The sequence below is a fragment of the Kitasatospora sp. NPDC001119 genome (genome assembly GCF_053598475.1).
This window is the reverse complement of record NZ_JBSFKI010000041.1, coordinates 1-56,728: the sequence shown is the minus strand read 5'-3', so window position 1 is coordinate 56,728 and position 56,728 is coordinate 1. Positions and strand designations below refer to the sequence as shown.

Annotated in this window: 47 protein-coding genes and 1 pseudogene (1 of these 48 cut by a window edge); 10 read left to right on the top strand and 38 right to left on the bottom strand. The window is 73.4% G+C overall.

The features are described from left to right. Positions 1–563, top strand: partial view of an amino acid permease gene (locus ACWDD9_RS35800; RefSeq protein WP_117487765.1) — the end only. Its footprint begins 865 nt before the window's first position; the window shows 563 of its 1,428 coding nt (coding positions 866–1,428); its start codon lies off the left edge, out of view; the stop codon is at positions 561–563. Between the two features lie 66 nt (positions 564–629). Here the strand turns inward: ACWDD9_RS35800 and ACWDD9_RS35795 are convergent, their stop codons facing one another. After that, on the bottom strand, positions 630–1,262 hold the full coding sequence (locus ACWDD9_RS35795) for a mycothiol-dependent nitroreductase Rv2466c family protein (protein ID WP_449813922.1): 633 nt from the start codon (positions 1,260–1,262) through the stop codon (positions 630–632). Positions 1,263–1,488: 226 nt separating this feature from the next. On the opposite strand from ACWDD9_RS35795, the gene pepN reads away from it, so the two are divergent. Then, positions 1,489–4,053: an aminopeptidase N gene (gene pepN / locus ACWDD9_RS35790; protein ID WP_049648962.1), complete on the top strand. Its 2,565-nt coding sequence runs from the start codon at positions 1,489–1,491 to the stop codon at positions 4,051–4,053. Between the two features lie 150 nt (positions 4,054–4,203). Here the strand turns inward: pepN and ACWDD9_RS35785 are convergent, their stop codons facing one another. From ACWDD9_RS35785 to ACWDD9_RS35720, 14 genes are all read right to left on the bottom strand, one after another. Next, positions 4,204–4,503, bottom strand: coding sequence for a putative quinol monooxygenase (locus ACWDD9_RS35785; protein ID WP_049648963.1), 300 nt, complete (start codon positions 4,501–4,503; stop codon positions 4,204–4,206). Next, complete coding sequence (locus ACWDD9_RS35780) at positions 4,503–5,468, bottom strand: NAD-dependent epimerase/dehydratase family protein (protein WP_049648964.1); 966 nt, start codon at positions 5,466–5,468, stop codon at positions 4,503–4,505. The genes ACWDD9_RS35785 and ACWDD9_RS35780 overlap by 1 nt, the downstream gene beginning before the upstream one ends. A gap of 69 nt (positions 5,469–5,537) precedes the next feature. Beyond that, positions 5,538–6,794 (bottom strand): MFS transporter, encoded by a 1,257-nt coding sequence (locus ACWDD9_RS35775; protein WP_380782125.1) that lies wholly within the window; start codon positions 6,792–6,794, stop codon positions 5,538–5,540. After that, positions 6,791–8,140: an amidohydrolase family protein gene (locus ACWDD9_RS35770; protein ID WP_388044121.1), complete on the bottom strand. Its 1,350-nt coding sequence runs from the start codon at positions 8,138–8,140 to the stop codon at positions 6,791–6,793. The genes ACWDD9_RS35775 and ACWDD9_RS35770 overlap by 4 nt, the downstream gene beginning before the upstream one ends. Beyond that, positions 8,137–9,390 carry an ATP-grasp domain-containing protein gene (locus ACWDD9_RS35765; RefSeq protein ID WP_049648966.1) on the bottom strand — a complete coding sequence of 418 codons (1,254 nt, stop codon included), beginning with the start codon at positions 9,388–9,390 and terminating at the stop codon, positions 8,137–8,139. Before ACWDD9_RS35765 ends, ACWDD9_RS35770 begins: the two co-directional genes overlap by 4 nt. Positions 9,391–9,468: 78 nt before the next feature. Continuing rightward, the gene (locus ACWDD9_RS35760) at positions 9,469–10,416 is read right to left on the bottom strand and encodes a transketolase family protein (protein WP_449813921.1); all 948 of its coding nucleotides are present in this window, start codon (positions 10,414–10,416) and stop codon (positions 9,469–9,471) included. After that, positions 10,413–11,231, bottom strand: coding sequence for a thiamine pyrophosphate-dependent enzyme (locus tag ACWDD9_RS35755; RefSeq protein ID WP_049648968.1), 819 nt, complete (start codon positions 11,229–11,231; stop codon positions 10,413–10,415). Before ACWDD9_RS35755 ends, ACWDD9_RS35760 begins: the two co-directional genes overlap by 4 nt. Next, entirely contained in the window at positions 11,228–13,081 is a 1,854-nt protein-coding gene (locus ACWDD9_RS35750) for a M20/M25/M40 family metallo-hydrolase (protein ID WP_449813920.1), read from the bottom strand. The genes ACWDD9_RS35755 and ACWDD9_RS35750 overlap by 4 nt, the downstream gene beginning before the upstream one ends. Continuing rightward, complete coding sequence (argC, locus tag ACWDD9_RS35745; RefSeq protein ID WP_074000676.1) at positions 13,078–14,130, bottom strand: N-acetyl-gamma-glutamyl-phosphate reductase; 1,053 nt, start codon at positions 14,128–14,130, stop codon at positions 13,078–13,080. Before argC ends, ACWDD9_RS35750 begins: the two co-directional genes overlap by 4 nt. Next, positions 14,123–15,442: a DegT/DnrJ/EryC1/StrS aminotransferase family protein gene (locus tag ACWDD9_RS35740; protein WP_449813919.1), complete on the bottom strand. Its 1,320-nt coding sequence runs from the start codon at positions 15,440–15,442 to the stop codon at positions 14,123–14,125. Before ACWDD9_RS35740 ends, argC begins: the two co-directional genes overlap by 8 nt. Further along, positions 15,442–16,071 (bottom strand): PLP-dependent aminotransferase family protein, encoded by a 630-nt coding sequence (locus ACWDD9_RS35735; protein WP_049648972.1) that lies wholly within the window; start codon positions 16,069–16,071, stop codon positions 15,442–15,444. The genes ACWDD9_RS35740 and ACWDD9_RS35735 overlap by 1 nt, the downstream gene beginning before the upstream one ends. Positions 16,072–16,085: 14 nt before the next feature. After that, on the bottom strand, positions 16,086–16,955 hold the full coding sequence (locus tag ACWDD9_RS35730; RefSeq protein ID WP_049648973.1) for a RimK family alpha-L-glutamate ligase: 870 nt from the start codon (positions 16,953–16,955) through the stop codon (positions 16,086–16,088). Beyond that, a complete protein-coding gene (locus tag ACWDD9_RS35725) occupies positions 16,952–17,140 on the bottom strand; it encodes a lysine biosynthesis protein LysW (protein WP_049648974.1) in 189 nt (62 codons plus the stop codon). The genes ACWDD9_RS35730 and ACWDD9_RS35725 overlap by 4 nt, the downstream gene beginning before the upstream one ends. A gap of 116 nt (positions 17,141–17,256) precedes the next feature. Then, positions 17,257–17,415, bottom strand: coding sequence for a hypothetical protein (locus ACWDD9_RS35720; RefSeq protein ID WP_158077651.1), 159 nt, complete (start codon positions 17,413–17,415; stop codon positions 17,257–17,259). A gap of 138 nt (positions 17,416–17,553) precedes the next feature. Here ACWDD9_RS35720 and ACWDD9_RS35715 point away from each other — a divergent pair, with 138 nt between their 5' ends. After that, positions 17,554–18,600 (top strand): LuxR C-terminal-related transcriptional regulator, encoded by a 1,047-nt coding sequence (locus tag ACWDD9_RS35715; protein WP_449813918.1) that lies wholly within the window; start codon positions 17,554–17,556, stop codon positions 18,598–18,600. Between the two features lie 57 nt (positions 18,601–18,657). Here ACWDD9_RS35715 and ACWDD9_RS35710 read toward each other — a convergent pair whose 3' ends face one another. Both ACWDD9_RS35710 and acnA read right to left on the bottom strand, forming a co-directional pair. After that, positions 18,658–19,965, bottom strand: a complete 1,308-nt coding sequence (locus ACWDD9_RS35710; RefSeq protein WP_117487773.1) for a glycoside hydrolase family 18 protein — start codon at positions 19,963–19,965, stop codon at positions 18,658–18,660. 192 nt (positions 19,966–20,157) lie between these two features. Beyond that, the gene (gene acnA, locus ACWDD9_RS35705) at positions 20,158–22,803 is read right to left on the bottom strand and encodes an aconitate hydratase AcnA (RefSeq protein WP_049648977.1); all 2,646 of its coding nucleotides are present in this window, start codon (positions 22,801–22,803) and stop codon (positions 20,158–20,160) included. Positions 22,804–23,454: 651 nt separating this feature from the next. Between acnA and ACWDD9_RS35700 the strand changes: the two genes are divergently transcribed. Beyond that, positions 23,455–23,988 (top strand): superoxide dismutase family protein, encoded by a 534-nt coding sequence (locus ACWDD9_RS35700; protein WP_117487775.1) that lies wholly within the window; start codon positions 23,455–23,457, stop codon positions 23,986–23,988. Between the two features lie 53 nt (positions 23,989–24,041). Here the strand turns inward: ACWDD9_RS35700 and argF are convergent, their stop codons facing one another. The 3 genes from argF to ACWDD9_RS35685 all read right to left on the bottom strand — a co-directional run bounded on the left by argF (position 24,042) and on the right by ACWDD9_RS35685 (position 29,530). After that, on the bottom strand, positions 24,042–25,043 hold the full coding sequence (argF, locus tag ACWDD9_RS35695; RefSeq protein ID WP_049648979.1) for an ornithine carbamoyltransferase: 1,002 nt from the start codon (positions 25,041–25,043) through the stop codon (positions 24,042–24,044). Between the two features lie 174 nt (positions 25,044–25,217). Next, positions 25,218–27,932 (bottom strand): polynucleotide kinase-phosphatase, encoded by a 2,715-nt coding sequence (locus ACWDD9_RS35690; protein WP_449813917.1) that lies wholly within the window; start codon positions 27,930–27,932, stop codon positions 25,218–25,220. A gap of 5 nt (positions 27,933–27,937) precedes the next feature. Continuing rightward, entirely contained in the window at positions 27,938–29,530 is a 1,593-nt protein-coding gene (locus ACWDD9_RS35685) for a 3' terminal RNA ribose 2'-O-methyltransferase Hen1 (protein WP_449813916.1), read from the bottom strand. 141 nt (positions 29,531–29,671) lie between these two features. Here ACWDD9_RS35685 and dapD point away from each other — a divergent pair, with 141 nt between their 5' ends. Then, positions 29,672–30,676: a 2,3,4,5-tetrahydropyridine-2,6-dicarboxylate N-succinyltransferase gene (gene dapD, locus ACWDD9_RS35680; protein WP_049648981.1), complete on the top strand. Its 1,005-nt coding sequence runs from the start codon at positions 29,672–29,674 to the stop codon at positions 30,674–30,676. Positions 30,677–30,825: 149 nt separating this feature from the next. Here dapD and ACWDD9_RS35675 read toward each other — a convergent pair whose 3' ends face one another. Continuing rightward, positions 30,826–31,125 carry a DUF6087 family protein gene (locus tag ACWDD9_RS35675; RefSeq protein ID WP_063780004.1) on the bottom strand — a complete coding sequence of 100 codons (300 nt, stop codon included), beginning with the start codon at positions 31,123–31,125 and terminating at the stop codon, positions 30,826–30,828. Between the two features lie 142 nt (positions 31,126–31,267). Next, positions 31,268–33,424: an RNA polymerase recycling motor ATPase HelR gene (gene helR, locus ACWDD9_RS35670; protein WP_449813915.1), complete on the bottom strand. Its 2,157-nt coding sequence runs from the start codon at positions 33,422–33,424 to the stop codon at positions 31,268–31,270. A gap of 500 nt (positions 33,425–33,924) precedes the next feature. Between helR and ACWDD9_RS35665 the strand changes: the two genes are divergently transcribed. Then, on the top strand, positions 33,925–34,170 hold the full coding sequence (locus tag ACWDD9_RS35665; RefSeq protein ID WP_049648983.1) for a hypothetical protein: 246 nt from the start codon (positions 33,925–33,927) through the stop codon (positions 34,168–34,170). Here ACWDD9_RS35665 and ACWDD9_RS35660 read toward each other — a convergent pair. From ACWDD9_RS35660 to ACWDD9_RS35635, 6 genes and pseudogenes are all read right to left on the bottom strand, one after another. Beyond that, on the bottom strand, positions 34,107–34,826 hold the full coding sequence (locus tag ACWDD9_RS35660; protein ID WP_074000668.1) for a DUF6099 family protein: 720 nt from the start codon (positions 34,824–34,826) through the stop codon (positions 34,107–34,109). The genes ACWDD9_RS35665 and ACWDD9_RS35660 overlap by 64 nt on opposite strands. 320 nt (positions 34,827–35,146) lie before the next feature. Then, positions 35,147–35,452 (bottom strand): annotated as a pseudogene (locus ACWDD9_RS35655) (nucleotide pyrophosphohydrolase); the annotation flags it as partial. Positions 35,453–35,484: 32 nt separating this feature from the next. Continuing rightward, the gene (locus ACWDD9_RS35650) at positions 35,485–37,002 is read right to left on the bottom strand and encodes an AAA family ATPase (RefSeq protein WP_449813914.1); all 1,518 of its coding nucleotides are present in this window, start codon (positions 37,000–37,002) and stop codon (positions 35,485–35,487) included. A gap of 70 nt (positions 37,003–37,072) precedes the next feature. Next, entirely contained in the window at positions 37,073–37,909 is an 837-nt protein-coding gene (locus ACWDD9_RS35645) for a putative RNA methyltransferase (RefSeq protein WP_449813913.1), read from the bottom strand. An 88-nt stretch (positions 37,910–37,997) separates the two neighbouring features. After that, positions 37,998–38,819, bottom strand: a complete 822-nt coding sequence (locus ACWDD9_RS35640; RefSeq protein WP_449813912.1) for an ATP-grasp domain-containing protein — start codon at positions 38,817–38,819, stop codon at positions 37,998–38,000. After that, positions 38,816–39,721: an ATP-grasp domain-containing protein gene (locus tag ACWDD9_RS35635; RefSeq protein ID WP_049659122.1), complete on the bottom strand. Its 906-nt coding sequence runs from the start codon at positions 39,719–39,721 to the stop codon at positions 38,816–38,818. Before ACWDD9_RS35635 ends, ACWDD9_RS35640 begins: the two co-directional genes overlap by 4 nt. Positions 39,722–39,948: 227 nt before the next feature. On the opposite strand from ACWDD9_RS35635, the gene ACWDD9_RS35630 reads away from it, so the two are divergent. Further along, positions 39,949–40,824, top strand: coding sequence for a GNAT family N-acetyltransferase (locus ACWDD9_RS35630; RefSeq protein WP_074000664.1), 876 nt, complete (start codon positions 39,949–39,951; stop codon positions 40,822–40,824). A 138-nt stretch (positions 40,825–40,962) separates the two neighbouring features. On the opposite strand, the gene ACWDD9_RS35625 is transcribed toward ACWDD9_RS35630, so the two are convergent. From ACWDD9_RS35625 to ACWDD9_RS35610, 4 genes are all read right to left on the bottom strand, one after another. Further along, positions 40,963–41,391, bottom strand: coding sequence for a hypothetical protein (locus tag ACWDD9_RS35625; RefSeq protein WP_049659745.1), 429 nt, complete (start codon positions 41,389–41,391; stop codon positions 40,963–40,965). After that, the gene (locus tag ACWDD9_RS35620; protein WP_049659744.1) at positions 41,388–41,624 is read right to left on the bottom strand and encodes a toxin-antitoxin system HicB family antitoxin; all 237 of its coding nucleotides are present in this window, start codon (positions 41,622–41,624) and stop codon (positions 41,388–41,390) included. The genes ACWDD9_RS35625 and ACWDD9_RS35620 overlap by 4 nt, the downstream gene beginning before the upstream one ends. 214 nt (positions 41,625–41,838) lie before the next feature. Then, positions 41,839–44,481, bottom strand: a complete 2,643-nt coding sequence (locus tag ACWDD9_RS35615; RefSeq protein ID WP_449813911.1) for a collagenase — start codon at positions 44,479–44,481, stop codon at positions 41,839–41,841. Between the two features lie 157 nt (positions 44,482–44,638). Continuing rightward, positions 44,639–45,589 carry a LysR family transcriptional regulator gene (locus ACWDD9_RS35610; RefSeq protein WP_074000661.1) on the bottom strand — a complete coding sequence of 317 codons (951 nt, stop codon included), beginning with the start codon at positions 45,587–45,589 and terminating at the stop codon, positions 44,639–44,641. Positions 45,590–45,990: 401 nt separating this feature from the next. On the opposite strand from ACWDD9_RS35610, the gene ACWDD9_RS35605 reads away from it, so the two are divergent. Further along, positions 45,991–46,185: a hypothetical protein gene (locus ACWDD9_RS35605; RefSeq protein WP_143204452.1), complete on the top strand. Its 195-nt coding sequence runs from the start codon at positions 45,991–45,993 to the stop codon at positions 46,183–46,185. A 76-nt stretch (positions 46,186–46,261) separates the two neighbouring features. On the opposite strand, the gene ACWDD9_RS35600 is transcribed toward ACWDD9_RS35605, so the two are convergent. Both ACWDD9_RS35600 and ACWDD9_RS35595 read right to left on the bottom strand, forming a co-directional pair. Beyond that, positions 46,262–47,611, bottom strand: a complete 1,350-nt coding sequence (locus tag ACWDD9_RS35600; RefSeq protein ID WP_375877235.1) for a class I SAM-dependent RNA methyltransferase — start codon at positions 47,609–47,611, stop codon at positions 46,262–46,264. Between the two features lie 434 nt (positions 47,612–48,045). Next, positions 48,046–50,121: an APC family permease gene (locus ACWDD9_RS35595; RefSeq protein WP_049657522.1), complete on the bottom strand. Its 2,076-nt coding sequence runs from the start codon at positions 50,119–50,121 to the stop codon at positions 48,046–48,048. Positions 50,122–50,369: 248 nt separating this feature from the next. Between ACWDD9_RS35595 and ACWDD9_RS35590 the strand changes: the two genes are divergently transcribed. After that, positions 50,370–51,038 (top strand): potassium channel family protein, encoded by a 669-nt coding sequence (locus tag ACWDD9_RS35590; protein ID WP_049657525.1) that lies wholly within the window; start codon positions 50,370–50,372, stop codon positions 51,036–51,038. After that, positions 51,038–51,709, top strand: a complete 672-nt coding sequence (locus tag ACWDD9_RS35585; protein ID WP_049657526.1) for a potassium channel family protein — start codon at positions 51,038–51,040, stop codon at positions 51,707–51,709. Before ACWDD9_RS35590 ends, ACWDD9_RS35585 begins: the two co-directional genes overlap by 1 nt. Before the next feature lie 83 nt (positions 51,710–51,792). Here the strand turns inward: ACWDD9_RS35585 and ACWDD9_RS35580 are convergent, their stop codons facing one another. From ACWDD9_RS35580 to ACWDD9_RS35565, 4 genes are all read right to left on the bottom strand, one after another. Further along, a complete protein-coding gene (locus ACWDD9_RS35580; RefSeq protein ID WP_234348601.1) occupies positions 51,793–52,518 on the bottom strand; it encodes a DUF3159 domain-containing protein in 726 nt (241 codons plus the stop codon). Between the two features lie 2 nt (positions 52,519–52,520). Further along, on the bottom strand, positions 52,521–52,928 hold the full coding sequence (locus ACWDD9_RS35575; RefSeq protein WP_049657528.1) for an OB-fold nucleic acid binding domain-containing protein: 408 nt from the start codon (positions 52,926–52,928) through the stop codon (positions 52,521–52,523). Between the two features lie 65 nt (positions 52,929–52,993). Then, positions 52,994–53,674: a response regulator gene (locus ACWDD9_RS35570; RefSeq protein WP_049657530.1), complete on the bottom strand. Its 681-nt coding sequence runs from the start codon at positions 53,672–53,674 to the stop codon at positions 52,994–52,996. A 152-nt stretch (positions 53,675–53,826) separates the two neighbouring features. After that, the gene (locus tag ACWDD9_RS35565; RefSeq protein ID WP_375877222.1) at positions 53,827–56,418 is read right to left on the bottom strand and encodes an ATP-binding protein; all 2,592 of its coding nucleotides are present in this window, start codon (positions 56,416–56,418) and stop codon (positions 53,827–53,829) included. Positions 56,419–56,728 lie beyond the last annotated feature (310 nt).

Sequence of the window (56,728 nt, the reverse complement as noted above, 5' to 3'; positions counted from 1 at the left end):
GCCCGTACGTCACCGTGCTGAGCCACCTCGGGGTGCCCGCCGCCGGACTGATCATGCAGGTGGTGGTGCTGGTCGCGCTGCTGTCCGCGATGAACGCCAACATCTACGGCGCCTCCCGGATGGCGTACTCGCTGGTCGGCCGCGGCCAGGGCCCCAAGGCGCTGGCCAAGGTCGGCGGCGGGGTGCCGCGCAGAGCCGTCCTGGCCTCCTGTCTGTTCGGCTTCGGCGCCGTGCTGGCCGCCAAGTTCTGGCCGGACACCGTGTTCACCTGGCTGATGAACACCACCGGCGTGGCGATCCTGGTGGTCTGGCTGTTCATCTGCGTGGTCCAGCTGCGGATGCGCCGCCGACTGGAGCGCGAGGCCCCCGAGCTGCTCACCGTGAAGATGTGGGGCTACCCGTACCTGACCTGGATCGCGATGGCCGCCGTGGCCGGCATCCTCGCCCTGATGACCACCACCGAGGGCAACCGCCAGCAGCTGTACGCGGCCGGCGTGCTGGTCGCGGCGCTCACCGTCGCCGGGCTGCTCAAGCAGCGCCGGGACGCCGCCGCGCTCCGCTGACCTCCCCGCGCACGCGGCAGGGCCCGGTACCGCTCGGTACCGGGCCCTGCCGCGTGTCCGGCGCCGTTACTGGAAGGACGGGCCGGCCGTACGGGTGCGCTTGATCTCGTAGAAGCCCGGGGTGGAGGCCACCAGCAGGGTGCCGTCCCACAGCCGGGCCGCGGCCTCGCCCTTCGGGGCGGGGGTGACCACCGGGCCGAAGAAGGCCACCCGCTCGCCGTCCGCGCCCTCGACCGCGATCACCGGGGTGCCGACGTCCTCGCCGACCAGGGTGATGCCCTCCTGGTGCGAGGCGCGCAGGGCCTCGTCGTACGCGTCCGTGTCGGCCGCGGCGGCCAGCTCGGCGGGCAGGCCCGCGGCCACCAGGGCGGCCTCGACGGTCTCCCGGTTCTGCGGCAGGCCCTGGTTGTGGAAGCGCACGCCCAGCTCGGTGTAGAGCCGGCCGAGCACCTCCGGCCCGTGCTGCTCGGCGGCGGCGACGCAGACCCGCACCGCGCCCCAGGCGTTGTCCAGCAGCTCCCGGTAGTTCTCCGGGAGGTCCCGGTGCTCGTTGAGCACCGACAGGCTCATCACGTGCCAGCGCACGTCGACCGGACGCACCTGCTGGACCTCGATCAGCCAGCGGGAGGTCATCCACGCCCACGGACAGGCCGGGTCGAACCAGAAGTCGGCGGTCTTGCGCTCAGCGGCAGTCGTCACTGCGGGTGCCCTTCGTGAGGTGGTCCGGGACACGGAGGAGTTCCGCCCCGGGAACGCCAACACCCGCCCCGCACCGCTGATTCCGGTGCGAACGCGGCGGCCTGTGCAATGGTACTGACGCCGCGGGGCGTGAAAGGATGACCCCGCGTGCGCGGGGCACACCCCGCGCCGAGACCGCACCACCCACAGGCGCACCACCGTGCGAGCCGGACAAAGGAGTACCGCCGTGCCGGGCAAGAACCTCAGCCGCGACGAGGCGCAGCAGCGGGCCAGCATCCTGGCCGTGGACGGCTACCAGGTCCGGCTGGACGTGACCTCGGCCCCGGACCGGGAGGCCGGCACCTTCCGCTCCACCACCACCGTCACCTTCCGCTGCTCCCAGCCCGGTGCGGACACCTTCCTCGACCTGCTCGCCCCCGCCGTCCGCTCGGTCACCCTCAACGGCCGCGCCCTCGACCCGGCCACCGCCTACGACGGCGCCCGGGTGCACGTCGACGGCCTGGCCGCCGAGAACGTGCTGACCGTCGAGGCGGACTGCGCCTACAGCCGCACCGGCGAGGGCCTGCACCGCTTCGTCGACCCGGTGGACGGCGAGACCTACCTCTACACCCACTACGAGCCGGCCGACGCCCGCCGGGTGTTCGCGAACTTCGAGCAGCCCGACCTGAAGGCCCCGTTCACCTTCACCGTGACCGCCCCGGCCGCCTGGGACGTGCGCTCCAACGCCCCGCACGAGGACGTCACCGAGCAGGACGGCGCCCGCACCTGGGAGTTCGCGCCGACCAGGCCGATCTCCACCTACCTCACCGCCGTCGTCGCCGGCCCGTACCACGTCGCCCGCGACCACTACCGCCGCGAACTGGCCGACGGCACCGCGCTGGAGATCCCGCTCTCCGCGATGTGCCGCAAGTCGCTGGCCCCGTACTTCGACGCGGACGAGATCCTCGGCGTCACCAAGCTCGGACTCGACTTCTTCCACGAGCAGTTCGACTACCCGTACCCCTTCGGCAAGTACGACCAGGCCTTCGTCCCCGAGTACAACATCGGCGCGATGGAGAACCCCGGCTGCGTCACCTTCCGCGAGGAGTACGTCTTCCGCTCGAAGGTCACCGACGCCGCGTACGAGGCCCGGGCCAACGTCATCCTGCACGAGATGGCGCACATGTGGTTCGGCGACCTGGTCACCATGCGCTGGTGGGACGACCTGTGGCTGAAGGAGTCCTTCGCCGACTTCATGGGCTCCTACGGCCTGATCGGCGCCCGCACCCGCTACTCCTCGGCCTGGGTCACCTTCGCCAACCAGCGCAAGGCCTGGGCCTACCGGCAGGACCAGTTCCCCACCACCCACCCGATCACCGCGGACATCCGGGACCTGGAGGACGCCAAGCTCAACTTCGACGGCATCACCTACGCCAAGGGCGCCTCCGTCCTCAAGCAGCTGGTGGCGTACGTCGGTTCGGAGGCGTTCTTCGAGGGCGCCCGCCGCTACTTCAAGCGCCACGCCTTCGGCAACACCGAGCTGGGCGACCTGCTGGAGGTGCTGGAGGAGACCAGCGGCCGCGACCTCAAGGCCTGGGCCGCCGCCTGGCTGCAGACCTCCGGGGTCAACGCGCTCACCCCGCAGGTCACCACCGACGCCGAGGGCCGGATCACCGAGCTGGCCGTGCTCCAGGACGGCGACGTGCTGCGCCCGCACCGGATCGCGGTCGGCCTGTACGACCGGGACGCGGACGGCGCCCTGGTGCGCACCGGGCGGATCGAGCTGGACGTCACCGGCGCCCGGACCGTCGTCACCGAGGCCGCCGGCCTGCCCCGCCCGGCGCTGGTGCTGCTCAACGACGACGACCTGACCTACTGCAAGATCCGCTTCGACGAGGAGTCGCTGGAGAACCTGCGGGCCGGCCTCGGCGAGATCCGCGACGAGCTGGCCCGGGCGCTGACCTGGTCCGCGGTCTGGAACCTCACCCGGGACGGCCTGATGCCGGCCCGCGACTACGTCGCCCTGGTGCTGCGCTTCGCCGGCCAGGAGGGCAACATCGGCGTGCTCCAGTCCCTGCACGCCCAGGCCAAGACCGCCGTCGACCTGTACGCCGACCCGGCCTGGCGCGGCGAGGGCGGCCGGCTGCTCGCCGACGGCGCCCTGCGCGAGCTGCGCGAGGCCGTCCCCGGCAGCGACCACCAGCTGGCCTGGGCCCGCTTCCTCGCCCAGACCGCGGGCGGCGCCGAGCACCTCGGCCTGGTCCGCGGCCTGCTGTCCGGCAGCGCCCGGATCGACGGCCTGGAGGTCGACCAGGACCTGCGCTGGTCGCTGTGGCTGGCGCTGGCCGCGGCCGGCCAGGCCGCCGACGAGGAGCTCGACGCCGAGCTGGCCGCCGACAACACCGCGAGCGGCAAGCGGCACCACACCCAGTGCCTGGCCGCCCGGCCCACCGCGGAGGCCAAGGCCGCCGCCTGGTCGGCCGTCATCGACTCGGACGAGCTGCCGAGCGCCCTGGTCGAGGCCAACACCGGGGGCTTCTCGATCCCCTCCCAGCGCGACCTGACGGCCCTCTACGCGGCGCCGTACTTCAAGCTGCTGGAGCGGGTCTGGGCCGACCGGACCATCGAGATCGCGATCCGGATCGTCGGCGGCTTCTTCCCGCTCGCCCAGGCCTCCGAGCAGACCCTGGCCGAGGCCGACGGCTGGCTGGCCGGGCACCCGCAGGCCGCGCCGGCGCTGCGCCGCCTGGTGCTGGAGCGCCGGGACGACCTGGCCCGCGCGCTGCGGGCGCAGGCCTGCGACCGGATCTGACGGGCCGTACGCCGCACCGACCGCGCCGCGACAGCCGTACGCGGTAACGGCCGTGGGCCCCGGCCCGCTCCTGGAAACCAGGGGCGGGCCGGGGCCCACGACCGTTCTCCGGCGCGGCCGGTGCGCTCAGCCGGCGCGCTCAGCCGGTGCTCAGCCGGCGCTCACGGAGACCGGAACGCTGGGGTGCACCTCGCGCTCGACCCGCGGCAGGATGTCCGGGATGTAGACCTTCTGGATCGCGTCGCCGCCGTCGTGCGCCTCCCAGGCCTCCCGGGTCGCCCAGCGCTCCACCAGGACGAAGCGGCCCGGGTCGTCCTGCGAGTGGTACGCCTCCCAGCTGACGCAGCCGTCCTCGGCGAGGCACAGCGGCCGCATCCGGGCCAGGGCGTCGGCGACCGCCGGGACGCCGTCCGGCTCGGTGACCCTGACGATGACGATGAGGTCGAACATCACTGCTCCTTGGCGGTGGTGGGATCGGTGTCGGCGGCGGCGGCCCGGCCGAGCGCGGGCAGCCACTCGGCGATGGGGGTGAACCGGTAGCCGAGCGAGGCGGCCCGGTCGGCCGACATCGCGAAGTCGGCCGGGCAGGAGAACGGGGACAGGTCGGGGTCGCCCGCCGGGTCCTCCTTCTCGATGACCTGGGCCGTCAGCCCGGTCGCCCCCTCCACCGAGGCAACGACATCGTAGACGTCGGCGGTGTCCGGGGAGGCCACGTTGACCGCGCCGGTCACCTCGTTCACGGCCGCCCAGGCGAGGAAGCCGGCCGCGTCCTCGGCCCGCACCAGCGAGGTCCGGCCCGGCCCGGCGTGGGCCACGATCGGCCGCCCGTCCCGGATCCGGTCGACGTGGAAGCGGTAGCGGCCGGTGAAGTCGCCCTCCTCGGCCAGCACGTGGGCCACCCGGGCCAGCAGCACCGGCACCCGGGCGCGGTCGGTCACCGCGGCCTCGGCCTGGCGCTTGCCCTCGCCGTAGTTGGCCTCCAGGTAGTCGTCGTCCTGCCAGGGCAGGGTGAGGTCGTACGGGTAGCCGGCCGGGTCGAGCTCCTCCTCGCGGGCGAGCGCGCCGAACTCCGGTGCGGCGACCGGCCCGCGGAAGGTGTCCCGGTTGTAGACCTCGATGGTGCTGGTCAGCACCAGCTTCCCGGCCCGGTCCCCGAAGGCCTCGCAGGCCTCCACGGCGGCGTTGGGGGTGTAGCACATCTGGTGCACCACGGCGTCGAACCGCTCCCCGGCGACCGCCTCGGCCAGCTCGCCGGGACGGTTGACGTCCGCGCGCAGCCGTCGGACGGAGTCCCCGAACGGGTCCGGGGTCCGGCCGCGGGTGACGAGGGTGACGCGGTGGCCGGCCGCCAGCAGCCGGCGCACCAGCAGCTTGCCGAAGTAGCGGGTCCCGCCGATGACGCAAATGTCTGCCATCTGCTCTTTCCTGTCTCTTTCTCTCTCGTTCCGTCCGCGGCCCCGCGACGCGCGACCGCTCGGGTTCTGTCAGGCGGACGCGGCGCCCACGGCGTCCGAGCTGCCCGCCTCCGCCTCCTGGGCCGCCGCGGCCTCGGTGCCCTCCGCCCGGCCCACCAGGCAGACCACCGCGCAGCCGGCGGCCACCACCGCGTCGACGTACCAGTTCGCGCCCGGCACCCCGGCGGAGCGCGACAGGTCGAACAGCACACCGGCGAGCACCGAGCCGGCCATGTTCCCGGCGCTGCGGAAGAAGTGCATCGCCCCCATCGCCTTGGCGAGTTGGCGCTCGGGGACCTTGCGGGCGATCCACATGTCGAAGGACGGCACGAAGAGGATCTCGCCCAGCACCACCGTCAGCGCCCCGACCACCACCCAGGCCGCGCCGCGCCCCGCGCCGAGGGCGGTGAACGCCACCGTCATGCCGGTGAGGCCGATCGCCATCACCACGGCCGGGCTGAACCGGCCGATCAGGAACTTGAACACCGGGTACTGGAGCACCAGGATGCTCAGCCCGGTGATCCAGAACGGCGAGGACGGCGCCCACTGCGGCACGTACCGCTCCATGTGCAGCGGGATGCCGACGATGAAGCCGATCGACAGGAACCAGAACACCGCCGACAGCAGGAAGTAGCGGGTGGCGCCCCGGATGTCGATGCCCTTGAACACCGCGGTGGAGAACAGCGGCTTGCGGGCCGCCGCCCCGGCCCCGGGCTCCACCGGCGCCGGGGGCTGGAAGCCGTCCCGGGGGATGAAGGACGAGGCCGCCAGGCAGAACGCGAGGAAGATCGCGAACACCACCGAGAACAGGGTGCGCAGTTCGACGTCGGCGAGCACGGCGCCCAGCATGGCGCCGCCGAACACGCCCACCTGACCGGCCATCTGGAAGGTCGAGAAGGCCTTGGGGCGCTCGTCGTCGGGGTAGGAGGCGAGGACGTTCTTCAGGCCGGGGAAGGAGGTGCCGGAGCCGAAGCCGATGAAGAAGGCGAGCACGGCGTAGACCAGCACCCCGGTGCCGAAGCCCATCAGGCCCAGCGCCACCGCCTCCAGGGCGGTACCGAGGAAGACCGCACCGCGGATGCCGATGCGCAGCGCCACGCCCTCGTAGAAGAAGGTGGCGAGCAGCCGCCCGACGTACGTCATGGCCATCACGACGCCGGCCCAGAAGCCGCTGTCCACCCCGCCGAGCGAGGCCACCAGCACGGGGAACCAGATGTAGCTGCCGGTGTTGGCGAGCAGGATGCCGGCGTTGACGCCGATCAGCGCCCGCTTGCGGTCGACGGTCACAGGGCCGCCCCCTCCTTCGTGTCGTGCGTCGTCGTGCCGGCCGCCGCGGCGGCGCGGAGCCCGGCGATGGCCCGGGCGACCGCCTCGCGGTCGATCGGTGTCCCCCGCACGACGGTGGCGGTGGGCAGCGCGGAGAGCGGCCGGCCCGGGGCGTGCAGGTTGTAGGTGGCCGGCGCCCCGACGCTGATCGGGTGGGCGGCGCCGGACTCGCCGCGCAGCTCGTCGAAGTAGCGCCGGCCGCCGACGGTGGCCTGGTGGCGCAGCGCGTCGGCGAGCGAGGGGTCGTCCCCACGCAGCAGGTCGAGCTCGCCGAGCAGGGAGTAGCCGTGGTAGGCACCGGTGTTGCCCGAGTCGGTGCCGACCAGCAGGTTGCCCTCGCGCAGCGCGGCCAGCGCGTTGCGGCGCATGTCGCCCAGCGCGCCGGTGCGGGTCTCCTGGAGGCCGTAGGTGATCCCGTACGGCTGCTCCAGGCCGCGGACGGCGTCCAGGTTGCGGACGTCCTGGGTCTCGGCGAAGCCCTCGCGGCCGTACGCGGCGAGGAAGTCGTCGGCCGTCATGACCATCGGGCGGAGCCCGGAGAGGGTGGAGACGAACCGGGCGCCGGCCAGGTCCTTCCACTCGGCGTCGCCGAGGGTGCGGTCGCGGACGGTGTGGGCGAAGAGCCGGAAGCCGCAGTCGTAGGCCCAGCGGGTCTCCTCCAGGGTGTTGCAGTCGATCACCGCGGTGATGCCGCGCTCGGCGGCGATCCGCGCGGTGAACCGCAGCACCCGCTCCGACAGCCGGGAGAAGCGCACCTTGGAGCCCGGCTGCTCGGTGCCGTCGGTGAACATGACCTTGAGGAAGGTCGCGCCGCGCTCGGCGTTGTTGCGCAGCGCCTGGTCGAGGTCGGCCTCGACCGCGAGCATGTACACCGGGGTCGGGAACTCCACGCCGTGGCCGGAGAGGCCCGCCGCGTTGGTCATCGCCGTCACCGCGTAGCCGCAGTGGACCAGTTCGGGGTACGGCAGGTCCGAAGCGGCCCGGCCGGCCTCCCAGGCGTCGGCCACCATCGGGTAGCCGAACATGTCCACCACGTGGGTGACGCCGTGGTAGAGGTACTGGAGGGCGATGATCCGCGGGTCCTCGGCGGTGTCGTCGAAGTTGGCGGGCAGGGCGATGTGGGCGTGGGTCTCGGTGTAGCCGGGCCACAGCTCCGGCTCGTCGCCGCGGCGGGTGCCCGAGGGCTCGATCCGGGTGAAGACCCCGTCCTCGACGGTCACGTCGAACAGCGCCTCGGCGTCCAGGGCGGGGACGGCCACGCCCGACAGTACGGCGGGCCGCCGCTGCTCGGGGGTGGCCGCGCTCACCGGGCCACCTCGACCGACAGGCGCAGGTCGATGCGGTCCAGGCCGTCCTGGCAGCGCTTGGCGGCCTCGTCCCGGTCGCCGCCGGTGAAGATGATGTGGCCGATCCAGTCGAAGTTGCTGCGGGACAGCCGGTTCACGGCCGTGCCGGGCTTCTTGTAGCCGAGGGCGCTGTGGAAGCCGGGCAGGTCGGTGAGGGCGTCGAAGCCGATCGCCTCGACCGTCCCGGCGACCGGGGAGCCGAACCAGTGGCCGCTGGCCGTGGTCTCACGGGGGAAGGCCAGCTCGGGCCGCTCGCCGAGGGCCTGGCGGATGACCTCCAGGTACGGGTCCACGCCGGAGGTGATCTCCATCAGGGTCGGCACGATCCCGCCGGCCAGGCGGCCGTTGACCTCGCACAGCACCGGGCCGTCCGGGCCGAGCAGCCACTCGGTGTGGATGAAGCCGAAGTCCACGCCGAGCCCGTTCAGCACGGCGGTGGTGGCGGCGAACAGCTCCTCCTGGAGCGGGTGGCCGCTGAAGTAGGTGAGGCCCATCTCGATGAAGTACGGGAACCCGCTGAGCGAGCGGTCGGTCAGGCCGAGGTTGACCACCTCTCCCCCGGCGAGCACGCAGGACTCGACGGAGATCAGCTCGCCGGTGACGAACTCCTCGATGACGATCTCCGGGATGCGCACGACGCCGCGCCCGTAGTCGGCGACCTGGGCCAGCTCGGCGAGGTACTCGCGCAGGTCCGCCTCGTCCTTGAGGTGCAGGACGTGGAGGCTGGCGGTGCCGTCGGAGGGCTTGGCCACGCAGGGGAAGCCGACCTCGCGGACGGCGGCCTCCACCTCGGCCGGGTCGGTGGCCACCGCGAAGCGCGGCTGGCGGATGCCGGTGCCGGCCAGGGTGGTGCGGGTCAGGTGCTTGTGCCGGGCGTTGCGGGCGCCGTCGACGCTCATGCCGGGCAGGCCGAGCGCCTCGGCGACGGCGGCGGTGTGCACGGTGTGGTACTCGCTGTACGTGGTGACGCCGTGGATCGGCTTGGCCTCGTGCAGCCGCCGCGCCAGGTCGGTCAGCTCGTCGAGGGAGAAGGCCTGCTCGCTCTTGACGACCTGGCAGTTCGGGTGGGCGTAGGCGGCCTCGGTCAGCGGCGAGACGCTGAGGTAGAAGTCGGGGTCGACCGAGACCAGGGTGACGTCGTGGCCCAGTTCCAGGGCGTTCGCGATACCGGCGATCCCGTTCGGGTTGCACTCGATCATGAGGATGTGCATGGCTGTGCTCCTTTTCGGACTGTGGCGGATCAGGGGATGACGGGGGGCGGGGGCGCGGCGGACGCGGGCCCCGGCGGCTCAGCGGACGCAGGCTCCGGAGGCGGCCGGCAGCCGGCCGGCGCCGGCCCGGGCCACCGCGGCGAGCACGGCGGGCAGCGAGAGCCCGACCGCGGCCATGACCTCCTCGTGGTCGCCGCCGGTGGACGGCCAGGTCAGGTCCGCGCTCGCCGCGGTGACCTCGCACCCGGGCATCAGCAGCGCGAGGGCCTCGGCCGCCCCGCCCTGGGCGCGGTGCTCCTCGACCACGACGAACCGCCGGTGGTGGCGGGAGAGTTCGGCCGCGGCGCGGGCCAGGTTCGGGTGGTCCAGGTAGACCAGGTGGGCGTGGCCGGTGCCGGGGCGGGCCTCCCGCGCGGCCAGCGCCAGGCGGGTGCCCTCCTCGCCGACCGACACCAGGCAGACCTCGCCCGGCTCGGCCCGGGACTCCCAGGTGACCAGCGGCGCCCGCTCGCCCTCCCGGTCGAGCGAGCGGTACTGGGCGTTGCGCCCGGTGCGGATGTAGTGCGGTCGGCCGGAGCGCACGGCCTCGCGGACCACCGCGCGCATCTCCGCCTCCCCGTAGGGGGCGGCGATGACCACGCCCGGGATGCTGCGCAGGACGGCGAGGTCCTCCAGGCAGTGGTGGGTGGTGCCGAACCAGGCGCCGGAGACGCCCGCGTACGGCGCCACCACGGTGACCCCGGCGTTCAGGTAGCCCAGCGTCAGCTTGAGGCTCTCCGCCGCGCGCAGCGCCGCGAAGGGCGCGAAGGTGCTGACGAAGGGCTTGTACCCGCCCGCGGCGAGGCCCGCCGCCATGTCGACCATGGCGCCCTCGGCGATGCCGAGGTTGAAGAAGCGGTCGGGGTGGGCGGCCTGGAACGGGTGGCCCTTGCCGCCGAGGTCCGCCTCCAGGCAGAGGATGGTGTCGTCCTCGGCGGCGAGCCCGGTCAGCTCGTCGCGGTAGGCGTCACGGCCCGAGAGGGTCATCGGATCGCTCGCTTCCACTTGGCGGCGCGCGTGGCGTCGATGGTCACGTAGTGGGAGCCGGCCTTGCCCTCCACGGCGGGCACGCCCTTCCCCTTGACGGTGTTCGCGATGACGGCCAGCGGCCTGCGGGCCCCGGCCCGGTCCCCGGCGAGCAGCCCGGTGAGCGCCGCCAGGTCGTGCCCGTCGGTCTCGGCGACCTCGAACCCGAAGGCGGCGAACCGCTCGGCGAGCCGGGGCAGCGGCGAGATGTCGGCCACCATGCCGTCGTTCTGGCCGCCGTTGCGGTCGACCACCAGCACGAAGTTGCCCAGCTCCTGGGCCACGGCGACCTGGCAGGTCTCCCAGACCAGGCCCTCCTGGAGCTCGCCGTCGCCCGCGACGGCGATGCCGAGTCCGCTCCGGCCGCCGATCCGGCGGGCCATCGCCCAGCCGGCGGCGTACGGGACGCCGTGGCCGAGGCTCCCGGTGGGGAAGCGCACGCCCGGGACCTTGGGGCCCGGGTGGCCGGTGAACGGCTCGCCCGCCAGGCCGTAGCGCGGTGTCGGGTCCTCCGGGAGGACGCCGCTGACGTGCAGGGCCGCGTAGAGCCCGGCGGCGGCGTGGCCCTTGCTGAGCACGACCTCCGTACCGTCCCCGGCCGAGGCCCGGTGCAGCGCGGCGATCAGGATGTCCAGGACGGACAGGCTGCCGCCGAGGTGGCAGCCGCGCGGCCCGGCGGCCATGTCGACCACCAGCCGGCGGGCCCGTACGGCCCGGTCGGCCAGGGTGGCCAGCAGGTCGTCCCCGGTCTGCGGCGGGGCGAGCAGGGTGCTCATCGACGGCTCCCCTTGGGCAGGGCGAACCACCGGTTGACGGCGTCCGCGAGCAGCGAGCGGGCGGTGCGGTACTCCATGGCGCCGATCCGCTCCTCGTCGGTGTGGTCCAGCGAGGAGTCGCCGGGGCCGTACGCGACCATCGGCACGTCCCGCCAGGTGGTGGCCAGGGTGTTCATGTCCGAGGTGCCCTTCTTCACGACGAAGCGGGGCCGGATGCCGGTGTCCGCGAAGGCCCGGCTGAAGACCTTGACCAGGGAGCTGGAGCGGCCTCCGACGTACCCGGGGGTGGCCCGCAGCACCTCGATCTCCACCCCGGGCCGGACCTGGTCGAGCGCGGCCGAGCGCAGCGCGTCGAGGTCGGCCGTGGGCGGCACCCGGAAGTTGAGGATCCCGGTGGCGTGGTGGTGCTCGCGCCCGGTCCGGCTGCTGATCTCGATGACCGCGCTCAGCGCGTCGGTCGCGTGGGCCAGCACGGCCGTCCGGATGCCGCCGAGCGCCTCGATCAGCAGGTCGGGGGCGGAGACCGCGTCCTGTCCGGCCGAGTGGCCGCTGGACACCGAGGCGGTCACCTTGAGCTTGAAGAGCCCGAAGTAGCCGAGCGTCAGCTTCTCCGAGCCGCTGGGCTCGCCGATGACGACCGCGTCGGCCGGGTAGTGGTCGCGGACGTGGAACGCGCCCTTGGAGGAGGAGATCTCCTCCTCGACCGCGCCGACCACGCACAGCTGGCCGTCCTCCGGGATGTCCGCGTGCGCGAGCACCTCCAGGAAGTTGGCCAGGCAGCCCTTGGCGTCCACGCTGCCGCGGCCCCACAGTTCGCCCTCGCGCCACTCGGCCGGCCAGCGGTGCGGCACGGTGTCGAGGTGGCCGAGGAGGAGCAGCCGGCGGGGCCCGATGCCGCGGCTGGCGACGAGGTTGCCCGCCTCGTCGACGGCGGCGTCCATGCCGCGCTCGCGGCACCACTCGGCCAGCAGGGTGGCGAGTTCGGCCTCGTCACCGGAGACCGAGGGCACCGAGACCACCCGGGTCAGCAGGCTCAGGTCGGCGGAGGGCTCGCGCACCCGCCAGAACCTGGTCCAGTTGGCCGGCTCGGACATGGTGTGCGGCCCGGTGATGGCCACGTCGGCGCTGCCCTCCAGGGCGATCTCGGCCGCGCGGACCTTCTGCCGCATGCGCCCCGCGGCGTACCGCGCTCCGTCGCCCGGGTAGGCGTCGGCCAGCGTGGAGCGCGGGTCGTCCTTGTCCGTCAGCAGTCCGGCGGTGCCGGTGACCAGCCGCAGATGGTCGGCGTCCAGCGCGTTGGCGAGGACCGCCGCGAGCACGTCGGCGTCCACGTTGAGCGGGGCGCCGCCGTCCGGGTCGGCGACCGGCGCGGACAGGCAGACCAGGTCGTACGTGTCGAGCAGGGCGTTCAGCCGGGCGGTGTCCACCTGGGCGGGCACGCCGGCCCGGTGGTCGCGGACCACGATCGGCCGGCCCTCGGCGGACAGCGCCTTGAGCGGCCGGTTGGCCCGGCCGGTCACCAGGGCGCCGCGCGCCGCGACGGCGGTGAAGACGCCGAGCCCGAGGGCCCGGGCCTCCCGCTCCACGGCGGGCAGGGTGACCCGCTCGTAGGCGTCGACCAGGTGGGTCATCTCCTCGGGCGGGCAGTAGCGCACCTCGTCGCCGTTGGCGAGCCGCAGCTGCGGCATCGGGCGGGCGATCGCGCGGTAGTGGGCCTCGATGCCGGTGGCACCGCCGGCGACCAGGAGCACCCGGGCGCCCCGGGCCACCAGGTCGGCCAGCTCCTTGTGGATCGTGCCGTGGTCGAGCGTGGCGCTGCCGACCTTGATCACGTACAGCGGACGGCTCACGGCGACACCGCCGTGGTGGGCAGTCCGGTCGTCTCGTCCAGGCCGGAGATCAGGTTCATCGCCTGGATCGCCTGGCCGGCCGCGCCCTTGATCAGGTTGTCCAGGGCCGCCACCGCGACGCACTGGTCGCCGCGCACCGCGACCGCCACCTCGGCGACGTTCGAGCCGACGACCGCCTTGAGCATCGGGAAGTCCTGCGCCGCCTTGGGGGCCGGCCGGACCCGGACGAAGGGCTTGCCGAGGTACGCCTTGGCGTAGGCCCGCTTGACGTCCAACGCCGTGACGCCGTCCCGCAGTTCGGTGTACGCGGTGACCATGATGCCGCGCGACACGTCCAGGCTGTGGGTGGAGAACCGCAGGTCCACGGCGGCGCCGGTCAGGTCGGCGATCGCCTGCTGGACCTCCGGGGCGTGCCGGTGCCCGTGCAGCTTGTGCACCCGGATGTTGCCGCTGCGCTCGGCGTGCGGCTCGCCGCCGCCGCGACCGCTCCCGGTGGAGCCGGTCTTGGCGTCGACCACGACCCGGTCGGTCGCGAGCGAGGCGGCGAACATCGGGTAGAGCGCGTAGATGGTGGTGACGGCCATGCAGCCGGGCAGGCTGATGAACCGCTCCTGCGGGACCTCGGGGCTCAACTCCGGTATGTAGTAGGCGAAATCCTCGCTCGGCGGGTTCGCGGCCGTCCTCGGGTAGTGGGTCCGGACGTCGTCGCCGTCGCGGAGCCGGAAGTCGCCGCCCAGGTTGAGCACCCGCTTGGCGTTGTCGGCGATCAGCGGCAGCTGCTCCGGCAAGGTGCCGGTCGGCAGGCAGCCGAAGGCGACGTCGACGGGGCCGGCCTCGGCGAGCTGCGCCAGCGGCCGGAGCGTCAGCGAGCCGGCCCTGGGGTGGTTGCGCAGCCACGGGTGGACGCTGCCGACCGTGGCACCGGCGTTGCGCTCCGCGGAGAGGAACGCGAGCTCCACCCCGGGGTGTTCGAGCAGCAGCCGGATGACCTCGCCACCGGTGTAGCCGCTCGCGCCGATGACGGCGACGCGGATCTTCTGGTCAGCCAAGGCGGGCCGCCTTCTCCCACGGACGGCGGTGGTCGCCGCTCTCGACGAGCTTGCGGATGGCGTCCGGGCGCCGGGCGACCTTCCGGAAGGCGTCCGCGTAGCGCAGGATCCGCTCGTACTCGACCGGGGAGCGCAGCTCGCGGCAGAGCACCAGGGTGCTGTCGAGCATGCCCAGGGTGACCGGGAAGTCCTCCGGCCGGTGGTCGCGCACGGCGTCCGGGTTGAGCGAGAACGGGTAGCCGTTGCCGAAGCCGTCGCGGTGCCGGAACGGCAGGTGGCACGGGATCGGGGTGTTCTGCCACTCGCGGGCCGGCACGCCCTCGGCGACCAGCAGCTCGTGCACCGCCTCCTTGACGGCGTGCACCGGCAGGTCCTCCAGGCCGACGGCCTCCGGGTGCAGGGTGGTCCGGTACATGTTGTACGCGTGCACGTGCCCGTCCGGGACGTGCGGCGGCGTGAACAGGCCGGTCCCCGTCAGGGCCTCGCCGAGCAGGGCGGCGTTGCGGGCCCGGATCTCGTCGTAGTACGGCAGCCGGGCCAGCTGGCTGGTGCCGAAGGCGGCGGCCACCCAGGACATCCCGTAGTCGATGGCGTGGCGCTCCAGGTAGGCGACCGCCCGGCCGTACGCCTCCTCGGTGGCGTAGAAGGCGATGCCGCCCTCGCCGCCGAGCGGGAAGTTCTTGTCGGCCATCAGGCTCTGGCCGGCGGCGTCGCCGAAGGAGCCGGCCACCCGGTCGCCGATCTTCGCGGAGTGGGCGTGCGAGGCGTCCTCAACGAGGGCGATGCCGTGCTTGTCCGCGAGGGCGCGCAGGGCCGGCACGTCGGCGGGCAGGCCGTGGACGTGCACCGGCATGAGCGCCCTGGTCCGGGGGGTGATCGCGGCGGCCGCGGCCCGCGGGTCCATGCAGTAGGTGTCCGGGTCGATGTCGACGAACACCGGGATCGCGTGGGCGGCGACCACGGCCTGCGCGGTGGCGATGAAGGTGAACGCCGGGACGATCACCTCGTCACCGGGCTGCACGCCGGCGCCGACCAGGGCCATGTGCAGGCTGGAGGTGCCGCTGGCGGTGGGCAGGGCGTACTCGGCGCCGACGTAGGCGCGGTACGCCTCGGCGAAGTCGGCCACGACCTTGTCGGGCGACTGCCGCTGGGCGAGCATCAGGTTGAAGACGTCTTCCTTGGTGATGATCGGGAAGAGCGTGCGGCGCTGGGCCTTGGGGATCATCGCGCCGCCGCCGAGGGCGGCGAGCTCGTCGGCGAGGTCGGCTTCGGTGGGCAGGGGCAGGGGCGAGTTCGGGAAGTCGGTGATCATCAGCGTGCTCCGGAGCTTGCGGCGGCGGGGCGAGCCGCGTGGGTCAGGGCCATCCGTACGCAACCGGCCACCAGGGGGCTCAGCCGGTAGTTGAACTGCACCCCCGGCACCAGGTCCTCGTCGGCCTCCTGCTGGGTCCACATGGTGCGCAGGTCGTAGGCGCCGAAGATCTTCAGCCGCTCGGCCCGGGCCCAGAGCCGCTCGTCGTCGGTGAGCACGGCGGCGGCCGGGCCGAAGCCGAGCCCGCTCAGGTCCACCACCAGCGCGGGGGCGGTGGCTTCGGCGGTCAGCTCGTCCAGCCGGCCGGCGTTCTCGGGGGTCAGCGAGACGAGGTCGAAGGCGGCCGGGGCCTGCCCCTCGACGGTGACGCCGAGCCAGGCCAGGAAGGCCGTGGTGGCCTCGTCCGGCCCGGCCAGGGCGACGGTGTCGCCGTGGCCGATGCCCTGGCCGGCCAGGGCCGCGTGCAGGGCCCCGGTCCGGCTGTTCAGCAGGACGGCCTTGGCCCGGCCGGTCCGCTTGGTCAGCAGCCGCTCCAGGGCGGGCAGTTCACGGTCGCTCTTCTCGATGCTCATGACCACGCCCGAGGTGAGCACGCGGGCGAGCACCGTCGCGGTGTCGAACAGTTCCATGGTTCCTCTCCGGGTCACACGGCCGCGGCCGTCAGCTGCCCCGCCACGTAGGAGGCGAGGTGGCCGGCGACGTTCACTCCGTGCAGGGCGGAGGAGCGGGCGAATTCGGGGTTGGCGTTCACTTCCAGGACGAGCAGGTCACCGGTGGTCCGGTCCTCCACCAGGTCGACCCCGTAGAAGCCGGGGCCGAGGACGTCGACGATCTGGACGCAGAGCTTCTCCATCTCCGGGGTGATGTCGACGCGCCGCACCTCGGCGCCGAGGTGGGTGTTGGTGCGCCAGTCGTCCGAGACCCGTTGGATCGCCACGACCGGGGTGGTCCCGACGACGACCACGCGCAGGTCGTGGCCGGGCTTGTCGATGTACTCCTGCACGATGACGGGGAAGAGCTTCCCCGCGGCGTCGACGGACTCGCGCCCGGCGGCCCAGGCCTCCAGGCACGCGGCGTCCGCGAGCTTGGTGACACCGCGCCCCCAGGAGCCGCTGACCGGCTTGACCACCGCCGGCATGCCCAGCTCGGCGACGATCGCGCGCACCTGGTCGTAGCTGAAGGCGTGCCGGGTGTGCGGGTGGGGGATGCCGTGCCGGGCGAAGAGCAGGGCCTGCAGGCCCTTGTCGTTGCAGGTCTCGATGGTCGACGCCCGGTTGAGCGTGGTGATCCCGGCGTGTTCCAGGCGGCACGAGACGCTGATCGCGTCCCGGTGCGAGAGGTTGCGGATCAGGGCCAGGGCCGGCGGGTCGGTACGACCCGCCACCACGTCGGCCAGATCCTCCATGAGCAGTGGAGTCGCCGTCAGACCCTCCCCGCGCAACGCCCCGAGGAGGAGTTTCTCCTCGGGGCGCAGCATGGTGGCCGACAGCAGGACGCGGCCGGAGGAGGTCACTCGCCCCAGTCCTCTTCCACCTCGGGGGCCAGGTCGAGGCGGACGCCGGCCTCGGACTTCTCGACGACCTCGTGCTCCTGGCCGCAGGCCGCGCACTCGGTCACCTCGCCCCGCTCCCAGGCCTCGTCGACCTCGAAGTCGGTGTCGCACACCAGGCATTTCGGTACGGCAATCGCAGCGGTCATTTCTCTCTCCTTCTGAATGTCGGCGCGCCGATATCCGCGAAACGTGATTCGCAGCACTCCCGCAGGTCGGCGGATCGGCGCTACTGTCCAGGGGTGGCGGATTCCCGCCCGGCCGATCAGGCCCAGCCGGGGTCGCCCGGCAGGAGCGCCACGTCGCTGGCGGCAGCGGTGGGGGCGCTGCTGGGGGCGTCCGGCGCGGCGGAAACGACGATCACCGCGACGGCGGCCATAACGAAGGACGCGAGGATTCGACCCGGGAACCGCATGATCTTCATTTCCACCCCTAGATAGACCTATCCGTTCGTGCTGGGGGGTTTCCCCGCACACAGAGAGAATGCCTGGGAATGGGTCCTTGCCAGAAGAGATCCGATGGCTCAGGATCGTGCACTGCAAGATTCCGAAGGGGGTGGCACATGTGCGACATATCGGACGTCAGTGGCCCGGAGGCCCACCCCGGGCCCTGTGACGAGGGGATCACGTTCTACCGCAAGGCCGTCCTGTTGGGGAGGGCCCCGACGGCGGAGCCGCCCGCCTGCCTGACCGAGCTGGGGCTGCTGACGGCGGCGCTGGGCGACCCCTCGGTCCTGGTGCCGGTCCCGCCCGAGGTCGCGACCACGGCGCTGCTGCACCCGATGGAGCAGCAGATCCTCGAACAGCAGCAGCAGGTGGCCGCGATCCGGACCGCCATGTCCCAGGTCGAGAGCGTCTACCGGACGCTGCGCCGGGAGGGCCGGGACAACGTCCAGCGGCTCAGCGGCGCGGCGGTCATCGCCGCCGCGGTGGCCGAGACGACCCAGGCGACCGAGCGGGAGCTGCTCACCGCGCACCCGGGCGGCAGCCGGCCGACCGACGTCCTCGCCAGATCGCTGGTCCTCGCCCTGGACGCGCAGAAGCGGGGCGTCCGCCAGCGCACGCTCTACCAGCACTCCGTCCGGGCGCACTACCCGACGCTGGACTACATCAAGGCCGTCACCGAGGCCGGCATCGAGGTGCGGACCGTCGACGAGGTCTTCGACCGGCTCATCATCTGCGACCGCTCGGTGGCGTTCATCCCCGACAAGGAGCTCGAACACCACAACCACGCGCTCAAGGTCACCGACCCCGGCGTGGTGCACTTCCTGGCCTCGGTCTTCGAGCACGCCTGGGAGCGGGCCGCGCCGGTCGTCTACGAGAGCGACCAGCAGCGCCCGCCGCTGCTCACCGACGAGACCCGGCTGCGGGTGCTCCAGCTCATGGTGGACGGCTACACGGACGCCGCGATCGCCAGCCGGCTCGGCATCAGCTCGCGGACCGTGGCGAGCCACCTCAAGCGGGTGTCGGAGATCCTCGGCAGCAACAGCCGGGCCCAGCTCGCCTACCTGACGGCGCAGAGCGGCATCCTGGACGGCTCCCCGCCGCCCGCCCGGCAGCTCCGGGGCCCGCACGAGCAGCCGGCCGGGCCGACCGGCCCCACGGCGTAGCAGGGCCCGCCGCGGGGGCGTCCGCGGCGGGCCCTGGGTACGGGGAGGGGGGAGCGGTCAGTCGCGGCTCAGGCCGCGGTCCAGCGCGGCGATCGCGCTGCCCCGGGCGTCGTCGCCGTCCAGCGACCAGACCATCACCCCGGCCAGGTCGTTCCAGCGCGTGTACCGCGCCTTCTGGGTGAGCACCTCGGCGGTGTCGTAGCTGTAGAACGTGGTGCCGTCGTACTTCCAGGACGCGCCGTGGTCGCGGTCCAGGTAGACCTTGCCCGGCAGCGCGTTGATCTCCTGGTACGAGTGGTCGGGCGCGGACGCGGTGGCGCTCTGGAAGAGCCCGCCGCGCTTGCCGGGGGCGACGCCGGTCCAGCCGTGGCCGTACAGCGGGGCGCCGAGGACCAGCTGCTCGGCGGGCAGGCCGCGCTCCTGGTAGTGGTCGGCGGCCTGGTCGGCACTGCGCCGGCGCGGGTCCGGGTCGGTCGGGTCGGAGTACAGCGGGGCCTGGTGGTTGGCCGGCCCCTTGCCCTCCCACGGTCCGTGCAGGTCGTAGGTCATCAGGTTCAGCCAGTCCACCGACTCGCTCAGCTGCGGCAGTTCGAGCCGGTCGGCGACCGTCTCGTTGGCGGCCACGGCGGCGGTCAGCAGGTACTTCTTGCCCTTCCGGCCGCTCAGCGCGTCCAGCTGGTCGCGGAACTCCTGCATCAGCAGCGTGAAGTTGTGCCCGTCCTCGGGGCGGACCACGTTGCCCGCGTCCCCGCCGCCGCCCGGGTACTCCCAGTCGATGTCGATGCCGTCGAAGACGCCCGCGGCGGCGCCCTTGCCGCCCTCCGGGGAGTCCGCCAGGACCGGCAGGTCGCCTTTGACGTAGAGGTCGATGCAGGAGGAGACGAACTTCTTGCGGGCCTCGTCGGTGGCGGCCGCGTCGGAGAAGTACTTGGACCAGGACCAGCCGCCCAGCGAGATGACCGTGCGCAGCTGGGGGTTCTTCGCCTTGAGCTTGCGCAGCTGGTTGAGGTGGCCCTTCAGCTTCTGGCCCGGGGCGTCGGCCACGCCGTCCACCGACTCGGCGGCGGAGAAGGAGCGCTGGTAGTCGTTGCGGGCGTCGCCCTGGCCGGCCTCGTTGCTCTCGAAGCAGGTGCCCTCGGCGGAGACGTTGCCGAAGGCGTAGTTGATGACGGTGAGCCTGGCCGCCTGGCCGGACTCCTGGACCCTCTTCGCGGAGCTGTCGGCGCCCCACTGGGTGAAGTAGCCGACCCGTTGGCCCTTCAGCTTCGGGCCGTGCCGTCCGTCGGCGGCGTTGGCGGTGGCGGGGGCGGCGAGCAGCGCGGCGACGGTGGCGGCGGCGAGCAGGGCTGAGGCGCGAGTGGGCATACCGGACCTGTTCTCTGAAGCGGCGTCAAATGGTCTGGACCAGATGGCACAGAGGTTTAGTCCATCCGCCGTTCACCGCACAAGGGGGCGACCGCAACCGGCGCAGTATGCAAAAAGCTGGTGCGAGAAGCCGTCGCAAAAAAGAGGAGGCCGGACCGCGGGATGCGGTCCGGCCTCCTCAGAGGCTCATGCTCAGCCGATCAGCGAACGCAGCACGTACTGCAGGATGCCGCCGTTGCGGTAGTAGTCCGCCTCACCGGGGGTGTCGATGCGGACGACCGCGTCGAACTCCTTGTCACCGGCCTTGACCTTGACGGTCTTCGGGGTGCGGCCCTCGTTGAGCTCGGTCACGCCGGTGAAGGAGAAGGTCTCCTCGCCGGTCAGGCCGAGGGACTCGGCGTTCTCGCCCTCCGGGAACTGCAGCGGCAGGACGCCCATGCCGATCAGGTTCGAGCGGTGGATGCGCTCGTACGACTCGGCGATGACGGCCTTGACGCCCAGCAGCGCGGTGCCCTTGGCGGCCCAGTCGCGGGACGAACCGGAGCCGTACTCCTTGCCGGCCAGGACGACCAGCGGGACGCCGGCGGCCTGGTAGTTCTGCGAGGCGTCGTAGATGAACGACACCGGCGCGTCGGCCTGGGTGAAGTCGCGGGTGTAGCCGCCCTCGGTGCCCGGCGCGATCTGGTTGCGCAGGCGGATGTTGGCGAAGGTGCCGCGGATCATCACCTCGTGGTTGCCACGACGGGAACCGTAGGAGTTGAAGTCGCGCTTCTCGACACCGTTGGCGGTCAGGTACTGCGCCGCCGGGGTGCCCGGCTTGATGTTGCCGGCCGGGGAGATGTGGTCGGTGGTGACCGAGTCGCCCAGCTTGGCCAGGACGCGGGCGCCGGCGATGTCGGTCACCGGGCTCGGGGTCTTGGCCATGCCCTCGAAGTACGGGGGCTTGCGGACGTAGGTGGACTCGGCGTCCCACTCGAAGGTGTTGCCGGTCGGGACCGGGAGCGACTGCCAGCGGTGGTCGCCGGCGAAGACGTCCTGGTAGCCCTTGTCGAACATGGCCTCGTCGATGGAGCCGGCGACGGTGTCGGCGACCTCCTGCTCCGACGGCCAGATGTCGGCGAGGAACACGTCGTTGCCGTCGGCGTCCTGGCCCAGGGCGTCCCGGGTGATGTCGATGTTCATGTTGCCGGCGAGGGCGTAGGCGACCACCAGCGGCGGGGAGGCCAGGTAGTTCATCTTGACGTCCGGGTTGATCCGGCCCTCGAAGTTGCGGTTGCCGGAGAGCACCGAGACGACCGCGAGGTCGGCCTCGTTGACGGCGGCCGAGACCTCCTCGGGCAGCGGGCCCGAGTTGCCGATGCAGGTGACGCAGCCGTAGCCGACCAGGTTGAAGCCCAGCTTCTCCATGTACGGGAGCAGGCCGGCCTTCTCGTAGTAGTCCATGACGACCTTGGAGCCCGGCGCCAGGGTGGTCTTGACCCAGGGCTTGACGTGCAGGCCCTTCTCCACGGCCTTCTTCGCCAGCAGGGCGGCGCCCAGCATGACGGAGGGGTTGGAGGTGTTGGTGCAGGAGGTGATCGAGGCGATCACGACCGCGCCGTTGTCGATCTCGTAGGACGAGCCGTCGGGGGCGGTGACGGCGGTCGGCTTCGAGGCCTCGGCGGAGTAGGTCGGCAGCGCCTCGGCGAACCGCTCGGCGGCCTCGGCCAGGATCACGCGGTCCTGCGGGCGCTTCGGGCCGGAGATCGACGGGACGACGGTGGAGACGTCCAGCTCGAGGTACTCGGAGTAGACCGGCTCGTGCGACGGGTTGTGCCAGAGACCCTGCTCCTTGGCGTACGCCTCGACCAGGGCGAGCTGCTGCTCGTCGCGGCCGGTGAGCTTCAGGTAGTTGATGGTCTCGGCGTCGATCGGGAAGATCGCGCAGGTCGAGCCGAACTCCGGCGACATGTTGCCGATGGTGGCGCGGTTGGCCAGCGGGATGGAGCCGATGCCGTCGCCGTAGAACTCGACGAACTTGCCGACCACACCGTGCTTGCGCAGCATCTCGGTGATGGTGAGCACCAGGTCGGTGGCGGTGGTGCCGGCCGGCAGCTCGCCGGTCAGCTTGAAGCCGACGACGCGCGGGATCAGCATGGAGACCGGCTGGCCGAGCATCGCGGCCTCGGCCTCGATGCCGCCGACGCCCCAGCCCAGCACGCCCAGGCCGTTGACCATGGTGGTGTGCGAGTCGGTGCCGACGCAGGTGTCCGGGTAGGCCTGGCCGCCGCGGACCATGACGGTGCGGGCCAGGTGCTCGATGTTCACCTGGTGGACGATGCCGGTGCCCGGCGGGACGACCTTGAACTCGTCGAAGGCGGTCTGGCCCCAGCGCAGGAACTGGTAGCGCTCCTTGTTGCGGCCGTACTCGATCTCGACGTTCTGGGTGAACGCGTCCTTGGTGCCGAACTTGTCGGCGATGACCGAGTGGTCGATGACCAGCTCGGCCGGGGCCAGCGGGTTGATCTTGGCCGGGTCGCCGCCCAGCTCCTTGACGGCCTCACGCATGGTGGCGAGGTCGACCACGCACGGCACACCGGTGAAGTCCTGCATGATCACGCGGGCCGGGGTGAACTGGATCTCCTGGCTCGGCTGGGCGTTCTCGTCCCAGTTGCCGAGGGCGCGGATGTGGTCGGCGGTGATGTTCGCGCCGTCCTCCGTGCGGAGCAGGTTCTCCAGCAGCACCTTGAGGCTGTACGGCAGCCGAGCGGAACCCTCGACGGCGGAGAGCTTGAAGATCTCGTACGACTCGTCGCCCACCTGCAGCGAGCTGCGGGCGTCGAAGCTGTTCGCGGACACGACTGACTCCTTCTGGGTGCTTCGTGCGGTATCCGGCCGTCACGCGGTGGTAAGGTCAGCCTTACTTAGGCTTGCCTTGCCCGCATCGCCGGCGAGCGCCTCTCGGCAAGTATCTTGATGTCGAGATATATCCTAGGCGGCAGTTATCTCGATGTCGAGATAAACCATAGTGCATGCCTCGGCACACCGATCGTCCGGGCCGCACCGCTCGCGCTCCGGCCTCTTCGGCCGGACCGCACCGGCCACGACGGCGGCCGCCGTCAGCGGCACCACCACTAGCTCACCACCGGAACCGCCGGTCGGCGAGGGGGCGGCGTCGGCCGGCGGGGCCGTCCGCACTCTTTCCCCTCTGTTCGCGCCCGGTTCGCGTCCGGACCCGGTTCACCCCCGCGCCCGGACGGGTGTGGCGGCTCGCCCGCACGGGGTCCGGTGCGGGGTCCGGTCGGGGTCCGGCGCGGGGTCCGGCGCGGGGTCTGGTGCGGGGTCCGGCGCGGGGTCTGGTGCGGGGTCCGGCGCGGGGTCTGGTGCGGGGTCTGGTGCGGGCCGTCCGCCTGACGCACCGGGGTCCCGGGAGCCCGGAGCGGTGTCCTCCGGGCCGGGGCGCCGTTAGCAGGGGGACCCCCGTCGCCCCGCCCCCGGAAGGCCCGACCGATGACCGCTCCGCTCGCCGCCGCCCTGCTGCCGCTGGCCCTGCTCGCCCCCGCCGCCTCACCGGTCTCGGTCGTCGAGGCCGACTTCGACCCGGCCACCGCCTTCGTCCCCCCGGCGGCGATCAGCTACGCGAGCGACCTGGTGCCGTACGGCGCCCACGTCCGGATCGTCACCGACCGCTCGGTACCCGGGCGGACGGTGCTCACCCTGAAGGCCTCCGGACTCGCCCCCGGCCACGAGTTTCCCGCACACCTGCACACCGGCCGCTGCGGGGCCGACCCGGCCTCCTCGGGGCCGCACTACCAGGACGAGGTCGACCCGGTGCAGCCGTCCACCGACCCGGCGTACGCCAACGAGCGCAACGAGCTGCGACTGGCGCTGCGCACCGACGGGCGGGGCCGGGGCAGCGCCACCACCGTGGTGGGCTGGCAGCCGCGACCGGGCGAGGCGCGCTCGCTGGTGCTGCACGCGGGCACCCCGGCCGGCCCGCACGCGGCGGGCGACCGGGTGGCCTGCGTGAGGCTGGACGGCTGAGCCGCGCGGCCGCCGGGGCGGGCCCCAGGAGCGGGCACCCAGGAGCCGGTGCTTCAGGAGCCGAGGGTGGCGACCAGCACCGCCTTGATGGTGTGCAGCCGGTTCTCGGCCTGGTCGAACACGATGGAGTGGGCCGACTCGAACAGCTCGTCAGTGCACTCCAGCTCGGTCATGCCGGTCGCCTCGTGCATCTGCCGCCCGACCGCCGTGCCGAGGTCGTGGAAGGCCGGCAGGCAGTGCAGGAACTTCACGTCCGGGTTGCCGGTGGCCCGGACGGTGTCCATGGAGACCTGGTACGGCTTGAGCAGCTCGATCCGCTCGGCCCAGACCTCCTTGGGCTCGCCCATCGAGACCCAGACGTCGGTGTAGAGGAAGTCGGCGCCGGCCACGCCCTCGGCCACGTCCTCGGTCAGGGTGATCCGGGCGCCGGTCGTCCCGGCCAGGGCCTTCGCCGACTCCTGCACCTCCTCGGTCGGCCAGAGCGCGCGCGGGGCGACGATCCGGATGTCCATGCCGAGCAGGGCGCCGGTGATCAGCAGCGAGTTGCCCATGTTGGAGCGGGCGTCGCCGAGGTAGGCGAGCGCGACCTCCGGCAGCGGCTTGGCGGTGTGCTCGGTGACGGTGAGCACGTCGGCCAGCATCTGGGTGGGGTGCCACTCGTCGGTCAGGCCGTTCCAGACCGGGACGCCGGCGAACTCGGCCAGCTCCTCGACGATCTCCTGGCCGTGGCCGCGGTACTCGATGCCGTCGAACATCCGGCCGAGCACCCGGGCGGTGTCCTTGACGGACTCCTTGTGGCCGATCTGCGAGCCCGCCGGGTCCAGGTAGGTGGTGGTGGCGCCCTGGTCGTGGGCGGCGACCTCGAAGGCGCAGCGGGTGCGGGTGGAGGTCTTCTCGAAGATCAGCGCGATGTTCTTGCCGCGCAGCCGGGGCTGCTCGGTGCCCGCGTACTTCGCCGCCTTGAGCGTGGCGGCGAGGTCCACCAGGAAGCGGAACTCCTGGGGCGTGAAGTCGAGCTCCTTGAGGAAGTGCCTGTTCCGGAGGTTGAAGGCCATGCCGGGCTCCTGGGGTGACGGGACTGACGGACTGCGGAAAGCGGCAAGTCTATACGATACTCGGAATTTATATACGGAGCTGGGCGGAGGAGGGGCGCCCACGGGGGCTCCGTCGGTTCCGTGGGCCCCCTACTCGTGGGCTCCGTAGGCTCCCCTCCTCTGCCTCCGCCGCCGTCACAGCCGCGGGTCGACCGGCTCCGACTCCAGCGCGAGCACCGCGAAGACCGGCTCGTGCACCCGCCACAGCGGCTCCCCCGCCGCCAGCCGGTCCAGCGCCTCCAGGCCCAGCGCGTACTCGCGCAGCGCCAGCGAGCGCTTGTGGCCCAGCGCGCGCAGGCGCAGCCGGTCGAGGTGCTCGGTGTAGTCCGGGCCGTAGACGATCCGCAGGTACTCCCGGCCGCGCACCTTCACCCCGGGCTGCACCAGGCCGCCCGGCCGGCCCTTGCCGCGCGCCGTGCGCACCGGCGAGACCAGCGGCTTCACCACCATGCCCTCGCCGCCCGCCTCGGTCAGCTCCTCCCACCAGGCGGTGGCGGCGGCCATCGAGGCCTCGTCCTCGGTGTCCACCAGGATCCGACGGGTGCGCTGCAGCAGGGGCCCCTCACGGCGCTCCGGCTCCTCCGTGCCGGTCCCCCCGGCCGGGCCGGCGGTGTCGGTCCCGTCGATCCCGTCGGTCTCGTCGGTCTCGTCGGTCTCGTCGGCGGCGGCCAGGCGGTCGATCCAGGCCAGGTGTTCGTCGTGCGGGCGCACGGCGAGGTTCGCCCCCTCGGCCGCGAGCAGCTGGAACGGCGCGAGCCGGATGCCCGACAGGCCCTCGGTCGGCCAGCAGTAGCGCCGGTACGCCTCGGTGAACGCCCGCGCGTCGGCCGCGCGCTGCCGCTGGCGGTCGGTCAGCCGGGCCAGGTCCAGGCCGCGCCCGGCCGCCCGCTCCAGCGCGGACAGCACCTCCGGCAGGGCGGCGCCCGCCGCCGCGCCGACCGCCGCGTACTGGCGGCGCAGCAGCTCCACCGCCTTCAGCGACCAGGGCATCAGCTCGGCGTCCAGCAGCAGCCAGTCGGTGGCCAGCTCCTCGAACAGCCCGGCGCGCTCGGCGGCCGCCCGGACCCGGTCGAGCACGGCGCCGGTCAGCTCCTCGTCGGCGAGGAAGGCGCGGCCGGTCCGGGTCCAGATCGCGCCGGGGCCGGCCACGCCGAAGCGGCGCTCCAGCGCGGCCCCGTCCCGGGCCACCAGCAGCACCGCGCGCGAGCCCATGTGCTTCTCCTCGCAGACCAGGTGCCGCACGCCGTCCGCCCGGTAGCCGAGGAAGGCCTCCTCCGGGTGCTCCAGGTAGCCGTCCCGGCGGGACGTGGCGCTCGGTGCCATGGTCGGCGGCAGGTAGGCGAGCAGCCGCGGGTCCAGCGCGAAGCGGCTCATCACCTCCAGCGCGGCGGCCGCGTTCTCCTCCCGGACGGCCACCCGCCCGTGCAGCCCGGTCTCGACGGTCCGGCGCCCGGCCACGTCGCCGAGATCCAGCGGACGGCCCTCGCGGGCGCCCGGCGCGTCGGTGATCAGCGGGCGCACCGGGGCGTACCACTCGCGCTCGGCCTCGACGCCCACCAGCTCGCGCTCCGGATAGCGCAGCGCGGTCAGGCTGCCGCCGAAGACGCAGCCGGTGTCCAGGCAGACGGTGTTGTTGACGAAGCTCGCGGCCGGCACCGGGGTGTGGCCGTAGACCACCAGCGCCCGGCCCCGGTACTCCTCCGCCCACGGGTAGCGCACCGGCAGCCCGTACTCGTCGGTCTCGCCGGTGGTCTCCCCGTACAGCGCGTGCGAGCGGACCCGGCCGGAGTTGCGGCCGTGGTACCGCTCCGGCAGGCCTGCGTGGCAGACCACCAGGGCGCCGCCGTCCAGCAGGTAGTGGCTGACCAGGCCGCGCATGAACGCTCGGACCTCGGCCCGGAACTCCTCGCTCTCCCCTGCCAGCTGGTCCAGCGACTCCTGGAGGCCGTAGGCGACGTTGACCTTCTTGCCGTCCATCGCCCGGCCGAGCTTGTTCTCGTGGTTGCCCGGCACGCAGAGCGCGTGGCCGGCCGCCACCATGCCCATCACCAGGCGCAGCACGCCCGGGGTGTCGGGGCCGCGGTCGACCAGGTCGCCGACGAAGACGGCGGTGCGGCCCGCCGGGTGCGCGGCGTCCACCGGGCGGCCCCCGGCGTCCCGGGTCAGGGTGTAGCCGAGCCGGGTCAGCAGGGTCTCCAGCTCGGAGCGGCAGCCGTGGATGTCGCCGACGATGTCGAACGGGCCGGTGAGGTGGCGCAGGTCGTTGTAGCGCTTCTCCAGCTCGATCCCGGCGGCCGCCACCTCGGCCTCGCCGCGCAGGACGTGCACCTTGCGGAAGCCCTCGCGCTCCAGCCCCCGGAGGGAGCGGCGCAGCTCCCGGTGCTGGCGGGGGATCACATGGGCCGGCAGCTGCCGGTCCGGGCGGGAGCGGTTGCGCTCGGCGCACACCCCCGGCGGGACGTCCAGGACGATCGCGATCGGCAGCACGTCGTGCTCGCGGGCGATCTCGACCAGCCGACGGCGGGCCTCGGGCTGGACGTTGGTGGCGTCCACGACGGTCAGCCGGCCGGCCGCCAGGCGCTTGCCGACGATGTAGTACAGGACGTCGAAGGCCTCGGCGGAGGCGGACTGGTCGTTCTCGTCGTCGGCGACCAGGCCGCGGCAGAAGTCGGAGGAGACCACCTGGGTGGGCAGGAAGTGGCGGCGGGCGAAGGTGGACTTGCCCGCGCCGCTGGTGCCGACCAGGACGACGAGGGAGACGTCGGTGACGGGCAGGCGGCGCGGGGCGGTGCTCTCCGCGCGGTCCTGGTCCCGGCTCTCGCCGGGGGTGTCGGTCGGGTCATCGGTCATCGGGGCTAGCCTCCTTCGGGCGTCGCGGTCGTGATGGGCACGGTGGTCACGGTGGGTGCCGGGGTCGTGGTGGATCCCGGGGTCGTGGTGGATCCCGGGGTCGTGGTGGCCACGGGCGTCGGCGTCGTGGTGAACAGGGCCAGCTGGCTCGGGGCGCCGACCTCCTCGTCCTCCGGGCCGACCGGGCGCAGCTCCACGGTGTAGCCGTACGCGGCCGCGACCTTCCCGGCCCAGGCCCGGAACTCGGCCCGGGACCACTCGAAGCGGTGGTCGGCGTTCCGGACGGCGCCCGCCGGCAGGCTCTCCCAGCGGACGTTGTACTCGGCGTTCGGCGTGGTGACCACGACCGCCCTCGGCCGGGCGGCGCCGAACACCGCGTACTCCAGCGCGGGCAGCCGCGGCAGGTCCAGGTGCTCGATCACCTCGCACAGCACCGCCGCGTCGAAGCCCTTGAGCCGGGCGTCGGTGTAGGTGAGCGCTCCCTGCGCCAACGTCACCCGGGCCGCCTGACGCTCCGGCATCCGCTCCAGGCCCAGCCTGCGCCCCGCCGACCGCAGCGCCCGGGCGGAGACGTCCACGCCGAGGATTCCGGTGAACCGGGCGTCCTTGAGCAGTTCGCCGATCAACTCGCCCTGGCCGCAGCCGAGATCGGCGACGCGGGCGGCACCGGTCTCGCGCAGCGCGGCGAGGATCGCGGTGCGGCGCTGCTCGGCGAGCGAGGGCTGCCGGGGCTCCGGATCGTCCCGCGCCTCCTCCTCGGACCGGTCGTCGACCGCGTTGTCGATCTCCTCGACCTCGCGGTCGTCGGCCTCCGCCAGCCGGGCCAGCTCCAGGCGCTCCATCGCGGCGCGGGTCAGCGACCAGCGGCGGGCCAGGTAGCGGCGGGTGATCAGGGCGCGCTCGGGGTGGGCCGCCAGCCAGCCCTGACCGGCCGCGAGCAGCTTGTCCACCTCGTCCGGGGCGACCCAGTAGTGCTTGGCGCCGTCCAGCACCGGCAGCAGCACGTACAACTGCTGGAGCGCGTCGGCGAGCCGGACCGTCCCGGAGGAGAGCACGATCCGGACGTAGCGGGACTCGCCCCACTCGGGGAACGACTCGTCCAGCGGGACCGCCGTCGCCTCGACCCGCCAGCCCAGCGGCTCGAACAGCCGGACCACCAGGGCCGGGCCGCCGCCCCCGCCCGCACCGTTCGCGGGCACGGCGGGCAGCTCGATCCGCAGGGGGCGGGCCCGCCCGGGCAGTTCGGGCCGGGCCGGGCAGTCGCCCTTCATCGCGGACCGGAACACCGTCCGCAGCGCCACCGCGAGCAGCGAGGAGGCGGCGTACGGGCGGTCGTTGACGTACTGGGCGAGCGCGAAGTCGGGCGAGCCGCCGCGCCCCCTGCCGTCGCCCCGGCCCTTGCGGACCAGCGCGATCGGGTCGACGTCCAGCAGCAGCGCCGCCGTGCAGACCTCGTCCCCCGCCTCGGGGTAGAAGACGTGGGCCTCACCGTGCGACGTGGTGAACCGCTGGACCTTGTCGGGGTGCTTGTGCAGCAGGAACCCGAGGTCCGTGGCCGGGTCCTCGGCGCTGCCGGTGGTGGAGATCGACATGAACACCCGCTGAAGTATTGCCCAGCGCCCGAACGCCGGGCACCGGGTTTTCCCGCCCCGCGGGCCGCCGACCGGCGCGTTCGCCGGGCGCGTCCGCCCGGTGGGCGTGTTCGGCACCGGGGCCCCGCATTGGTTAACGTGCACGGTGTGACTGCTGAATCCACCTCGCTCGAATCCACCTCCCCGGCGAACGGCGCCGTGGCCACCGGTCTGGCCACCATCGCCGCCGACGGCACCGTCCTCGACACCTGGTTCCCCGCCCCCGTGCTGGCCGCCGAGCCCGGCCCGGCCGGCACCGTCCGTCTGACCGCCGAGCAGGCCGAGGCCGAGCTCGGCGCCGGCGCGGCCGAGGCGCTGCGCGTCGACGCCCGCCGCGGCGTCGAGGTGGTCGCCGTGCGCACCACCATCGCCTCGCTGGACGAGAAGCCGCTCGACACCCACGACGTGTACCTGCGCCTGCACCTGCTCAGCCACCGCCTGGTCAAGCCGCACGGCCAGAACCTGGACGGCGTCTTCGGCCTGCTGGCCAACGTCGCCTGGACCAGCATCGGCCCCGTCCCGGTGGACAAGGTCGAGCAGGCCCGGCTCGCCGTGCGCGCCCAGGGCGGCCAGCTGGCCGTCTACGGGATCGACAAGTTCCCGCGGATGACCGACTACGTCGCCCCGACCGGTGTGCGCATCGCCCACGCCGACCGCGTCCGGCTCGGCGCCCACCTGGCCGTCGGCACCACCGTGATGCACGAGGGCTTCGTCAACTTCAACGCCGGCACGCTGGGCACCTCCATGGTCGAGGGCCGGATCAGCGCGGGCGTCGTCGTCGGCGACCACAGCGACATCGGCGGCGGCGCCTCGATCATGGGCACCCTGTCCGGCGGCGGCAAGCAGGTCGTCTCGGTCGGCGAGCGCTGCCTGCTCGGTGCCAACGCGGGCATCGGCATCTCGCTCGGCAGCGACTGCGTGGTCGAGGCCGGCCTGTACGTGACCGCCGGCACCCGGGTCACCACCCCGGACGGCACGGTGGCCAAGGCCGTCGAGCTGTCCGGCCAGGACAACCTGCTGTTCCGTCGCAACTCGCAGAGCGGCGCGGTCGAGGTCATCGCCCGCTCCGGCTCCTGGGGCGGCCTGAACGCCGACCTGCACGCCCACAACTGACCTCCGGTCGGAGGCCGTTGGGGTCCGGCGCCCGGGTGGCGCCGGACCCCGCCCGCTTCTCGGACCCCGCCCGCTTCTCGGGGGCCGGTTACCGCTCGGGGTCCGGTTACAGCCCGGCGTCCGGGTCGCGGCCCGGGCCCGCGCGGGCTTCAGGGCTTGCGGTGGCGCCCCGGTGCCTTCCCCGGCCGCCGCGCCTGGCGCCCGGGCCGCGGCGCTCCCGCGCCCTCGGCCCCGTACAGGATCCGCTGGGCGGTGGCGTAGTCCTCGGCCACCGTCTCCGGCAGCCACTGGTAGCCGTCCCAACGCACGATCAGCCTCGGTTCGCCCGGCAGCACATGGGCGCCCCGCTGCCGCCCGACCGTGAGCCGTACGACCCGCAACTGCCCGACCGGCCGCAGCCGTTGCTCCCGCCTGGCCGCCCACGACGCCAGCGGTTCCTCCTCGTCCATCGCCCCAGTCTGGCCTCCCGACGCCGTCACCCGACACCTGCGTCACCCGACCGGGCGACGCGCGTTCCAGCCCCTCCGCTCCCTCCGTTCGCACCCCGCTCCCTTCGCCGTCTCTTCGCCGTCTCTTCCGACGCTTGACGCTTCACACGCTCCTGAGGACCACCAGCCGCTGGGTGGCCCTGGTCATCGCGACGTAGCGGTCGACCGCCCCCTCGACACCCCCGCCGAACGCCTCCGGGTCGACCAGCACGACCAGGTCGAACTCCAGCCCCTTGGACAGCTCCGGGGTCAGCGACCGGACCCGCGGCCGCGCCTCGAAGCCGGGGGCACCGATCACGCAGGCGACCCCCTCGGCGTGCTCGGCGAGCCAGCCGTCCAGGACGGCGTCCAACTCCGCCACCGACCCGTGCACAACGGGGATGCCGCTGCTGCGGACGGAGGTCGGCACGTTGGCGTCCGGCAGCGCGGCCCGGATCGCGGGCTCGGCCTCGGCCATGACCTCCTCCGGCGTCCGGTAGTTGATGCTCAGCGAGGCCACCGTGCTCCGGTCGAGCCCGATCCGCTCCAGCCGCTCCTGCCAGGACTCCGTGAACCCGTGCCTGGCCTGCGCCCGGTCCCCGACGATGGTGAAGCTCCGGGACGGGCAGCGCAGCAGCAGCATCTGCCACTCCGCGTCGGTCAGCTCCTGGGCCTCGTCCACCACGATGTGCGCGAACGGCCCGGCGAGCGGCTCCGGGTCGGCACCGGGCAGGGCCGTCTCGTCGACCAGGGTGTCCTGGAGGTCGCGCCCGCGCAGCATCGTCACCGCGCCCTCGCTGTCGTCGTCGGCCTGCAGCAGGTCGCCGATGACGTCGGCCATCCGCGCGCGCTCGGCGGCGGCCGCGGCCTCCCGACGGCGCCGGCGCCGGTCCGCCTCCGGATCGCCGAGCCGCTGCCGGGCCGCGTCCAGCAGCGGCAGGTCGGACACCGTCCAGGCCTGGGGCGCGTCCTTGCGCTGGAGCCTGCGGACCTCCTCGGGGGCGAGCCAGGGCGCGCACATCCGCAGGTAGGCGGGCACCGACCAGAGGTCGCCGACCAGGTCGGCCGCGTCGATCAGCGGCCAGGCCCGGTTGAGCGTCTCGGTCAGCTCCCGGTCCTGCCGCAGCGACCGGCGGAACAGTTCGGGCGAGACCCCCGCGTCCTCGTCCAGCTTGTCCATCAGGATCGTGGCCAGCTCCTCCCAGATCTGCTCGCGGGCCTCGTTGTGCGGGGTGCCCGGGTCCGGCGCGTCGAACGCGTCGGACCAGTCCTCGGCGCTCAGCCAGAGGTCGGCCCAGTGGGTGGTGACCTCCATCCCCTCGGCGGGCGGCTCCTCGTAGAACCGGACGGCCTTCTCGATCGCCCCCACCATGTCGGCCGAGGACTTCAGGCGGGCCGTCTCGGGGTCGCTCTCGGACCCGGCCTTCGCCCCCTCGGCAACGAGGTCCCGCACGGTGCAGGTGCGCACCCCCTCCTCACCGAGGCTGGGCAGGACGTCGGCGACGTAGGCCAGGTAGGGCTGGTGCGGGCCGACGAACAGCACGCCGCCGCGCCGGTGGCCGAGCCGGGGGTCGGAGTAGAGCAGGTACGCGGAGCGGTGCAGCGCGACGACCGTCTTCCCGGTGCCCGGGCCGCCGTCCACCACCAGGGCGCCCCGGGACCCCGCCCGGATGATCGCGTCCTGGTCGGCCTGGATGGTGGCCAGCACGTCCCGCATCCGGGCCGACCGGTTGCCGCCCAGGCTCGCGATGAACGCGGACTGGTCGTCCAGCGCGGCGTGCCCCTCCAGGGCCTCGGCGCTGAACACCTCGTCCCAGTAGTCGCCGATCCGGCCGCCGGTCCAGCGGTACCGGCGCCGGCTCACCAGGCCCATCGGGTCGGCGTGGGTGGCCCCGAAGAACGGCTCGGCCGCGGGCGAGCGCCAGTCGACCAGCAGTCGGCGCCCCTCACTGTCGGTGAGGCCGAGCCGCCCGATGTACACCGGCTCCGGGTCGTCCGCGTGGACGACCCGCCCGAGGCACAGGTCCAGGCCGAAGCGGCGCAGGGCGCGCAGCCGACCGGTCAGCTTGTGCACCTCGATGTCCCGGTCCATCGCCTCCCGACCGAGGCCGCCCGGCGCGCGGCGCAGCGCGTCGAGGCGGTCGGACAGCTCCGCGATCGACTGCTCCAGGCTCTCCGCGACGGCCGCGAAGTGCCGCTCGTCCTCACCGATCAGCGCCGGGTCGGCCTTGGCGACGAGGCGGGCGGGAAGGTCGAACGCGCTGGTGGTGCGGCTGTTCATGGCATCAGCTCCGATCTGAGGCCTGCGATTGTGCGCCACCACGGGGGCCTTGCCGCAAGACCCCCCATGCGCTATACGTTGAGAGTGGCAAGGGGTGGGTTCTCCCCCGGCCAGTCTCCGGTTCGTCTCCTGCTCGTCTCCGAATCATCCCCGGCTCCTTTCCGGGCGCGCTCGACCGCGCCGCGCTCCGCACCGCCGCTCACGCCCCCGCTCCGCGCCGCCCGGTCCACCCGCACCGTCCGCGCCGCTCAGGCTCCCCGGGCCGCGCCGTGCCTAGCCGAGGCGGCGCCGCGACGGCAACCCCGGCTCACCCGGGAGGCTTACCGCACAGCGGAGTTGGACCGCATCGGGTGGTGTCCGGGTGACGGCATCCGGACCGGTTCGTTGGGTGCTACGGCGGGGGTGGGTGCCCCGGTAGCGGGCACTGCCGCCTCCCGCCGTGCGGTCCGAGCCACCGTCGGCCGCCCTACACCGCACCACCGATCCGAAGAGGTCCCGCAATGTCCGAACCATCTGCCACGCCGCAGTTCCCGAGCAGCCCGACGGGCTCGGCCGACGGCACCTCGGCCGGACCCGCCACCCCCAAGAGCCTGCTGGAGCAGATGCAGGAACTGCTCGCCTCCGTCAGCGCGGACCTCGCCGAACTCCAGGGCTCCGTCCCCGGGGGCGCCGACTCCACCGCCTATCCGACCGGCACGGACACCTCCGGTGCGTCCGAGGCCTCGGACGCACCGGGCGCCCGGTAGCCGACCACCCGGTCCTCCTCGGCCGGCCCGCCCGCACCGGGCGGGCCGCCGCCGGAGGGCGGGCTGCCGCTCGCCGCACCGCCACCGTCACCGCCCGGCGGACCGGTCTCGCCCGGAGGGCCGAGCCGGACCACCAGTAACGGCGCCCCGCCACCCGCCCGCTCGCGTTCCCGCTCCGCACCGCCGAGCGCGGCGGGCTCCGCCGCCCCGGCCCGGAGCGCCGCCGCACGCAGCCGTACCGTCAGGTCCTTGCACTCCGAGACCGCGTCCACACCGTCGATGCACGTCCAGTAGAGGCTCTCGGTGTCCGCCCCGCAGGCCAGCACCACCAGCGTCTCGCCGACCTCCTGGAGCAGCCCGTCCAGCGCTCCCAGGGCCGGCGCCAAGTCCCCCAGGTCGGTGAGCCGCGCGGCCCGGCCGCCGCTCACCAGGGCGGCCCGGACGACGGAGCGGTCCAGGCAGACCGCCGCGTGCGCCCCGGCCTCGGACAGCTGCTGCCCCAGCCCGGTGAGATCCTCGTCCTCCGACTCCGCCAGCCTGGCGCCCACCGCCTCGGTGAGCAGCGCGGCCTGCCGCGCCTCGGCCAGCACGTCCGGTACATGCCTGGCCTCGGCCAGGGCGTACCGGGCCGTCTTGATCAGTCGCAGCGCCTCCATGGCCACCGCTCCTCCCGCTCGCTGTCGCCGTCGACCCGGGCCGCCGGGAGGGGCGGTCCGCGTGGTGACGGCTGGTCACGGCGAAAGCGTGCGAGGAAGTGCGCGAGCGCGCATCCACGTTGTCAGAAGCTGTGGACAAGTCCGGGGTTGTGGATAACTTTCGTCCCTCACACAGGTTGGTCGTCCACGTCCGGGTTGACGGAGGTCGCCCCCTCGGGCGCGCGGGCCACACTCCCGGCGGCCTCGACCGCCCCCTGGTCGGCACCGCCCGCCCCCTGGTCGGCGTCGGACGCGTCCTGGCCGGCACCGCCCTCGTCCGTCGGCACCGGGAAGCGGAGCTCGTTCCGCTCGATCTTGGCCGCCAGGGCCTCCAGCGGATCCACCCCGACCGCCGTGCAGAACTGCAGCAGGTACGCCAGCACGTCCGCGACCTCGTCGTGCACCCGGTGCGCGCGCTCCGGGTCGGACATCACCGCGGCCGCCTGCTCGGGCGTCAGCCACTGGAAGATCTCCAGCAGCTCCCCCGCCTCCACGCTCAGCGCCGCCGCCAGGTTCTTCGGGGTGTGGAAGGGCTCCCACCGCCGGGCCGACGCGAAGTCCACCAACCGCTGCCGCAGGACATCCACCGTGGGCTCTGCCGGCCCCGTCACTCGTTCGCTCACCCCTCCAGGTCTACCGCATCCCGGCCCGCCGCCCCACCGCCCACCGAGGACACCCCGCCGCCGCCCGCGAATCCGGCCACCCCCGCCGACCCCGCCGGCTCCTCCGACCCGCCCCCGCCCGCTTCCGCCCCCAGGCCGACCGCCTCCCCGGCCGCCTCCCCGGCCGTCTCCCCGTCCACCGCACCAGCCGCGCCCCCGGCCGCCTCCCCGCGCCCGCCCTGGACCGGCACCCGCGCCGTCTCCGGCCGCAGCACCGTGAACCCCGAGTCCGGGTCCCGCCGGCACTCGACCAGCACCACCCCGCCCCCGGGCCCGCAACCCAGCACCTCCCGCGCCGCCGCCGGCTCCTGCAGGGCCGCGACCACCCGCAGCTGGCTGCGCTCCGCCATCTCCCGCGCCAGCCGCAGCAGCGTGCCGGTCTGCTCGACGGAGAGTCCCGCCCCCAGGTCCTCGGCCAGCACGGTGAGCTGCCGGTGCGCCCAGGGCACCTCGGCGGCCACGTCGAGGTCGAGCACCCCGGCCCCGGTCAGCAGCACCGCGGCGAAGGCGAGGTGGCGCAGCATGCCGTCGGAGGCCTGGTCGGCCCCGGTGCGTCCGAGGACGCCCTCGTCGAAGACGGCGAGGACCCGCTTCACGCCCGCGCTCTCGCGCTCGGCCAGGGTGAGCCCGAGCAGCGGGTGCGGCGCGGCGGCCTGCACGGCGCGCAGCAGCTGCCCGTACCGGCGCGGGCACTCGTTGCTCAGCCGGGCGACGACGGCGGAGATGTTGGCGGCGTTGCTGCGCAGCCGGGCCTGCGGGTCGGCCCGGGCCCAGCCGCGCATCAGCGCGGGGACGGGGTGCAGCGGGAAGACCTCGCGCAGCGCGGTGAGGAGGTCCTCGGTGGCGGCGAGGACGAGGCACTCCCCGGCCGAGGAGCCCGCGACCCGCAGCGGCAGCTGTGCGGTGATCATCGTGCCGCTGGGGAAGGGTGCCCGGATGTCGCCCTGGCGGGTGTCGTTGTGCCAGCAGACGTTGACCCGCCGGTTGCGGACGTCCTGCTCGCCGGTGTCCATCAGGGTCCGGCCGTCGAGGGTGAGCGACTCCCGGGCGATCCGGACCGGGCCGTCGGTGCGGACCACCACGTCGAGCCGGATCAGGCCGTGCGGCGAGCGGACGGTGCAGCCGAGGTTGATCGCGTGCCGCCCGTGCGGGACGCACCCGTCGAGGCCGCCGCGGACGGGTGCGGCGAGCGGGCCGGTGCGCTCGGGCAGTCCGTCCAGCGAGTCGGCGATCTCCTCGCCGAGGGCGAGCCGGGACAGCACGGCCAGCGCGTCGAGGGCGTTGGATTTGCCGACGCCGGCGGGCCCGTGCAGCACGGTGAGGGGCGCGAGCGGCAGCACCGCACGCCGGTAGGACTTGAACGAGGTGAGTCGGAGCTCCTCGACGGTGGGTCGCGGCACGGGCGGCCGGTCGGGCCCCGGGGCGCCCGGTCGGAGGTGGGACGGCCCTGCGGGCACGGTGGCGTCGCGGTTCACCTGTCGGACGTTAGCCGCAGGCCGACCGGCAGAAACGTGCCTGCGCGGCAGATTCATCCCAACGTGGGGCTCAGCGCCGGTACGCGGCCACCGTCACCGAGGCCGTCACCTCGACCGGCTCCGGCAGTTCCGCGAGCGCGGCGGCGAGCCGTTCCGGGTCGGTGTGCCAGGCGCTCGGCCCCATGCCGACGACGGTGCGCACGTCCTGCGGGCCGAGCCGCAGGGTGAACTCGACCTCGCGCCGCCCGGCGGGCTCCAGGTACGGCCCGAGCTTCTCGTCGATCCGCCGCTGCTTCTCCTCGTCCACCGACAACAGCCCCAGCGCGCCGACGAGTTCACGCAGGTGGCGGGCGGTCGGCGAGACCAGCAGCAGGGTGCCGCCGGGGCGCAGCACCCGGCGGATCTCCGGCCCGTTGCGCGGCGCGAAGACGTTGAGCATCAGCTCGGCCGAGGCGTCCCGCAGCGGCAGCGGGCGCCAGGCGTCGCACACCACGGCGCCGATCCGGGGGTGCGCCTTGGCGGCCCGGCGCAGCGCGAACTTGGAGATGTCCAGGGCCGCGCCGACCGTGCCGGGCAGGGCGTCCAGGACGTGCGCCAGGTAGTGGCCGGTGCCGGCGCCGAGGTCGGCGACCAGGCCGTCGGACGCACCGGCGACGGCGGAGGAGGCCTCCGCCAGCGCCTCGGCGATCGGCCGGTAGTGCCCGGCGGCGAGGAAGTCCGCGCGGGCCGCGACCATCTCGGCGGTGTCCCCGGTGCCGGTGTGGGCGTCGCCGGCGAGGAGGCTGACGTAGCCCTGCTTGGCGAGGTCGAAGCTGTGCCCGGCCGGGCAGCGCAGGCTGCGGTCGTGCCGGGTGAGGGCCTGCGCGCAGTGCGGGCAGGCCAGGTAGCGCTCGATGTCCTGGAGCAAGGTTCCGTCTTCTCTCGCCGTACGCCCCGGCCGGTCGGGGCGCCAGCCAGCCTAACGACCCCGGCGGGCCGGACGCCCCAGGCCGGCCCTACTCCGCACCCCTCCCGGGCCCCGGCCCGAGCCCCGCGAGCGCCCGCCCCCGCTCCGCCCCGACCCGCAGCGCCAGCGCCGCGAGCGCCTCCGGCGCGCCGGCCCGGCCCCGGACCCCCGGGAAGGCGTTGACGTCCACGATGACCGGCTCGGCGGGCCCGTCGAGCAGGTCGACCCCGTACACGTCGAGCCCGAACACCTCGCCCACGCGCAGCGCGAGCGCCGCCCGCCCGGCGGACGGCTCCCAGTCCTCGGCCCGCCCCGACTTCCCCGTGCTGGTGGCGAGTTCGGACTGCCGCCGGGCCGCGAACACCTGTCCGTCGACGACCCACAGCTTCTGGTCCCAGCCGGTCCCCGGGACGAACGGCTGGGTGACGACCGGCTCCTCGGGCCAGCGCTCGGCGAGTTCGCGCAGCCGGTCCGGCCCGTCCACCCGGGCGACCAGGTCGTGCCGCCTGCTGTGCCGGCTCTTGACCACGAACGGGTAGGCGGGGTCAGCGAGTTCACCCAGCAGGCCGACCGCGTCGGTGGCCGCGAAGGGCAGCCCGGCGGCGCGGGCGAGCTCGGCCATCCGCACCCGGTCCTGGCACAGCCCGGTGGCCGCCGCCGAGTTGACCACCGGCGCGCCCCGCCGCTCCAACTCCCCTGCCAGCGCCAGTGCCTGCGGCGTACGGGCCTTGAGCAGGTAGACGTCCGCGAGCCCGGTCACGGGCCCCGCGGGCGGGACGGCCGCGACCTCGTGCCCCCGGCGCACCAGCAGTTCGGCGGCCGCCGCCAGCACCGGGTGCCCCGGGTCGCCGGTGATCAGCCCGACCTTCACAGCAACTCCCCCTCACCAAAGCCCCGTTGGCCGTACGGGTCGCCGCCCGCCGGCACCAGTTCGGCGGGCCCGGCGGGCAGCGACACGGCCGTGCCGCTGCGCGCGAGCCGCAGCACCGCCCGGGCGACCCGGGCCACCGCGTCCGGCACCTGCCGGAAGCTCGGGAAGTCGTTGACGTCCACCACCACCGGTCCGTCCGGCCCCAGCAGCACGTCCACCCCGTACAGGTCCAGCCCGAACACCTCGCCGACCTGCGCCACGATCCGCGCGACGCTCCCCGGCAGCGGCACCTGCCGCTCGCGCACGCCCTGCCCGGGGTGCAGCGGGGAGGAACGTTCCGTCGCGAAGAGCTCGCCGTCGACGCAGTACACCTTGAGGTCGGTCCCGGAGTTGGGCACGTACGGCTGCGCGATCAGCAGCCCCTCCCCCGCCAGCTCCGGACCCACCTCCAGCAGCTGCTCGGGGCTGCGCACCAGCCGCACGGCGCGCCCGGAGCTGCCGTCGGCGGGCTTGACCACCAGCGGGTACTCGGCGGCCGGGATCTCTGCCAGCCGCTCCCAGCGCGCGGCCGCGTACGTCACCGGGACGGGCAGGCCGCGGGTGCGGCCGATGACCGCGGCGAGTGCCTTGTCCCGGACCCCGCGGATCGAGCGCACGTCGTTCACCGTGGTGAGGCCGACGGCGGCGGCCGACTCCAGCAGGGTCAGCCCGGGGCCGCCGGACACGGTCTTGAGCACCCAGGCGTCGTGGCTGCCGGCCCGGACCTCCTCGGAGATCGCCAGCAGCGAGTCCCCGGGGCGCAGCACGTCCACCCGGTGCCCCCACGCGGTGAGTTGGCGTGCCACGTCGAGCGGCATGCCGTCGTGCCGGTAGTGTTCCTCCACCAGAAAGCAGAGCCTCATCGGCCTGTCTTCCCCCTTGCCTCGCCTCGTGCAGACGTCCGCCGTCCCCCTCGGCAGAGCTGTAAAGGCTTCAGCATGCACGCCGCGGCCGCACAAGATCGCTGCGGGCGGGTAAGCGTTCGGCAACAATCGGCCCCCGGAACGGCGACGCGCGGGCGGCGCCGAGCCCGGAGGAGCCGCGGCCCGCCCCGACAAACCGGTGGCGCCCCTCCCCCGCCCCTGCTTGGATGCACGCCGTGACCCCTGATGATCATGCCCACGACCGCCCCCTGCTCGACGAGATCGAGCGCTACTACGACGCCGTGCCCCGCAGCGCCGCCCGCACCGAGGACTTCGGGCCGCTGACCCTGTTCCTCCGTGACGGGGCCGGCTGGCCCTACTACGCCCGCCCGACCCTCGGCCACACCGGACCCGCCGCCACAGCCGAGGACGTCCGCCGGGTGCTGGAGCGGCAGCGGGAGGCGGGCGCGCCGGAGGCCTTCGAGTGGGTGGCCGAGCAGAACCCGGAGCTGCGCGCGGCGGTCGAGGCTGCGGGCCTGACGGTGCACGAGCACCCACTGCTGGTGCTGGGCCCGCAGGACGAAGCGGCCCCGGCGCCCGAGCTGCCGGAGCGGGTGGAGGTCCGGGTGCTGGCGCCGGACGCCCCGGAGCTGGCGGCCGCCGTCGCCGTCCCGCACCTGGCCTTCGCCGAGCCGGGCACCGCTGTCGGCCCGGCCGGCGCGGCCGAACTCGCCGAGCGCGCGGCGACGTTGGCGGCCGACGGCACGGCGGAGCGGATCGCCCGGCGGATCGCCACCGGCACCACCGTGCTGGCCGCGGCCGTCGAGGACGGCACGGTCCTGTGCGCGGGCCAGCACAACCCGGTGGGCCCGGTCACCGAGGTGGCCGGGGTGGGCACGCTCCCGTCCGCGCGCCGTCGCGGGCTGGGCCTGGCGGTCACCGCGGCTCTGGTCGAGCACGCCCGGGCGAACGGGGTGCGGACGGTGTTCCTGTCCGCCGCCGACGAGGACGTCGCCCGGATCTACCGCCGGGCCGGCTTCCGCACCTTCGCGACGGCCCTGATCGCGGAGCCCGCCGCCCAGCAGGAGCCCGCCGCCCAGTAGGAGCCCCCCGCCCGGCAGGCGCCTGCCACGCGGCACGAACCCTCCGCCCGGCAGGAGCCCCCCGCGCAACAGGCCGCCCACCGGCCCCGGCCCGAAAGGCCCCGGCAGGAACGGAAACGGGAACGGGGACGGCGCCGGTCAGTCGTCGTCCTCGTCCTCCTCGTCCGCCCCGCTGACCTCCTCCCCCTCCGCCTCGTCCACCACCCAGGCCGCGAGCCGCTCGGCGACGCCCGACACCCCGAGCCGCCCCTCGCGGATGGCCCGGGAGAGGCTGCGCACCTCGCGGGCGGTGGTGGCGACGGTGCAACCGCTGGCGACGAGGTAGGCGTAGGCGACGGCGGTCGCGAAGAGTTCGTTGGTCTTCTCCAGTGCCGGCACCCGGATCAGCTGGTGCATCAGCGCGGCGGCGCGGTCCTGTGGTTCGGGGTAGACCGAGATGTCGAATATCTCGGCCTGGTGGCGGGTGACCGCCGCGAGCAGCGAGCCGTAGTCGGTGACCTGCGGATCACCGGGCGTGTACTGCTCGGCGGTCATGAGCAGCCACGAGAGGTCGACCTCCAGCTTCAACGGCGCACGTCCTGGAGGTCGCCGGGCTCCCCGAACTCGGCGAGGAAGGCCGACTCGTACTCCTTCATGAACTGCGCGGCCGCGTCCACGAAGGCCCGCCCTGACTCGCCCATGTCCTGTTGGACCAGGCGCTCGATGTACTGGTTCATGGAGATCCCCTGCTGCTCCGCCCGTTCCCGGGCCATCTCGGCGGTCGTGGCGTCGACCCGCACGTTCAGCTGCTTCTTACCCATGCCGTTCAAGCTAGCGCTCAAGTGCTAGCACAACAAGGGCGTGCGCACACCGCCCGCACACCTGCCGCACGCCCCCGCGCAACCCGGCCGTCACCGTGGCGCCGGACGGCAGCCACCGGAACGCCGGACGGGCCGCCGCCGAGGCGCCGGAACGCCGGACGGCCGGGCCCGCGGCTGGCTGCCACGGACCCGGCCCGCGCCGGAAGGGGACGGATCAGAACTGGGTGCTGACGGTCACCCCGCTGAAGTCGCTCTTCGCGTAGAGGCTCACGTAGCGGTAGCCCGCCGTCGGGTTGGTCACCGTGATGCTCTGGGTGGTGCCCGCGTTGGTGGAGGCGGCGGTGTAGGCGCTCGGCGAGGCCCAGGTGCTGTCGCTGTAGTACAGGTACGCGGTGCCGGTGCCCCCGGAGGTGGTGATCTTCAGGGTGCTGGTGCCGGCCGGCAGGTAGACGTACAGGTAGTCCAGGTTGCCGGCGGTGGCCGACAGGTTGGCGCGCGAGCAGTTCTTGCCGAGCGCGTCGGTGCGCGGGTCGGTGCAGGCCGGCGGGGTGGTCGGGCCACCGCCGCCGCCCGTGGTCACGGCGACGGAGGCGGGGGTACTGGCGGTCCTGCCGGTGTCGTCGGTGACGGTCAGCGCGACGGTGTAGGTGCCGGCGGCCGCGTAGGTGTGGGTCGGGTTCTGCTGGTCGGAGGAGCTGCCGTCGCCGAAGGTCCAGTGCCAGGCGGTGAGCCGGCCGGCGCCGGTCTGGACGGACTTGTCGGTCAGCGTGACGGTCGCGCCGGAGACCGACTGGCCGAACAGCGCGGTCGGGCCGGCCGCCAGGCAGGCGCCGCCGGCGCAGGTGTCGAGCCAGGCGTCGAAGTCGGCGTCGTAGCGGGTGCCGATGCCGTTGTAGACCGCGTAGCCGCCCTGGTAGTCGCCGGTGCGGAAGTGGGCGAGCATGGCGTCGATGTCCGCCGGGTGCTTCTCGAACATGTACCGGACGGCCAGGTAGCCCCACGGGTAGGTGCGCACGGTGTCCGAGTTGCCGTACGTGTTCTGGAAGAGGGTGCTCAGCTTGTAGGTGTGCTTGGCGGCCTCGGCCATCGCCTGGGTGTCGGTGGTGCCGCGGTAGGCGTAGGACTCGTACTCGGCGACGCCCTCGATCCACCAGATGTCCGGGACGGAGATCTCGGTGGAGAAGTTGCCCTTGAGGTCGTAGATGTTGTCCAGGTAGTGGGTGTACTCGTGGTTGAGGTTCCACACGTTGGCGGTGAAGCCGTCGTTCCACGACTTCTGGTACATCACGCACACGGCCCGGTTGTTCGGGTCAGTCGGGTCCATGACGGTCTGTCCGCCGTTGTCGGTGGAGTTGTTGAAGATCGCCCAGGAGTAGGTCAGGTAGTCCGCCTGGTTGGCGAAGACCGCGAGAGTGAGCTCCTTGTCGTACTGACCGGGGATCGGACCGTTGTCCTTCACCAGCTTGTGGAAGAAGGTGTCCTCGCCGCGCAGGCTGGCGCAGACCGCGGCCAGGTCGGCGGGCGACAGGACCTCGGTCTGGATGGTGCGGTTGTCGCACACCAGCTGGTTCGGCAGCACCGCGGCGGTCAGCTTCGCCGGCAGGTCGCAGATGCCGTAGTACGAGCACTGGCCGGGGTCGAAGCTGTTGGCCTGGTAGGCGGTGTGGACGTACAGCGGGCCGGTGGCGCCGGTGATCTGCGCGCCGTCGAGGACCGCCTTGACCTTGCCCTTGACCGCGGCCTCGACCACCGGGCCGTCGCCGGCCATCCGGCCGAGGTCGTTGCCCGCGTTGACGTCCAGGTAGGCGTTGGCCGTGCCGAGGAGGTCCTTGTGGTTCAGCGCGAAGTCGCCGAGGGTGGCGCCGATGCTCGGGTCCGCGCCGACCGCGCTGACGAAGTCGGGGTTCCAGTTGCCCCGCCACAGCGGCGCGGAGAGCACCGCGTTGACCGCCTTGAGCATCTTCGGGAAGGCGTTGTACGAGTTGTCGTACGCCGTCAGCACCTGCTTGTAGACGCCCAGGTAGCTGCCCTGGAGGTTGGCGCTGTCGGTGAGCACCAGCACCTCGTTGAGCACGGTGCCGTTGGCGTCGCTGACGTCGGTGCGGTGCGGGGCGGCGAAGAACGCGTCGAGGGCGGCCTTGGAGCCGCTGGTCAGGGCCGCGCCGTACGGGCCCACCGCGTCCGCGTTGTTCGACTGCACGAACCAGCCGGCCCGCTGGAAGAGCACGAGCTGCAGGATGGCGGTCGAGTTGTCGCCGGTGTAGCCGGCCGCCATGGTCCGGAAGGCGTCGGCGACGGTGAGCATCTTCGATTCCTTGAAGATGCTGCCCGCGTCGGTGCCGGTGACGTTGAACAGCGTGTTGACGCAGTCCGTGGTCGAGCCCTCGATGAAGGAGACCAGGTCGGCGCCGCTGCGGCTGCCGAAGTCGGCCGGGGTGCAGCTCTGCGCGGCGGCGGCTCCGGCGGCGCCGCGGGCGGCGAGGGCCGGCTTGGCCGGGGGCGCCTTCGGCTCGGCCGGGCGCGGCGCGGTCTGCACGACGGTGTCGGCCGGCTGGCCCATCACGACCTGGCCGAGCAGCGCCGGGGGCAGCGGCTTGGCGACGGGGGCGAGGTCCTCGGCGGCACGGGCCTGGGCGGCCGGGTCGACGGTGAGGAAGGCGCCGAGCGGCTTCGGCTGGACGGAGCCCGGGTCGGCCGTCGGAGCACCGGCCGCGGGTCGGGCGGGAGCGGCGGAAGCACCGGAGGCGGCCGGGGCGACGGAGGCGGCTGACGCCGTGGCCGGCAGCAGCGTGGCGGCGGCGCAGCAGCCGGCCACGAGGCCGGCCAGCAGGGTGGGGAGGGGTATCCGTGGGCGCACTGGTGGGGTCCTTCTCCTGTGGGGGAGGCGCTGGGAGGACTGCCGAGACGTTGGGGGAACGCGTCATGATCCTGCCAGCGACGGAAGGTCAGAACAATGTCACAGGTCATATGACATTTCCCGGCCCGGGCATAACACGGACCCCCGCCCGCTGCCGCTACGACCGGTACGTCCGCGCGGCCCACGCCTGGAAGCTCGGCGCGGCCGCGATCAGGTCCCGGTACGCCGCGGCGGCCGCCCCGAACAGCGTCTCCACCACCTCCCCGCCCACCCCGGCCGGCCGCCAGACCAGCAGCTGCCGGACCCAGATCGGCGTCCCCGCCAGCGGCTTGACCACCACGTCCGCGAGCGGCCGGGTGGTGGCCTGGACGACGGAGATGCCGAGCCCGGCGGCGATCATCTCCTGGAGCTCCAGCCGGCCGCCGAGGAACTCGTGGACGGTCGCCGGGGCGAACCCCGCCGCGGCGCAGGCCCCGTGGAAGACGCCGTGCCAGCCGGCCCCGTCGTCGGGGGTCAGGAACCACTCCTCCTCCGCGAGGTCCGCCAGGGCCACCTCGGTGCGGTGCCGCAGCCGGTGGCCGGCCGGCAGTGCGACGAAGACGGGCTCGGTGACGATGCCGCGGTGCGCGACGGACGGCGAGTGGCACAGCTCCCGGCCCGGGTAGTCCACGGCCACCGCGACGTCCGCCTCGCCCCGCTCCAGCAGCTCGACGATGTCCGAGGAGCGGTAGACCGACGTCACGGTGAAGCGCTGCCCGGGCCGCTGGTGCCGGGCCCTGGTGACCAGCCCGGGCAGGATCGGGGCGTTGGTGGCCGCCAGCCGCAGCTCGCGCGGGGCGGGCCCGGCCGAAGCCTCCGCACGGCGGCCCAGGCAGTCGGCACGGGTGAGCAGTTCCCGGGCGGCGGCCAGCACCTCCACCCCGAAGCCGGTCGGCGCGACACCGGCGGCGGTGCGTTCGAACAGCGGGGCGCCCAGGTGGCGTTCGATCCGGCGCAGCTGGGTGCTGGTCGCCGGCTGCGAGGCGCCGAGCAGGGCGGCGGCCCGGCCGACGCTCCCGGTGTCGGCGATGGCGCACACCACGCGCAGGTGCCGCAGCTCCAACTCCATGACGCTCCCCCTCACGCATCGGCCGGCCCCGGCCGACGGCGCGGGGCGGCTGCCGCCAAGGGCGGTGCAACAGCACACATCACATGTCAGCTGCTCACCTTCGCCCCGGCGATTTTCCTCGTCAAGCCCCCTCCCGGGACCCGACGGCACTCCGCGCACCATCTTTTACCCGCGCATTGCCGACGCCTGACCTTCCGCCCTGCTCCGGACCCCGCCCGCACCTGTCCTCCGCCCCGGTCCGGGCCACGCCACACCTCTCCTCCGCCCCGCTCCGGCCCCCGCCCACCACCGCCGTGCCGCCACCAGGCGGAGCGGGACTTGAAGACCGACCCACCGTCCGGGACGCTGAAAACCCCCTTGCGTTCCCCCGAGCGGGCACCGACCGGTGCGGAGGCCGACCGATGACAGCCATGTTCGATCAGGAGCTGCGCGAGCAGCTCGCCCAGGCCCGCCGGGACCTCGCGGCGGCCCGGGCCGAAGGGGACGCCGACGGCGTCCAGGCGTACGAGGGCCGGGTCGCCTCGCTCCTGCGGCTCGCCGCCCAGCACGGCATCGACCTCCCGCACAGCGTCGACGAGGAGGAGCACAACGAGTAGCCGGCCCCCGGACGCGGCGGAGGCGGCCACCCCGAACGGGTGACCGCCTCCTGCCGTGCCTTCCCGGCGCCCGGGATCACTCCCCGGCCGGCTCCAGGATCGCCACGCACTCGAAGTGGTGCGTCATCGGGAACAGGTCGAAGGCCCGCAGCGACACCGGCCGGTAGCCGCCCTCGCGGAAGAACTTCAGGTCCCGGGCGAGCGCCGCCGGGTCGCAGGCCACGTACGCGATCCGGCGCGCCTCCAGGCCGACCAGGTGGGCGACGGTCTCGCGGCCGGCGCCCGAGCGCGGCGGGTCCAGCACGATCAGGTCGGTGGCGGTGATGCCGGTGCGCGGCAGCAGCGTCTCGACCCGGTCGCACTCGATCTGAACGTTGTCCAGCGCGGCCAGGTTGTGCCGGGCGTCGACCACGGCCTGCTTGGCGGACTCGATGCCGAGCACCGCGCCGTCCTCGCCGACCCGGTCGGCCAGCGCGCCCGCGAACAGGCCGACTCCGCAGTACAGGTCGAGCGCGCTCTCGCCCCACTGCGGGTCCAGCCCGTCCAGCACCGCGTCGACCAGGGTGTCCGGCGCCTCCGGGTGGATCTGCCAGAAGCCGCCGTCGCTGATCCGCCAGGTCCGCCCGGCGGCCCGCTCGCGGACGAAGCCGCGCCCGTGCACCTTGTGCACGTCGCCCTGCTCGTCCACCCGGGCGATCGACACCGGCTTGTCCAGCTCGACCAGCGGCAGCTGGGCACCGTCGCGCGGGGTGAGCACCACCTGGCGGTCGGAGGAGCCGGTCGCGGCGATCACCTCGACGCTCGCCACGCCCGGCCAGTCCCGGGTCTCGACGCCCAGCTCGGTGACGCCCTCGGCGGCGATCAGGCAGCGGTCCACCGGCTGCACCTCGTGCGAGCGGTACTTGCGCAGGCCGACCTTCCCGGTCTCGGCGTCCACCGTGTACTGCACCCGGGTGCGCCAGGCCGGCACCTGCCCGGCCGGCAGCTTGCCGCCGACCGGCTCGACGCTGCCGTCCCAGCCGGCCTCGGCCGGGGTGAGCCCGGCCAGCTTGGCCAGCTGCTCGGTCAGCACCGCCGCCTTGAGCTTGCGCTGCCCGCCGGGGGTGACGTGCTGCCAGTCGCAGCCACCGCACTTGCCCGGACCGGCGAACGGGCACGGCGCCTCGATCCGGTCCTTGGAGGGCTCCAGCACCTCCACCGCGTCGGCCCGCAGGAACCGCGAGGTGGTGGTCCCGTCGGTCACCAGCGCGACGACCCTCTCACCGGGCAGCGCGTGCCGCACGAACAGCACCCGGCCCTCGTGCCGGGCCACGCAGTGCCCGCCGCCGTGCGCGACCGGGCCGACCTCGACCTCGTAGCGCTGCCCGACCAGCGGCTCCCCGGACGGCGCCTCGGGCCGCGAGGGCCGCGCGGCGGCGGTGCGCAGCGCCTTGGGCGGCCGCACCGCCTGCTTGCGCGGCGCCTTCCGGTCGGCCCCGGCGGCGCCCTTCGGCGCACCCTGACCGGCGCCCTGGCCGGCGTCCTTGCCCGCACCCTTGGGCGCGTCCTTGCCGGATCCCTTGGCGGAGCCCTTGGCCGCGGCACCCTTCGCCGCGGAGCCCTTGGCCGCAGCGCCCTTGCCCGCGGCACCCTTCGCCGCAGCGCCCTTCCCGGCCACCGGCTCGGCGGGCCCCCGGTCCTCCCGCTCGCCCGGGACGAACGGCGCGGTGCTCGCGGTGAGGCCGTCGCGGTCGGTGGCCTCCGGACGGGACGGCCGGCCCCAACGCGGCCGGGAGACCTGACCGGGCTTGGAGCCGCCCCGGCGGGCGCCCTTGCCGGAGGCGCCGGAGGAGCCCGAGGAACGGGGCGGAGTGTTGCGGGTCACTGGGAGGAGTCCTTGCTGCGGTCGGGGCTGTCACCGGCGTTCGTACCGGTGGAGACGGAATCCTTCGACTTTACGGCCTTCGGCGCCCGAGGCTCGCCACGCCGGACGGCGCCCGGCGCCGACCAGGCCTTCTGCGGCTTGCGCCGCTCGGAGGACTCCAGCTGCCACGGTACCGAGGTGACCATCACACCGGGCTTGAACAGCAGCCGCCCCTTGAGCCGCAGCGCGCTCTGGTTGTGCAGCAGGTGCTCGTACCAGTGGCCGACCACGTACTCCGGGATGTAGACCGAGACCACGTCCCGCGGGCTGCTGCGCCGCAGGTTCTTCACGTAGTCCAGGACCGGCCCGGTGATCTCGCGGTACGGCGAGTCCAGCACCTTGAGCGGCACCTCGATGCCGCGCTCGTCCCACTCCCGCCGCAGCGCCGCCGTGTCCGCCGGGTCGACGTTGACCGTGACCGCCTCCAGCGTGTGGGCCCGGGCCAGCCGGGCGTACGCCAGGGCGCGCAGCGCCGGCTTGTGCAGCTTGGAGACCAGCACGATGGCGTGCACCCGGGTGGGCAGCACCACGTCGTCCGGCTCCTCGGCGGCGATGAGCTCGTCGGAGACCCGGTCGTAGTGGCGCCGGATGCCCTTCATCATCACGAACAGCACGGCCATCGCGGCGATCGCGATCCAGGCGTGGCCGATCTTGGTGACCAGTACGACGATCAGCACGGCCATGGTCATCACCAGGCCGAAGGCGTTGATCGCCCGGCTGCGCTGCATGTGGCGGCGCTTGGCCGGGTCGGTCTCGGTGCGCAGCAGCCGGGTCCAGTGCCGGATCATGCCGGACTGGCTCATGTTGAAGGCGACGAAGACGCCGACGATGTAGAGCTGGATCAGCCGGGTCGGGTCGGCGTCGAAGGCGAGGATCAGCAGGATCGCGGCGATCGCCAGCAGGATGATGCCGTTGGAGAAGGCCAGCCGGTCGCCGCGGGTGTGCAGCTGGCGCGGCAGGTAGCGGTCCTGGGCGAGGATCGAGCCGAGCACCGGGAAGCCGTTGAAGGCGGTGTTGGCGGCGAGCACCAGGATCAGGCCGGTGACGCCGGCGACGAAGTAGAAGCCGGGCGTGAAGTTGTTGAACACGGCCTCGCTGATCTGCGCCAGCGCGGTCTTCTGGTGGTAGCCGGGCGAGGAGCCGACGAGCTGCTCGGCCGGGTTCTCGGCCATCTGGACGCCGGTCAGCCGGGCCAGCCAGATGATGCCCATGAACATCACGACGGCGATGCTCGCCATCATCAGCAGCGTGGTGGCGGCGTTCTTGCTCTTCGGCTTGCGGAAGGCCGGCACGCCGTTGGAGATCGCCTCCACACCGGTCAGCGCGGCACAGCCGGAGGAGAAGGACTTCAGCAGCAGGAACACCATCGCGAAGCCGGTCAGCGAGTCGTTGCCGGGGGTGGCGGCGAGGTGGAACCCGGAGCTCTCCGCGGGCATGTCCTGGCCGAGCGCGAAGTGCCGGAAGACCCCGTAGCCGACCATCCCGATCACGCCGACCATGAAGGCGTAGGTGGGAACGGCGAAGGCGCTTCCGGACTCGCGCACACCGCGCAGGTTCATGCCCATCAGCAGGACGACCACGACCACCGACAGGACCGCCTCGTGACCGCGCAGCGAGGGCACCGCGGAGACGACGTTGGCGACGCCCGAGGTGGTCGACACGGCCACGGTGAGCACGTAGTCGACCATCAGCGCGCTGGCGACCACCAGACCGGCGGCCGGCCCGTGGTTGACGGTCGCGACCTCGTAGTCGCCGCCGCCGCTGGGGTAGGCGTGGACGTTCTGCCGGTACGAGGCGACCACGGCGAGCATCACGATCGCCACGACGACGCCGATCTGCCAGGAGAAGTGGATCGCCGAGGCGCCCGCGATGGAGAGGGTGAGCAGGATCTCCTCGGGGGCGTACGCGACCGAGGAGAGCGCGTCCGAGGCGAACACGGGCAGCGCGAGCCGCTTGGGCAGAAGCGTCTCGCCCAGCTTGTCGCTGCGTAGGGCGCGCCCGATCAGGATGCGTTTCGGAAGGTCAGTCGGCATAGGCACGTTAAGGAATCGTAGGGGCTCCCCGGTCAAGGCTCCGCCGTTTGTCCCCCCCTTCGTCGCGACTGCGTTCGGTGGACCGGCTAGCGTGTCGGATACGAGTCGGCGGGCAACACTCTGGTTGTCGAGCGTTGCCGGGTCGGCGCCCCCACGAGGAACCTCGTCCCGGACGACCGGGCGGGAAACGGAGCTGAACGGTGTTTGCGCAGGTCAAGACCCCTTCGGGACGGGTGAGGTAAGCGCCGGTGCACATCGTCATCATGGGCTGCGGCCGCGTGGGCTCCGCCCTCGCCAGAGCCCTGGAGAAACAGGGCCACTCGGTGGCCGTGGTCGACCAGGACCCGACCGCGTTCCGTCGGCTGGGCGCCGGCTTCAACGGGCGCCGGGTGACCGGCGTCGGCTTCGACCAGGACACCCTGCGCGAGGCGGGCATCGAGGAGGCCGGCGCCTTCGCCGCGGTCTCCAGCGGTGACAACTCCAACATCATCGCCGCGCGGGTGGCCCGGGAGAACTTCGGCGTCGAGAACGTCGCCGCCCGGATCTACGACCCCCGCCGCGCCGAGGTGTACCAGCGCCTGGGCATCCCCACCGTGGCGACGGTCCGCTGGACCGCCGACCAGATGCTGCGCAGGCTGCTGCCGAGCGGCGCCGAGCCGCTGTGGCAGGACCCGAGCGGTGGCGTCCAGCTCGCCGAGGTCGCGTACGACCCGCGCTGGATCGGCCACCGGATCGGCGAGCTGGAGGAGGCCTCCGGCACCCGGGTGGCGTTCGTCACCCGGCTCGGCGAGGGGGTGCTCCCCTCGCCGCAGATGGTGGTGCAGGAGGGCGACCTGGTGCACGTGATGCTGCGCCGGGCCGACCTGACGGCCGTCGAGGCCGCGTTCGCGCAGGGGCCGAAGGAGGAGGGTCACTGATGCGGGTCGCCATTGCCGGGGCCGGAGCCGTGGGCCGCTCGATCGCGGGCGAGCTGCTGGAGAACGGCCACGAGGTCCTACTGATAGACAAGAACCCGAACTCCATCTCGGTGGAGCGGGTCCCGATGGCGGAGTGGCTGCTGGCCGACGCCTGCGAGATCACCTCGCTGGACGAGGCCGCGCTCCAGCGCTGCCACGTGGTGATCGCCGCGACCGGTGACGACAAGGTCAACCTGGTCGTCTCGCTGCTCGCCAAGACCGAGTACGCGGTGCCGCGGGTGGTCGCCCGGGTGAACAACCCCAAGAACGAGTGGCTCTTCAACGAGTCCTGGGGCGTGGACGTCGCCGTCTCCACCCCGCGCCTGATGTCCGCGCTGGTCGAGGAGGCGGTCAGCGTCGGCGACCTGGTCCGCCTGATGCGCTTCAGCCAGGGCAACGCCAACCTGGTCGAGCTGACCCTGGCCTCCGACACCGAGCTGGTCGGCACCCGGGTCGGCGACGTGGCCTGGCCGCAGGACACCGCGCTGGTGACCATCATCCGCGAGGGCCGGGTGCTGGTGCCGGGCAAGGACGACACCCTGGAGGGCGGCGACGAACTGCTCTTCGTCGCCGCGCAGGAGCGCGAGGAGGAGCTGGAAGAGCTCCTCTCGGCCATCTCGGGCGCCCAGTAGCCCCGGAGCGCGCGACACGGAGAAGGGCCCGCACCCCTCGGGGTACGGGCCCTTCTCCGTCGTTCGGGACGGGCGGGAGGCGGCTACTTCGCCGGCTCCTCCTCCTCGTCCAGCTGAGCCTTGATCGGCGGCGGCGCCTTCAGCAGGATCTGCCAGGTCACGTACATCGCCAGCAGCAGCGGCGGGATGCCGAGGGCGACCTTCAGCCAGCCCAGCAGGTTGACGTTGTGGGTGAAGTACAGCGGGAAGAGGATCACCGGCTTGGCGCCCATGATCAGCACCCAGGCCCAAGTCGCCTTGGTGTAGGCGGCCAGCCGGCCCGGGTTCTCCTTGCGCCAGGTGAACATCTCCCCGGTGATCGGGCCGAGCATCACCCCGATCATCGGCCAGCGTGCCAGGGCGGAGGTCGCCAGGGCGACGCAGTAGCCGACGTTCCACAGCAGGCCGGGCAGGTAGAAGTCCTCGGCCTTGCCGCTCTTCATCGAGATCCAGGCGCCGAGCGCGACCCCGAACACCCCGCTGAAGGCGTGCTGGATGGTCTGCCGCTTCGCCAGCCGGGCCACCACGAACAGGGCGCTCAGGCCCAGCGCGGCCCAGGCCGAGGTGCTGACCTGGTGGGTCAGGTTGTACGTGACGATGAAGACCAGGCCGGGCAGCGTCATGTCGATCATGCCGCGCACGCCGCCGAAGGCCTGGAGCACGGTGTCGGCCGCCTCCTTGGAGGCGGCCCTGCGGGCGGCCTCCGCGTCCGCGGGGTCGACCGCCAGGTCGAGCTGGGCGGCGGCCTCGCCGCCGGGCTGGTTGCTCACGCTCATTCGCTCCCGTGTCCGACCGGACGCAGCTCATAGCGGGGGTTGAACAGCACGCGGCGCCCGCGTGCGTGACTGATCCGGCCGCTGGCGACCAGCCGGCGGCCGGGCTCTATCCCGGCGATCGAGCGGCGGCCGAGCCAGACCACGTCCAGCGCCTCGGTACCGTCGAAGAGTTCGGCCTCCAGGGCGGGCACCCCCGCCCTCGGGCGGAGCGTCACCGTGCGCAGCGTGCCCGCGACGGTGACCAGCTCGCGGTCCCCGCAACCGGCGATCGGCGTGCAGCCGGACTCCGCGGCGATCTCCTGACGCAGCTCCTCGGCGTCCAGTTCCTCGGCCGAGGAGGTCAGCCGGCTGAGCATGCGGCGGAACCGCCCCTGCGGCGGGCCGCTGCTGTTGTCACCACTCATGTCGGAAGGGTACCGGGTTCCGGCCCCCCGGCGGCAGGCCGCGCGACCGCCGGGGGCGGTCGCGGTCAGCTCTCGAAGCGGTACCCCATGCCCGGTTCGGTGATGAAGTGGCGCGGGTGCGAGGGGTCGCGCTCCAGCTTGCGGCGCAGCTGGGCGAGGTAGACCCGCAGGTAGTTGGTCTCGGTGCGGTAGGCCGGGCCCCAGACCTCCTGGAGCAGCTGGGTCTGGCTGACCAGCCGCCCGGCGTTGCGGACCAGTACCTCCAGCAGGTGCCACTCGGTCGGCGTGAGGCGTACGTCGGCGCCGTCCCGGTTGACCTTCTTGGCCGCGAGGTCGACGGTGAAGGACTCGGTGACGACCAGCGAGTCGGCCTCCCCGGCCACCGGCTCGGCCCGCCGCACGGCGGCCCGCATCCGGGCGAGCAGCTCGTCCATGCCGAACGGCTTGGTGACGTAGTCGTCGGCGCCCGCGTCCAGCGCCTCGACCTTCTCGTCCGAGGCGTGCCGGGCCGACAGCACGATGATCGGCACCCGGGTCCAGCCGCGCAGGCCGCGGATCACCTCGACCCCGTCCATGTCGGGCAGGCCCAGGTCGAGGACGACCACGTCCGGATGGCGGGCCGCGGCCAGCTCCAGGGCGCTCGCGCCGTCATGGGCCGCGTCCACCTCGTACTTGCGGGCCTTGAGGTTGATCACCAGCGCGCGGACGATCTGCGGTTCGTCGTCCACGACGAGGACCCGGGTCATTTACGGGCTCCGCCTTTCAGGGCTGTCTGACTTACGGACTGGGGACTGCTCTACGACGTTCGGTGCGACGTGCGACGTGCTGTGCGGCGTACGGCCTGGGAGGCGCGCCGGCCCCCGGAGGAGCGACGGCCCGGCCGGTGCGCCGCCGGTTCTCAGGTGATCAGGTCCGGGAGCGGGCCGCCACCCTCGCCGCCCCGCTCCCCCGGTTCGGGCGGCCGTTCGACCACGGGCAGGCTGACGACCATGGTGAGTCCGCCGCCCGGGGTGTCCTCGGCGGTGACGGTACCGTCCATCGCCTCGACGAAGCCGCGCGCCACCGCGAGTCCGAGGCCCACCCCGGCGCCGCGCGGCGCGTCCCCGTACCGCTGGAACGGCGCGAAGATCCGCTCCTTGGCGTCCTCGGGCACCCCCGGGCCGCGGTCCACGATCCGCAGCTCGACCCGGGCCGGCCGCCCCGGCTGCCGCAGCTCGTCGGCCTTGACCAGCACCCTGACCCCGTCCGGGCTGTACTTGACGGCGTTCTCCACCAGGTTGGCCAGCGAGCGCTCCAGCAGCCCGCCGTCGGCCCGGACCATCGGCAGCGTCTCCGGGACCTCCAGCCGGACGGACTCCAGCGGCACCCCGCCGAGCGCGAACGGCACCACCTCGTCCAGGTCGGTCTCCTGGATCAGCGGGGTGACGGTCCCGGTCTGCAGGCGGCTCATGTCGAGCAGGTTGTTGATCAGGTGGTCCAGCCGGTCGGCCCCGGCCTCGATGCCGGCCAGCAGCTCGGCCTCGTCCTCCGGGGCCCAGTCGACGTCGGCCGAGCGCAGCGAGCTCACCGAGGCCTTGATGCCCGCCAACGGGGTGCGCAGGTCGTGCGAGACGGCGGCCAGCAGAGCCGTCCGGATCCGGTTGCCCTCGGCCTCCCGGCGGGCCTCGGCGGCCTCCCGGGCCAGCCGGCGGCGCTCCAGCACCACGGCGGCCTGGGCGGCGAACGCTCCGAGCAGGCGCCGGTCCGCCCCGGGCAGCACCCGGCCGCGCAGCACCAGCGCCAGGCTGTCGCCGACCGGGACGTCCACGTCGGCCTCCTCCGGCCGCTCCGGCGGGCGCGGGCCGGCGGTCGCCACCGGCGCCCAGGCGGAGAGCGGGTCGGGCCGTTCCAGCAGCGCGGCGCTCTCCTGCCCGAAGGTCTCCCGGACCTGCTCCATCAGCGCGGTCAGCACCCCGTCGCCGTTGGGCGCGCCGCGCAGCACCGTGCCGGCCAGCGCGCTGAGCGTCTGCGCCTCGGTCTGGCTGCGGGCGGCCTGCTGGGTGCGCCGGGCCGCGAGGTCCACCACCGACGCCACCGATATGCCGACGATGGTGAATATCGCCACCGCCATGATGTTCTGCGGCTCGTTGATGGTGAAGGTGTGCAGCGGCGGGGTGAAGTAGTAGTTCAGGACCGAGGAGGCGACCAGCGCCGACCCGATCGCCGGCAGCAGCCCGCCGACCAGCGCCGCGCACACCGTCAGCGACAGGAACAGCAGCATGTCGGTGGAGAGCCCCAGCCCGCCGATCGCGGTCAGCACGATCGCCAGCAGCGGCGGCCCGACCAGTCCGATCAGCCAGCCGCCGACCGTCCTGGTGCGGCCCAGGTCGGTGATCCGGCGGACCGGTATCTTGCCGCGCCGCCCGTGCCCGGCGTGCTCGTGGGTGACCATGTGGACGTCGATGTCCCCGGCCTCCCGGGTCACGACGGTGCCGACGCCCGGCCCGTACAGGTACTGCCAGCCGGGCCGCCGGCTGGTGCCCAGCACGATCTGGGTGGCGTTCACGCCCCGGGCGAAGTCCAGCAGCCCGCCGGCCGGGTCGTCGCCGAGGACGGCGTGGAAGGAGCCGCCGAGGCTCTCCACCAGCGCGCGCTGCTCGATCAGCGTCTGCGGCGAGCCGGAGCCCACCAGCCCGTCCGAGCGGGAGATGTGCACGGCGAGCAGCTCGCCGCCGGAGACCCTGGCGGCGATCCGTGCCGCCCGGCGGATCAGCGTCGCCCCCTCGGGCCCGCCGGTCAGGCCCACCACGATCCGCTCCCTGGCCTGCCAGGTGCCCTCGATGCCCTGCTCGGCCCGGTACTTCTGGAGGTACTCGTCCACCCGGTCCGCGGTCCACAGCAGCGCCAGCTCGCGCAGCGCGGTCAGGTTGCCCGGGCGGAAGTAGTTGGCGAGGGCGGCGTCGATCTTCTCCGGCGCGTACACGTTGCCGTGCGCCAGCCGGCGCCGCAGCGCCTGCGGGGACATGTCCACCAGCTCGATCTGGTCCGCCCGCCGGACCACCTCGTCCGGGACGGCCTCGCGCTGGCGCACCCCGGTGATGCCCTCGACGGCGTCGCCCAGCGACTCCAGGTGCTGCACGTTGACGGTGGAGATCACGTCGATCCCGGCCGCCAGCAACTCCTCGACGTCCTGCCAGCGCTTCTCGTTGCGGCAGCCGGGGACGTTGGTGTGGGCCAGCTCGTCCACCAGGGCCACCTGCGGGCGGCGCGCCAGGACGGCGTCCAGGTCCATCTCGGAGAACCGGGCACCGCGGTGCACCACCTGCTGCCGCAGCACGACCTCCAGCCCCGCGACCATGTCCGCGGTCCGCCGGCGGCCGTGGTCCTCCACGAACGCGACCACCACGTCCGTGCCCCGCTCCTGCCGCCGGTGCGCCTCGGCGAGCATGGCGTACGTCTTGCCGACCCCGGGGGCCGCCCCGAGGTAGATGCGCAGCCTGCCTCGTCCCATGAGCACCATTCTTGATCCGACCCGGCCCGGAGAACACCCCCGGACACCTGTTCCCCCTGCCTTCGAGACTACGGCGTGCGACACGATTTTCCGCTGATCAGTGCGCTGATCAGGCGGTTTTAGCGGCATATTGACGGTGGACCAGCCACTCGGCGGGGGTCGTTCGGGAGGGGTCCGGAGGGGTCGGGGTGCGGTGGTGTCCGACATCGGCCCGGAAACGCGAAGAACCCCCATCCGGGACCCGGATGGGGGTTCTTCTGAAGAATTGTTCGGCGGCGTCCTACTCTCCCACAGGGTCCCCCCTGCAGTA

Excerpts from the sequence above, each read along its gene's own strand:
- ACWDD9_RS35785 (WP_049648963.1), bottom strand. The coding sequence starts at position 4,503 with ATGTTCGACCTCATCGTCATCGTCAGGGTCACCGAGCCGGACGGCGTC.
- ACWDD9_RS35780 (WP_049648964.1), bottom strand. The coding sequence starts at position 5,468 with ATGGCAGACATTTGCGTCATCGGCGGGACCCGCTACTTCGGCAAGCTG.
- ACWDD9_RS35765 (WP_049648966.1), bottom strand. The coding sequence starts at position 9,390 with ATGCACATCCTCATGATCGAGTGCAACCCGAACGGGATCGCCGGTATC.
- ACWDD9_RS35760 (WP_449813921.1), bottom strand. The coding sequence starts at position 10,416 with ATGACCCTCTCGGGCCGTGACGCCTACCGCGACGAGCTGACCGGGCTC.
- ACWDD9_RS35755 (WP_049648968.1), bottom strand. The coding sequence starts at position 11,231 with ATGAGCACCCTGCTCGCCCCGCCGCAGACCGGGGACGACCTGCTGGCC.
- ACWDD9_RS35740 (WP_449813919.1), bottom strand. The coding sequence starts at position 15,442 with ATGATCACCGACTTCCCGAACTCGCCCCTGCCCCTGCCCACCGAAGCC.
- ACWDD9_RS35735 (WP_049648972.1), bottom strand. The coding sequence starts at position 16,071 with ATGGAACTGTTCGACACCGCGACGGTGCTCGCCCGCGTGCTCACCTCG.
- ACWDD9_RS35725 (WP_049648974.1), bottom strand. The coding sequence starts at position 17,140 with ATGACCGCTGCGATTGCCGTACCGAAATGCCTGGTGTGCGACACCGAC.
- ACWDD9_RS35720 (WP_158077651.1), bottom strand. The coding sequence starts at position 17,415 with ATGAAGATCATGCGGTTCCCGGGTCGAATCCTCGCGTCCTTCGTTATG.
- ACWDD9_RS35715 (WP_449813918.1), top strand. The coding sequence starts at position 17,554 with ATGTGCGACATATCGGACGTCAGTGGCCCGGAGGCCCACCCCGGGCCC.
- ACWDD9_RS35710 (WP_117487773.1), bottom strand. The coding sequence starts at position 19,965 with ATGCCCACTCGCGCCTCAGCCCTGCTCGCCGCCGCCACCGTCGCCGCG.
- ACWDD9_RS35700 (WP_117487775.1), top strand. The coding sequence starts at position 23,455 with ATGACCGCTCCGCTCGCCGCCGCCCTGCTGCCGCTGGCCCTGCTCGCC.
- argF (WP_049648979.1), bottom strand. The coding sequence starts at position 25,043 with ATGGCCTTCAACCTCCGGAACAGGCACTTCCTCAAGGAGCTCGACTTC.
- ACWDD9_RS35690 (WP_449813917.1), bottom strand. The coding sequence starts at position 27,932 with ATGACCGATGACCCGACCGACACCCCCGGCGAGAGCCGGGACCAGGAC.
- ACWDD9_RS35675 (WP_063780004.1), bottom strand. The coding sequence starts at position 31,125 with ATGGACGAGGAGGAACCGCTGGCGTCGTGGGCGGCCAGGCGGGAGCAA.
- helR (WP_449813915.1), bottom strand. The coding sequence starts at position 33,424 with ATGAACAGCCGCACCACCAGCGCGTTCGACCTTCCCGCCCGCCTCGTC.
- ACWDD9_RS35665 (WP_049648983.1), top strand. The coding sequence starts at position 33,925 with ATGTCCGAACCATCTGCCACGCCGCAGTTCCCGAGCAGCCCGACGGGC.
- ACWDD9_RS35660 (WP_074000668.1), bottom strand. The coding sequence starts at position 34,826 with ATGGAGGCGCTGCGACTGATCAAGACGGCCCGGTACGCCCTGGCCGAG.
- ACWDD9_RS35635 (WP_049659122.1), bottom strand. The coding sequence starts at position 39,721 with ATGAGGCTCTGCTTTCTGGTGGAGGAACACTACCGGCACGACGGCATG.
- ACWDD9_RS35630 (WP_074000664.1), top strand. The coding sequence starts at position 39,949 with ATGCACGCCGTGACCCCTGATGATCATGCCCACGACCGCCCCCTGCTC.
- ACWDD9_RS35620 (WP_049659744.1), bottom strand. The coding sequence starts at position 41,624 with ATGGGTAAGAAGCAGCTGAACGTGCGGGTCGACGCCACGACCGCCGAG.
- ACWDD9_RS35610 (WP_074000661.1), bottom strand. The coding sequence starts at position 45,589 with ATGGAGTTGGAGCTGCGGCACCTGCGCGTGGTGTGCGCCATCGCCGAC.
- ACWDD9_RS35605 (WP_143204452.1), top strand. The coding sequence starts at position 45,991 with ATGACAGCCATGTTCGATCAGGAGCTGCGCGAGCAGCTCGCCCAGGCC.
- ACWDD9_RS35595 (WP_049657522.1), bottom strand. The coding sequence starts at position 50,121 with ATGCCGACTGACCTTCCGAAACGCATCCTGATCGGGCGCGCCCTACGC.
- ACWDD9_RS35585 (WP_049657526.1), top strand. The coding sequence starts at position 51,038 with ATGCGGGTCGCCATTGCCGGGGCCGGAGCCGTGGGCCGCTCGATCGCG.
- ACWDD9_RS35575 (WP_049657528.1), bottom strand. The coding sequence starts at position 52,928 with ATGAGTGGTGACAACAGCAGCGGCCCGCCGCAGGGGCGGTTCCGCCGC.
- ACWDD9_RS35570 (WP_049657530.1), bottom strand. The coding sequence starts at position 53,674 with ATGACCCGGGTCCTCGTCGTGGACGACGAACCGCAGATCGTCCGCGCG.
- ACWDD9_RS35565 (WP_375877222.1), bottom strand. The coding sequence starts at position 56,418 with ATGGGACGAGGCAGGCTGCGCATCTACCTCGGGGCGGCCCCCGGGGTC.